Annotated in this window: 54 protein-coding genes, 1 tRNA gene and 1 pseudogene (1 of these 56 only partly in view); 25 read left to right on the plus strand and 31 right to left on the minus strand. The window is 67.6% G+C overall.

Features of this window, described 5'->3' with window-relative positions:
- From CRT60_RS24500 to CRT60_RS24515, 4 genes are all read right to left on the minus strand, one after another.
- Positions 1-114, minus strand: the 5' portion of a protein-coding gene (locus CRT60_RS24500) for an HAD family hydrolase (protein ID WP_244592730.1). 516 nt of this gene lie to the left of the window's left edge; the window shows 114 of its 630 coding nt (coding positions 1-114); the start codon lies at positions 112-114; its stop codon lies off the left edge, out of view.
- 13 nt (positions 115-127) lie between these two features.
- On the minus strand, positions 128-907 hold the full coding sequence (locus tag CRT60_RS24505) for a DsbA family protein (protein WP_244592731.1): 780 nt from the start codon (positions 905-907) through the stop codon (positions 128-130).
- 147 nt (positions 908-1,054) lie between these two features.
- Positions 1,055-2,485, minus strand: a complete 1,431-nt coding sequence (locus tag CRT60_RS24510; protein ID WP_244592732.1) for an esterase-like activity of phytase family protein — start codon at positions 2,483-2,485, stop codon at positions 1,055-1,057.
- Positions 2,486-2,647: 162 nt separating this feature from the next.
- Complete coding sequence (locus tag CRT60_RS24515; RefSeq protein WP_098739175.1) at positions 2,648-4,024, minus strand: M48 family metalloprotease; 1,377 nt, start codon at positions 4,022-4,024, stop codon at positions 2,648-2,650.
- Between the two features lie 67 nt (positions 4,025-4,091).
- Between CRT60_RS24515 and CRT60_RS24520 the strand changes: the two genes are divergently transcribed.
- Positions 4,092-5,411 (plus strand): gamma-glutamyltransferase, encoded by a 1,320-nt coding sequence (locus CRT60_RS24520; protein WP_244592733.1) that lies wholly within the window; start codon positions 4,092-4,094, stop codon positions 5,409-5,411.
- Between the two features lie 55 nt (positions 5,412-5,466).
- Positions 5,467-6,630, plus strand: coding sequence for a pyridoxal phosphate-dependent aminotransferase (locus CRT60_RS24525; RefSeq protein ID WP_098739177.1), 1,164 nt, complete (start codon positions 5,467-5,469; stop codon positions 6,628-6,630).
- 51 nt (positions 6,631-6,681) lie between these two features.
- Here CRT60_RS24525 and CRT60_RS24530 read toward each other — a convergent pair whose 3' ends face one another.
- Positions 6,682-7,419: an SDR family NAD(P)-dependent oxidoreductase gene (locus CRT60_RS24530; protein WP_098739178.1), complete on the minus strand. Its 738-nt coding sequence runs from the start codon at positions 7,417-7,419 to the stop codon at positions 6,682-6,684.
- 394 nt (positions 7,420-7,813) lie between these two features.
- On the opposite strand from CRT60_RS24530, the gene CRT60_RS24535 reads away from it, so the two are divergent.
- A complete protein-coding gene (locus CRT60_RS24535; protein WP_098741009.1) occupies positions 7,814-8,971 on the plus strand; it encodes a ChaN family lipoprotein in 1,158 nt (385 codons plus the stop codon).
- A gap of 8 nt (positions 8,972-8,979) precedes the next feature.
- Here the strand turns inward: CRT60_RS24535 and CRT60_RS24540 are convergent, their stop codons facing one another.
- Positions 8,980-9,588, minus strand: a complete 609-nt coding sequence (locus tag CRT60_RS24540; RefSeq protein WP_098739179.1) for an NUDIX hydrolase — start codon at positions 9,586-9,588, stop codon at positions 8,980-8,982.
- Positions 9,589-9,735: 147 nt separating this feature from the next.
- Between CRT60_RS24540 and CRT60_RS24545 the strand changes: the two genes are divergently transcribed.
- From CRT60_RS24545 to CRT60_RS24560, 4 genes are all read left to right on the plus strand, one after another.
- A complete protein-coding gene (locus CRT60_RS24545; RefSeq protein ID WP_244592734.1) occupies positions 9,736-11,193 on the plus strand; it encodes a DNA recombination protein RmuC in 1,458 nt (485 codons plus the stop codon).
- An 82-nt stretch (positions 11,194-11,275) separates the two neighbouring features.
- Positions 11,276-11,464, plus strand: a complete 189-nt coding sequence (locus CRT60_RS24550; protein ID WP_098739180.1) for a hypothetical protein — start codon at positions 11,276-11,278, stop codon at positions 11,462-11,464.
- A 173-nt stretch (positions 11,465-11,637) separates the two neighbouring features.
- A complete protein-coding gene (locus tag CRT60_RS24555; RefSeq protein ID WP_244592735.1) occupies positions 11,638-13,665 on the plus strand; it encodes a methyl-accepting chemotaxis protein in 2,028 nt (675 codons plus the stop codon).
- Between the two features lie 134 nt (positions 13,666-13,799).
- Positions 13,800-14,000, plus strand: a complete 201-nt coding sequence (locus CRT60_RS24560) for a hypothetical protein (RefSeq protein ID WP_244592736.1) — start codon at positions 13,800-13,802, stop codon at positions 13,998-14,000.
- 20 nt (positions 14,001-14,020) lie between these two features.
- On the opposite strand, the gene CRT60_RS24565 is transcribed toward CRT60_RS24560, so the two are convergent.
- The 4 genes from CRT60_RS24565 to CRT60_RS24580 form a co-directional block, all read right to left on the minus strand.
- The gene (locus CRT60_RS24565; protein WP_098739182.1) at positions 14,021-15,097 is read right to left on the minus strand and encodes a hypothetical protein; all 1,077 of its coding nucleotides are present in this window, start codon (positions 15,095-15,097) and stop codon (positions 14,021-14,023) included.
- 169 nt (positions 15,098-15,266) lie between these two features.
- The gene (locus CRT60_RS24570) at positions 15,267-15,488 is read right to left on the minus strand and encodes a DUF1150 family protein (RefSeq protein ID WP_098739183.1); all 222 of its coding nucleotides are present in this window, start codon (positions 15,486-15,488) and stop codon (positions 15,267-15,269) included.
- Between the two features lie 93 nt (positions 15,489-15,581).
- Positions 15,582-16,058 (minus strand): Hsp20 family protein, encoded by a 477-nt coding sequence (locus CRT60_RS24575; protein WP_098739184.1) that lies wholly within the window; start codon positions 16,056-16,058, stop codon positions 15,582-15,584.
- A gap of 125 nt (positions 16,059-16,183) precedes the next feature.
- Positions 16,184-17,344, minus strand: a complete 1,161-nt coding sequence (locus CRT60_RS24580; RefSeq protein ID WP_098739185.1) for an NAD(P)/FAD-dependent oxidoreductase — start codon at positions 17,342-17,344, stop codon at positions 16,184-16,186.
- A 255-nt stretch (positions 17,345-17,599) separates the two neighbouring features.
- Between CRT60_RS24580 and rpsD the strand changes: the two genes are divergently transcribed.
- Positions 17,600-18,214 (plus strand): 30S ribosomal protein S4, encoded by a 615-nt coding sequence (gene rpsD / locus CRT60_RS24585; RefSeq protein WP_098739186.1) that lies wholly within the window; start codon positions 17,600-17,602, stop codon positions 18,212-18,214.
- 103 nt (positions 18,215-18,317) lie between these two features.
- Here the strand turns inward: rpsD and CRT60_RS24590 are convergent, their stop codons facing one another.
- The 15 genes and pseudogenes from CRT60_RS24590 to CRT60_RS24660 form a co-directional block, all read right to left on the minus strand.
- A complete protein-coding gene (locus CRT60_RS24590) occupies positions 18,318-19,532 on the minus strand; it encodes a PP2C family protein-serine/threonine phosphatase (protein WP_098739187.1) in 1,215 nt (404 codons plus the stop codon).
- The gene (locus tag CRT60_RS37590) at positions 19,529-20,722 is read right to left on the minus strand and encodes a response regulator (protein WP_280177243.1); all 1,194 of its coding nucleotides are present in this window, start codon (positions 20,720-20,722) and stop codon (positions 19,529-19,531) included. The genes CRT60_RS24590 and CRT60_RS37590 overlap by 4 nt, the downstream gene beginning before the upstream one ends.
- Before the next feature lie 65 nt (positions 20,723-20,787).
- Positions 20,788-21,582: an ATP-binding protein gene (locus tag CRT60_RS24600; RefSeq protein ID WP_244592737.1), complete on the minus strand. Its 795-nt coding sequence runs from the start codon at positions 21,580-21,582 to the stop codon at positions 20,788-20,790.
- 5 nt (positions 21,583-21,587) lie between these two features.
- The gene (locus tag CRT60_RS24605; RefSeq protein ID WP_098739188.1) at positions 21,588-21,893 is read right to left on the minus strand and encodes an STAS domain-containing protein; all 306 of its coding nucleotides are present in this window, start codon (positions 21,891-21,893) and stop codon (positions 21,588-21,590) included.
- A gap of 51 nt (positions 21,894-21,944) precedes the next feature.
- Positions 21,945-22,625, minus strand: a pseudogene (locus CRT60_RS37820) (methyl-accepting chemotaxis protein); the annotation flags it as partial.
- 504 nt (positions 22,626-23,129) lie between these two features.
- Entirely contained in the window at positions 23,130-24,197 is a 1,068-nt protein-coding gene (locus tag CRT60_RS24615) for a protein-glutamate methylesterase/protein-glutamine glutaminase (protein WP_098739190.1), read from the minus strand.
- Between the two features lie 3 nt (positions 24,198-24,200).
- Entirely contained in the window at positions 24,201-24,863 is a 663-nt protein-coding gene (locus tag CRT60_RS24620; RefSeq protein WP_098739191.1) for a chemotaxis protein, read from the minus strand.
- 3 nt (positions 24,864-24,866) lie between these two features.
- Positions 24,867-25,787: a CheR family methyltransferase gene (locus tag CRT60_RS24625; RefSeq protein ID WP_098739192.1), complete on the minus strand. Its 921-nt coding sequence runs from the start codon at positions 25,785-25,787 to the stop codon at positions 24,867-24,869.
- 34 nt (positions 25,788-25,821) lie between these two features.
- Positions 25,822-28,371 carry a methyl-accepting chemotaxis protein gene (locus CRT60_RS24630; RefSeq protein WP_098739193.1) on the minus strand — a complete coding sequence of 850 codons (2,550 nt, stop codon included), beginning with the start codon at positions 28,369-28,371 and terminating at the stop codon, positions 25,822-25,824.
- Positions 28,372-28,438: 67 nt separating this feature from the next.
- Entirely contained in the window at positions 28,439-28,978 is a 540-nt protein-coding gene (locus CRT60_RS24635) for a chemotaxis protein CheW (RefSeq protein ID WP_098739194.1), read from the minus strand.
- A 9-nt stretch (positions 28,979-28,987) separates the two neighbouring features.
- Positions 28,988-31,324 (minus strand): chemotaxis protein CheA, encoded by a 2,337-nt coding sequence (locus CRT60_RS24640; RefSeq protein WP_098739195.1) that lies wholly within the window; start codon positions 31,322-31,324, stop codon positions 28,988-28,990.
- Between the two features lie 34 nt (positions 31,325-31,358).
- Complete coding sequence (locus CRT60_RS24645; protein WP_098739196.1) at positions 31,359-31,736, minus strand: response regulator; 378 nt, start codon at positions 31,734-31,736, stop codon at positions 31,359-31,361.
- Positions 31,721-32,035 (minus strand): STAS domain-containing protein, encoded by a 315-nt coding sequence (locus CRT60_RS24650; RefSeq protein ID WP_098739197.1) that lies wholly within the window; start codon positions 32,033-32,035, stop codon positions 31,721-31,723. The genes CRT60_RS24645 and CRT60_RS24650 overlap by 16 nt, the downstream gene beginning before the upstream one ends.
- 200 nt (positions 32,036-32,235) lie before the next feature.
- Complete coding sequence (locus tag CRT60_RS24655) at positions 32,236-32,742, minus strand: RNA pyrophosphohydrolase (protein WP_098739198.1); 507 nt, start codon at positions 32,740-32,742, stop codon at positions 32,236-32,238.
- Positions 32,743-32,762: 20 nt separating this feature from the next.
- Positions 32,763-33,506 carry a sulfite exporter TauE/SafE family protein gene (locus tag CRT60_RS24660; RefSeq protein ID WP_098739199.1) on the minus strand — a complete coding sequence of 248 codons (744 nt, stop codon included), beginning with the start codon at positions 33,504-33,506 and terminating at the stop codon, positions 32,763-32,765.
- A gap of 165 nt (positions 33,507-33,671) precedes the next feature.
- Here CRT60_RS24660 and CRT60_RS24665 point away from each other — a divergent pair, with 165 nt between their 5' ends.
- The 9 genes from CRT60_RS24665 (at position 33,672) to CRT60_RS24705 (ending at position 43,257) form a co-directional block, all read left to right on the plus strand.
- Positions 33,672-34,946: a glutamate-5-semialdehyde dehydrogenase gene (locus CRT60_RS24665; protein WP_098739200.1), complete on the plus strand. Its 1,275-nt coding sequence runs from the start codon at positions 33,672-33,674 to the stop codon at positions 34,944-34,946.
- Between the two features lie 202 nt (positions 34,947-35,148).
- A complete protein-coding gene (locus tag CRT60_RS24670; protein ID WP_098741014.1) occupies positions 35,149-35,721 on the plus strand; it encodes a nicotinate-nucleotide adenylyltransferase in 573 nt (190 codons plus the stop codon).
- Entirely contained in the window at positions 35,718-36,164 is a 447-nt protein-coding gene (rsfS, locus tag CRT60_RS24675; protein WP_098739201.1) for a ribosome silencing factor, read from the plus strand. Before CRT60_RS24670 ends, rsfS begins: the two co-directional genes overlap by 4 nt.
- Before the next feature lie 25 nt (positions 36,165-36,189).
- Positions 36,190-36,648, plus strand: coding sequence for a 23S rRNA (pseudouridine(1915)-N(3))-methyltransferase RlmH (gene rlmH / locus CRT60_RS24680; RefSeq protein ID WP_014248610.1), 459 nt, complete (start codon positions 36,190-36,192; stop codon positions 36,646-36,648).
- 89 nt (positions 36,649-36,737) lie between these two features.
- On the plus strand, positions 36,738-38,315 hold the full coding sequence (gpmI, locus tag CRT60_RS24685; RefSeq protein ID WP_098739202.1) for a 2,3-bisphosphoglycerate-independent phosphoglycerate mutase: 1,578 nt from the start codon (positions 36,738-36,740) through the stop codon (positions 38,313-38,315).
- Positions 38,316-38,519: 204 nt separating this feature from the next.
- Entirely contained in the window at positions 38,520-39,914 is a 1,395-nt protein-coding gene (locus CRT60_RS24690) for a murein hydrolase activator EnvC family protein (RefSeq protein WP_244592738.1), read from the plus strand.
- Positions 39,915-41,354, plus strand: coding sequence for a S41 family peptidase (locus tag CRT60_RS24695; protein ID WP_098739203.1), 1,440 nt, complete (start codon positions 39,915-39,917; stop codon positions 41,352-41,354). It abuts the gene before it with no gap.
- A 15-nt stretch (positions 41,355-41,369) separates the two neighbouring features.
- Entirely contained in the window at positions 41,370-42,545 is a 1,176-nt protein-coding gene (locus CRT60_RS24700) for a divergent polysaccharide deacetylase family protein (RefSeq protein ID WP_098739204.1), read from the plus strand.
- 133 nt (positions 42,546-42,678) lie between these two features.
- Positions 42,679-43,257 (plus strand): hypothetical protein, encoded by a 579-nt coding sequence (locus CRT60_RS24705; RefSeq protein ID WP_098739205.1) that lies wholly within the window; start codon positions 42,679-42,681, stop codon positions 43,255-43,257.
- 22 nt (positions 43,258-43,279) lie between these two features.
- Here the strand turns inward: CRT60_RS24705 and CRT60_RS24710 are convergent, their stop codons facing one another.
- The 5 genes from CRT60_RS24710 to rplU form a co-directional block, all read right to left on the minus strand.
- The gene (locus CRT60_RS24710) at positions 43,280-43,924 is read right to left on the minus strand and encodes an HAD family hydrolase (protein WP_098741016.1); all 645 of its coding nucleotides are present in this window, start codon (positions 43,922-43,924) and stop codon (positions 43,280-43,282) included.
- Between the two features lie 5 nt (positions 43,925-43,929).
- Positions 43,930-45,069: a glutamate 5-kinase gene (gene proB, locus CRT60_RS24715; RefSeq protein ID WP_098739206.1), complete on the minus strand. Its 1,140-nt coding sequence runs from the start codon at positions 45,067-45,069 to the stop codon at positions 43,930-43,932.
- Positions 45,059-46,366, minus strand: a complete 1,308-nt coding sequence (gene obgE, locus CRT60_RS24720; RefSeq protein ID WP_098739207.1) for a GTPase ObgE — start codon at positions 46,364-46,366, stop codon at positions 45,059-45,061. Before obgE ends, proB begins: the two co-directional genes overlap by 11 nt.
- A gap of 162 nt (positions 46,367-46,528) precedes the next feature.
- Positions 46,529-46,816, minus strand: coding sequence for a 50S ribosomal protein L27 (rpmA, locus tag CRT60_RS24725; protein WP_098739208.1), 288 nt, complete (start codon positions 46,814-46,816; stop codon positions 46,529-46,531).
- A 56-nt stretch (positions 46,817-46,872) separates the two neighbouring features.
- Positions 46,873-47,190: a 50S ribosomal protein L21 gene (rplU, locus tag CRT60_RS24730; protein ID WP_012974890.1), complete on the minus strand. Its 318-nt coding sequence runs from the start codon at positions 47,188-47,190 to the stop codon at positions 46,873-46,875.
- 208 nt (positions 47,191-47,398) lie between these two features.
- Between rplU and CRT60_RS24735 the strand changes: the two genes are divergently transcribed.
- The 8 genes from CRT60_RS24735 (at position 47,399) to CRT60_RS24765 (ending at position 55,820) form a co-directional block, all read left to right on the plus strand.
- Positions 47,399-47,488, plus strand: a tRNA-Ser gene (locus CRT60_RS24735).
- A 91-nt stretch (positions 47,489-47,579) separates the two neighbouring features.
- Positions 47,580-49,265, plus strand: a complete 1,686-nt coding sequence (locus CRT60_RS24740; protein ID WP_098739209.1) for a site-specific integrase — start codon at positions 47,580-47,582, stop codon at positions 49,263-49,265.
- A 247-nt stretch (positions 49,266-49,512) separates the two neighbouring features.
- Positions 49,513-50,439: a BRO-N domain-containing protein gene (locus CRT60_RS24745; protein WP_098739210.1), complete on the plus strand. Its 927-nt coding sequence runs from the start codon at positions 49,513-49,515 to the stop codon at positions 50,437-50,439.
- A 590-nt stretch (positions 50,440-51,029) separates the two neighbouring features.
- On the plus strand, positions 51,030-51,416 hold the full coding sequence (locus CRT60_RS24750) for a hypothetical protein (protein ID WP_143273379.1): 387 nt from the start codon (positions 51,030-51,032) through the stop codon (positions 51,414-51,416).
- Between the two features lie 1,042 nt (positions 51,417-52,458).
- Positions 52,459-53,007, plus strand: a complete 549-nt coding sequence (locus tag CRT60_RS24755; protein ID WP_098739212.1) for a recombinase family protein — start codon at positions 52,459-52,461, stop codon at positions 53,005-53,007.
- Positions 53,008-53,335: 328 nt separating this feature from the next.
- Complete coding sequence (locus CRT60_RS35845) at positions 53,336-53,989, plus strand: hypothetical protein (protein WP_143273380.1); 654 nt, start codon at positions 53,336-53,338, stop codon at positions 53,987-53,989.
- A 437-nt stretch (positions 53,990-54,426) separates the two neighbouring features.
- Positions 54,427-55,089, plus strand: a complete 663-nt coding sequence (locus CRT60_RS24760; protein WP_098739213.1) for a hypothetical protein — start codon at positions 54,427-54,429, stop codon at positions 55,087-55,089.
- Positions 55,090-55,220: 131 nt separating this feature from the next.
- Positions 55,221-55,820 carry a PDC sensor domain-containing protein gene (locus tag CRT60_RS24765; RefSeq protein WP_098739214.1) on the plus strand — a complete coding sequence of 200 codons (600 nt, stop codon included), beginning with the start codon at positions 55,221-55,223 and terminating at the stop codon, positions 55,818-55,820.
- A gap of 102 nt (positions 55,821-55,922) precedes the next feature.
- On the opposite strand, the gene CRT60_RS24770 is transcribed toward CRT60_RS24765, so the two are convergent.
- Positions 55,923-56,411, minus strand: a complete 489-nt coding sequence (locus tag CRT60_RS24770) for an Hsp20 family protein (protein WP_098739215.1) — start codon at positions 56,409-56,411, stop codon at positions 55,923-55,925.
- Between the last annotated feature and the right edge of the window lie 7 nt (positions 56,412-56,418).

Raw genomic sequence — 56,418 nt, forward strand, 5'->3', positions numbered from 1 at the left:
TTCATAGCCGTCGAACAGCTCGCGGTAGAGGTGCCGCGGGTCCCATTCGATCAGCACCTGCCCGACGTCGAACACGACGATGGATGGCTTGGCCCGCTCGGTCATTCCGGTCATCGAACGATCCGCCTCAACCCTTGGCGCGGGCGGCGTCGGTCAGCCGCTTCATGTCGTCCAGCTTGATGGCGCCGGGCACCAGCTCGTCACCGAAGACGAAGGCGGGGGTGCCGCGGATGTTCAGCTTCTCGGCGAGCGCCTGATTGGCGGCGATCACCTTCAGCACGTCCGGCGATTCCATGTCCTTCTTCAGCCGGTCGGTGTCGAGCCCGACCGACTTGGCCAGCCGCATGATGACCGCCTCGTCCAGCTGGCCGCGCTGGGCCATCAGGGCGTTGTGGAATTCGACATATTTGCCCTGCCCGCGCGATGCCAGCGCCGCCTTGGAGGCGACCAGGGACGCCGGCCCCAGGATCGGGAATTCCTTCAGCACGAAGCGCAGCTTGGGATCGCCCTTGATCAGCGACTGGGTGTCGGCCTGAACCGCCTTGCAGTAGCCGCACTGGTAATCGAAGAACTCGACGACCGTGACGTCGCCCTGCGGGTTGCCGATGACCGGATCGGCGGGGTTGCGGAGCAGTTCCTGCTTGTTCTCGGTCAGCGCCTTGCGGGCCTGTTCGGCCTCCGCCGTCTTCTGGCGCTCCTGCATGGCGTCGACGGCCTGCAGGATCACCTCCGGATGCTCCATCAGGTAGTCGCGGACGATCTTCTCGATGGCGGCCTTCTGGTTGCCGTCGAAGCTTGCCGATTGCGCATTGGCCGGGGTGGCGGCGGACAGCGCCAGCGCCGCGACGGGCAGGGCGAGCAGGGCGGAACGCAGGAACGGCAGGGCGGGGCGCATAAGGCGGCGCATGGGGGGCGGTCTCCGAAACACGAAGGATATTGGGCCGAAGGCCGCCCACACTGGACCGACAATCCGGTCCGGACAAGCGCAAAACGCCTGCCCGGACCTCACGTTTCAGCGAGCGGCCATCACCCATCGGCCGTCACCCGTCACCTGTCAGCGGGCGCGCAGCAGTTCGCCCACTGAAAGCAGAGCCATCTCGTCGCCGTCGGCCTTGCCGATGGTCCGGCCGGTGGAATAGGGCAGGTTGTTGTCGTTGACGACGACGATGTGGTCGCCATCGACGATGTTCACCCCCTCAGGCCCGAGATGGGGCATGACGAAGCGGCCTTCCGGGGCCTGGCCGGCGCGGGCCTTGTGGTCGGGGTCGGCGATGTCGGTCAGGTCGATGTAGCCGACCTTGCGGACGAAGCCGTCGGCATCCGCCCCGGCGATGTCGATCTTGTAGATGCGCTTGAAGGCGGCCGGCGCGTTGAAGCAGTCCGGCTTGATCTCGCCCTGGCAGGCCTGGGTCTTCGCCCCTTCGGTGGTGTCGTCGCGCTCGATCACCAGGGCGCTGCCGTCGTCGATCATCGCCATGTCGGCGACGACGTTGGCGTTGTCCTCCAGCCTGTACTTCCACGACTTGCCGGTGTACGTGCGGGTGGCGACGTCAAATTCGAGGATACGGGTGTACGCGCGGCCGTCCTTGTTCTCGAAAGCATTGGCGGCGGCGCTCCACAGCGGGCCTTCCAGCGACGGGTACAGCGTCTTGCCGTCCGGCGACACGCCCATCGGCTCGAACCCGCGGGAGCGGCGGACCTCGAAAGTCACGGCACCCGGCACCGCCGGCAGGCCGTTGTTGCGGTAATGGTCGGGCGAGCGGGCCGGCTTGCCGTCGATCACCGTCTCATGAACCGCGATCACCACGCCGTCCCGGCTCAGCTCCAGGATATAGGGGCCGAACTCGTCGCCGATGAACAGGCGGTCGTTCTGGACCACCAGCGATTCCGGATCGAAATCCGCGCCGGTCAGGTAACGGCTGCTGGTGTTCTCGTTGACGATGGCGAAGGGGACCTTGCGGTCGGGATCGCGCAGGAAGGTCGTTTCCAGCCGCTGCATGGCGCCGCTCTGCCAGTCCGGCTTGACGCGATGGACCATCAGCAGCGCATCGACCGAGTTGACCTTGCTGCCGAAACCGTTGTCGGTCAGGGCCAGGAACTCGCCATTGGGCTGCGGCACGACGGCGGAGAAACCCTGCACCGCCTGGCCGGCGACCGGCAGCATGATCTCCGTCTCACGCGGAGCCTTCGGATCGGCGGCGAAGGAGGTCGCGCGGATGGTGCCCACGGCGTCGACGCGCTTGCGGTCGGCATTGGTGAACTTGCCGGCGGTGGCGAACAGTGGACCGGCGTCGGCCGGCGCCTGCACCAGCGTGTCGGCCGGCAGCATCGCATGGCCGGCGAGCGTGGCGGGATAGCGCTTGGCCTGCTGGTCCTGCGCCTGGGCCGCGGCAACGGTCAGGCTGGCGGACATCAGGGCGGCGGTGGCGAGCAGCGCGCCACGCCAGGAGGCGAGGCGCCAGGACGGCAGGCGGACTGACGGCATGCGGTGTACTCCGTGGACGGAACAGCGCGCCCTGTTTCACTCAGGCGTGCTCGATGTCCGCGGAATAGCAAGCGGCGATGACGTGGCCGGGACGGTTCAATGACCGTTGCGTTACCGGAAGGACGCTTTGGTCATATGACCAAAGCGCCGACGACGATCCCGTCAGCGCTCCGGCTTGTCGGCCCCGCCAGTCTGGCCGCGGATGTCCTGGGCGCGCAGCCAGCCGGGCGATCCGGCAGGCAGCATCCTTTCCGCCCGCTCCGCCTGGGCCTTGGCCATCGGCATGTCACCGCGCGCCAGCGCCTCCTCCGCCGTGGCGTAGGCGACCATGCCGTCGTTCTTCTTCATGCTCCAGGCCTGGGCGGTCAGCCGCCACAGGAAAGCCGACTGCGCCTTGCCCTTGGAGGCGATCTGCAAATTCTTCAGCGCCTCGTCGGCCAGACGGGGGTCGTGCTGCTCCAGCAGGGCGTGGGCGAGGGAGACCCGGATCGTTCCGGCATCGGAACCGGCCATCTCCACCGCCTTCCGATAGGGAGCCACCGCATCCGGCGCCCGGCCGGTCTGCAGCATCAGGTCGCCCTTCATCTCATAGAGATAGGGGTTCTTCGGTTCGTCGGCGATCAGCCCGTCGACAAGCGGCGTCGCCTGCTTGACGTCGCCCTGGCGGAAATAGGCATAGGCGCGGCCGTAGCGGGCGGCGGGCGACGGATCGTTCACCTTGTAACGGACCAGGGCGCCGCGCGGGTCGAGATAGCCGTAAAGCTTGGCCTGGACGCGCCGCAGGTCGGCCTCCGTCGCCGACGGCAGCTGGGCATTGCTGTAGCGGGAGCGGGCGACGAAGGCCTTCACTGCGTCGATGCGCTCGCGCGTCAGCGGGTGGGTCAGGCGATAGCCGGCGTCGCGGTCGTTCATCAGCGGGTCGTTGACGCCCAGCTTCTCCAGGAAGGTCTCCATCCCCTTGGCGGAGATCCCCGACTGTTCCAGGAAGGACAGGCCGGCCTGATCGGCCGAGGCCTCCTGGGTGCGGGAGAAGGACAGATAGTTCCGCTCCGCCAGATGCTGGCCCAGCATGACGCCTGCCGCACCGGCGCCGGCATTGCGCGAGGCCAGACCGCCGGCGATGCCGAGACCCATGCCGAGCAGCGAGGCGAGGAAGGCATTGTCCATCGCCTCCGCCCCGCGGACCAGATGGCCGCCGGAGATGTGGCCGGTCTCGTGCGCGATCACGCCCAGCAACTGGTCGGCGTTGTCGACGTCCAGCAGCAGCCCGGTGTGAATGAAGATGTTCTGTCCGCCGGCAACGAAGGCGTTCACCGTCGGGTCGTTGATCAGCAGAATCTGCACCGAGTCCGGGTCGATGCCGGCCGCCTGGAAGATTGGCCGGGCCATCTTGCGGATGATATGGTCCGTCTCGGCGTCGCTGAGGATTTGCATCTCCGAGCGGCGCTGCGCGCTCGCCGGTGGCGCTCCCCACACCAGCGACATCAGACATACGGACATGATGGCGACGACCGAAACCAGCCTGCTGGGCTTGCGCACCGTGACGACCTCCGGCTTGGAACAGCGGACCCCCGCGCACGACCGGCGGAGCCCACGACACACTCGCTTGCAAATCTGGCAACGGTTGGGCGCGGTTGCCATAGCTGCATCACTGCTGTCGGGCTGCGTCAACACCAAGTTCAAGACCGACGCCACGGTGCAGAGCTTCGTCGTCGCCGACGAGCCCTATGCCGCCGGTGTGGGGCGCGACATCATCGCCCAGGGCGGCAAGGCCGGCGACGCGGTCGCGGCGATGGCCCTGGCGATGACAGCCAGCCTGCCGTCGCGCGTCGGGCTGACCGGCGGCGGCGTCTGCGTGCTGTTCGACGCGGCGTCGAAGAAGGCCCGCACCATCGATTTCCTGCCGCGCCCGGCCGGTGCCGGCGTCGTCGCCATGCCGGCGATGGCACGGGGCCTGTATGCGGTCCAAGCCGCCGCTGGCGTGATGCGGTGGGAGCAGGTCGTCGCCCCGGCCGAACAGCTGGCCCAGTTCTCTCCCGGCCTCAGCCGCGCACTGGTGCAGGATCTCGGCACCTTCGGCGGGCGGCTGGCGCCCGACTCCGAGACGAGGCGGCGCTTCCTCGGCAGCGGCACTCCGGCGGTTGGCGCCGTGGTCGGCCAGCCGGAGCTGGCGGCGACGCTGTCGATCCTGCGCCGCCAGGGGGTGGGTGCCTTCTACAACGGCCCGCTCGCCGCGACGGTTGCCCAGGGTACCGGCATCGACCCGGCGCAGCTGCGGGCCTACCAGCCGCGCGTTGTCGGCACGCTGACCGTGCCCTTCGACATCACCGACCTGCATGTTCCCGACATGAGCGATCCGGAGACCGGCGCCGCCCTGGTCCAGGCCTGGAAATCGGTTGCCGCCCTTCCTCCGGCCGAGCGCGCCACCCGCGCCGCCCAGCTGCTGGGTGCCACCGGCAAAGGCGCGACTGCCGCCGGGGCTGGCGTGATGGTGATCGATCCCGACGAGAACGGTGCCGCCTGCGCCTTCACCCAGGGAGCACCCTTCGGCACCGGCCGCGGTATCCCCGGCACCGGCATGCTGGTGGCCCAGGGCGTGGACCGCGGCGGCTTCGGTGCGCCGGCTCTGATCGCCAACTCCATCATCGGCCGCACCCTGTTCGCCGGGGTCGGCACCGCCAACGGCGACGACGGCCCGGCCGCCGGCCCGGCGGCACTGCTGTCGGTTGCCCTTCCCGCCGGCCTGGAGGACAAGTCCACCGCCACCCAGATCCAGGCGGCCCGCCCGCAATCCATCCCCGGACGCGTCAGCTTCGTCGGCTGCCGGGTGTCGGTGGAAGATGGAATCCGCTATTGCCAGGCGGTGAACGATCCGCGCGCCGCCAGCCTCGCGCTGACGGTTGAAAGCGAGCGCAAGCGGGACTGAGTCCCGGACAATAATGGCCCGGCCCAAGGCCGGCGACAGGTAGAGACGGACGATCATGAGCAAGCAGCCCAAGGTTTCCAAGCGGGGCGCCATTCCGCCCTTCTTCGTGATGGAAGTGATGCGCGCCGCCGCCGAGCGCGAAGCCGCCGGCCTGGAGGTCCTGCATATGGAGGTGGGGCAGCCGTCCAGCGGCGCGCCGAAAGGCGTGGTGCAGGCGGCGGCCACCGCGGTGGTCGGCACCGATCCGCTGGGCTACACCGGTGCGCTCGGCATCCCGCCGCTGCGCGCCGCCATCGCCAAATGGTACAAGGACCGCTACGGCGTCGAGGTGCCGGAGGGCCGCGTGGTCGTCACCACCGGGTCGTCGGGTGCGTTCCAGCTGGGCTTTCTCGCCGCCTTCGATCCGGGTGACCGGGTGGCGATGGCCTCGCCCAGCTATCCGGCCTACCGCCACACCCTGACTGCAGCCGGCGTGGTCCCGGTGGAACTGCCGACCGGGCCGGAGCATCGTTTCCAGCCGACCGTCGAACTGCTGGAGGCGCTCGACGAGCCGGTGCAGGGGCTGATCGTCGCCAGCCCGGCCAACCCGACCGGCACGATGCTGAGCCGGGAGGAATTGACCGCGCTGTCCGACTGGTGCCGCGCCAACGGCGTGCGCATGGTGTCGGACGAGATCTACCACGGCCTGACCTATGGCACCGACGCGGTCACCGCGGCCGAGGTCAACGATCAGGCGCTGGTGGTCAACAGCTTCTCCAAATATTTCTCGATGACCGGCTGGCGGCTGGGCTGGATGATCGTTCCGGACGATCTGCTGCGCTCCGTCGAATGTTTGGCGCAGAACCTGTTCATCTCGGCGCCGACGCTGAGCCAGGTCTCGGCGGTCGCCGCCTTCGAGTGTACCGAGGAGCTGGACGGCCACGTCGCCCGCTATGCCCGCAACCGCGCGCTGCTGCTGGAGGAGCTGCCGAAGGCTGGTTTCACCAAGATGGCCCCGGCCGATGGCGCCTTCTACATCTATGCCGACGTGTCGGACATGACCGACGACAGCGAGGCGCTGGCGAAGCGGATCCTGGAGGAGACGGGCATCGCCTGCACCCCCGGCATCGATTTCGACACCGCCCGCGGCCGCCGCTTCCTGCGCTTCAGCTTCGCCGGGTCGGAAGCGACCATCGCCGAGGCGGCGCGGCGGCTGATCGCCTGGAGGGCCGGGACGTAGGACGTTTTCCGGCGGGGGCCTTCGCTGTGGCGGCCCCCGCCGTCCTCCCGTTCAGAACAGATGCTGCCCGCCGGTGATGAAGGTCTCCGTCCCCGTCACATAGGCCGAGTCCGGGCCGCACAGGTAGAAGATCACCGCGGCGACATCCTCCGGCGTGCCCATGCGCTTCAGCGGGATGCGCGGGATCAGCACGTCATATTCCGGGCCGGTCATCGCCGTTTCGATCTCTCCGGGGGCCACCGCGTTGACGCGGACGCCGATCTCCGCGAACTCCACCGCCATTTCGCGGGTCAGGCCGGACAGGGCCGCCTTCGAGGTCGAATAGGCCGAGCCGGCGAAGGGATGGACCGAATGGCCGGCGATGGAGGTGACGTTGACGATCGCCCCCTTCGCCCGCGACAGCGGAGCGGCGAAGCCGCGCGCCAGAACCAGGGCGGCGAAGAAGTTCAGCTCGAACACCCGGTGCCAGCCCTCGATCGAGCCGTTCAGGCAGCCGAGCCGCTCCTTGATCGGCGTCTTCGGCGAAATGCCGGCGTTGTTGATCAGGGCGTGCAGCGGCGCCCCGTCCAGCGCCTTGTTCGCCTCCTCGACGAAGGCGGCACGGCTGGCGGGGTCCGACAGGTCGGCCGGGATGTGGTGGGTCCAGTTGGGATCGCGGCGGCAATGGGCCGGCACATCCTCGCGCGAGCAGGAGATCACGCGCCAGCCTTCGTTGCTGAACCGGGTGACGGTGGCGTGTCCGATACCCCGGCTGGCGCCGGTGAGAATGACGACTTTGCGGTGCGGCATGGGGGGCTGCGCTTCACGAATGATTGCGGTCGGCGGGGGAAGCGGACGCCCTGGGAACGGCCTCGGGAGTTCCGGATGGGAGGATCGAAGGCCCCCTCATCCGCCGGTGGTCCACCGCCTGCGGCGATCCTACCCGCCGCCGCACCGCCTGTCATCACCGCCTGTCATCCGTCAGTATGCCAGCTTCGCCCGGCTGTCCGGTCTGAGCCGGGGGCGGCATATGGCGCGGCAGAACGACGCAATCGGCGGCCTTGTCCATTGACCTTGCGCCTGGCAGCGCCAACCTTGGCGAATCCCCGCAAGACGGAGCCAGCCCTTGCCGCGCCAGCCCTTCCGTCCTCTTGCGCCTTCATTGCGCTGTCGGCTCGTCCTGCTGACCGTCACGGCGCTGTCCATGACGGCTTCGGCCGGCTGGGCTGCGGAGCCCTTGCGGGTCGCCTGCGTGCCGCCCGGCGTCTGGGCCGACAGTGCCGGTGCGGCGGTGGAGCCGGTGCCGCTGCTGCGCCGCCTTGCCGAGGCGCCAGTGGTCCTGCTGGGGGAGCAGCATGACAAGGCGGACCACCACCGCTGGCAATTGCACACCCTGGCCGGCTTGCATGCGCTGAACCCCGACCTTGCCGTCGGGATTGAAATGCTGCCGCGCCGGCTGCAACCGGTGCTCGACCGCTGGGTGGCGGGCGGGATGACGGAGGGCGAGTTCCTGAAGGCGACGGACTGGCGCACGGTCTGGGGCTTCGACCCGCAATTCTATCTGCCGATCCTGCAATTCGCCCGCCTGCATCGGCTGCCGGTGGTGGCGCTGAATGTGGAACGGTCGTTGATCGGCCGCACCGCCCGCAACGGCTGGGCCACCATCCCGGAGGCGCAGCGCGAGGGCGTCGGCACGCCCGCTGCCCCGACGGAGGCCTACCGCAACCGCCTGACCGAGACGCTGGCGGCGCACGACCGCTCCGAAGCCCGCTCCGCCGCACCGGCCGACGCGCCCGACAGCGCGGTCAAGCGCTTCATCGAGGCGCAAGGCGTCTGGGACCGTGCGATGGCGGAGAAGATCGCCGAGACCCGCCGCACCACCGGCCGTCTCGTGGTCGGCATCCTGGGGGAGGGGCATGTCGCCAGCCGTGACGGCGTTCCGCACCAGCTGGCCGATCTCGGCATCGGCGATGCGGCCGTGCTGCTGCCTTGGGACGCCGACCGCGACTGCGGCGAGCTGGATGGCCGCATCGCCGATGCGGTGTTCGGCCTGGGGCCGGAACGGGAGGATGCGGAGCCGCAGCGCCCCAAGCTGGGCGTGCAACTCGACCCCGGTCCGGAGGGCATCACGGTGGGGGCGGTCAGCGGCGGCAGCGTGGCCGCGGCGGCGGGCCTGCGCACCGGCGACCGCATCCTGATCGCTGCCGGCACGGCGGTGCGCGCACCCGCCGATCTGGTCGCGGTGATCCGCCGGCAAGCGCCGGGCACCTGGCTGCCGCTGACCATCCGGCGCGATGGGGCGGAGCAGGAGGTGGTGGCGAAGTTCCCGGCGGACGGGGCGGCGCACCCGCCCCAACCCTGACTTGGCCCCTACAGCATCTTCTCCCACCGGGCGAGCGCGTCCGGCGTGGGGTTGACCGCCGGGGCGCAGTCGGAGCGGCCGAGCCGCTCATGATGCTCGCGCAATGCCCAGACGACGGTGGGGAAGGCAAGCTCGTTCCAGGGGATGTCCTTCCACTCGAACAGGCCGACCTCCAGGCTTTCCGGGCCGGGCTCCACGTCGGGCGAGAGCAGGCGGGCGCGGAAAATCATCTGGACCTGGCTGATGCGCGGGATGTCGTAGATCGCCAGCAGATGGTCGATGTCGATGCGCGCCCGTGCCTCCTCCCAGGCTTCGCGGGCGGCGCCGTCACGGGTGCTCTCGCGCTCTTCCATATAGCCGGCGGGCAGGGTCCAGTAGCCCTTGCGCGGCTCGATGGCGCGGCGGCAGAGCAGGATGCGGCCATCCTCCCAGGTCGCAACGGCGCCCACCACGATCAGCGGATTCTGATAGGCGATGTAGCCGCAGTCCGGGCACAGCAGCCGCTCGCGGTCCTCGCCGGGCGGGATGGCGCGGACACGCGGGCCGCCGCAGTTCGGGCCGCAATCGTACTTGCCGATATCGGGGGATTTGTCGTCTGGGAGAGTGTCGTCTGGCATGGTTTCCGATATGGCGCCGGATTCTTGGTTGGGCAAGCGGAGAAAGCGAAAGCCGGGCCGGTGCCGTGTTTGGTGCGTTCGCGCCTTGTTCCAATTCGCGATTCGTTCCGATAGGCTGCTTCCGGTCCAGTGGTGAGGGGATTTGGGGTGACGCAGTTCCTGGTCAACGGGATGGTGGTGGACGGTCTGTCGCTGGGCATCGGGTTGGCGACCGGTCTGCTGCTGGGCGCCGCCGTCGCCTGGGCGGTGCTGCGCGCCGCTGCCGGGCGGGCCGAAGCGGCGGCTGCCGCTCTGCACGCTGAGTTCGCCACCCGCCTCGACCTCGCCGAGCGGACCGAGGGCGATCTGCGCGAGGAGATCGAAGCGCGCGACCACCAGATCTCCCGCCTGCATGGCGAGGTCGCCAACGCCCGCGAACGCCATGCCCAGCTGTCCACCCGGTTGGAGGCCGAACGGACCGCGGCGGCGGAAAAGATGGCGCTGCTGGAGCGCGCCCAGGCGGCGCTGGCCGACAGCTTCAAGGCGCTGTCGGCGGAGGCGCTGCACCAGAACAACCGCAGCTTCCTCGATCTGGCGCGGGAGACGCTGGCCGGCTTCCAGGAGCAGGCGAAGGGCGACCTCGACAAGCGCCAGACCGCCATCGCCGCCATCGTCGATCCGGTGCGCCAGAGTTTGGAGGCGATGGACCGGCAGATCCGCGACCTGGAAAGCACGCGGGCGGGGGCCTATGAGGGGTTGAAGCAACAGGTGCTGTCGCTGGTGGAGACGCAAAGCGCGCTCAGGGCGGAAACCGGCAACCTCGTCCGGGCTCTGCGCACCCCGGCGGCGCGTGGGCGCTGGGGCGAAATCCAGCTGCGCCGGGTCTGCGAGATGGCCGGGATGCTCGACCATTGCGATTTCGTCGAGCAGGTGTCGGTCGACAGCGGCCGGCTGCGCCCTGACCTGATCGTCACGCTGCCCGGCGGCAAGACCCTCGTGGTCGATGCCAAGACCCCGCTGGAAGGCTATCTGGACGGCATCCAGGCGGTCGACGACACGGTCCGGCGCGACGGCATGGTCCGCCATGCCCGCCATGTCCGCGACCACATGAAGCAGCTCGGTACCAAGGGCTATTGGGACCAGTTCGACGACAGCCCGGAATTCGTCGTGCTGTTCCTGCCCGGCGAGAACTTCTTCTCGGCAGCGCTGGAGCAGGACCCGGCGCTGATCGAAGCCGGCATCGACCATCGGGTGATTCTGGCGACTCCCACCACCCTGATCGCCCTGCTGCGCGCCGTCGCCTACGGCTGGCGGCAGGAGCGGCTGGCCGACAATGCCCGCGAAATCAGCGCGCTCGGCGCCGAGCTGTACAAGCGGCTGTCCGATCTGGGCGGTCATATGGACCGGTTGGGCGGGCAGTTGGACAAGGCCGTCGGCTCCTACAACAGCGCTGTCGGTACGCTGGAATCGCGGGTGCTGGTCAGCGCGCGCCGTTTCCGCGATCTGCATGCCGCGCCGGAGGGGGCGGAGATGCCGCTGCTCGAACCGCTGGACCACAGCCCGCGCCGCCTACAGGCGACCGAGCTGCGTGCGGTTCCGCCGGTCGAGACCACCGCGGCCGATTGAGGCATTCCGACCGATGGATGAAGGGCCGCCGGCGTGCTATCCCTGCGGCCTGACAGCTTTATCGATCCGATGGAACCCGCCGATGACTGACCAGACGGCAACCGAACAGACCGTCCGCTGCGACCGCTGTGCCCACCGCTATCCCGCCGCCGAGGAGGGGTGCCCGCGCTGCCGGTCGATTCGCCGCACCAACGCCGTCATCGTTGCGCTGCTGGTGATGCTGGTGATCCTGGCCCTGGTCGGTTGGGTCGGTACCTTGGTCTTGACTTGAGATTGGCCCCAGAACTTTGGTCGGTCATTGCGCAGCCCCTGCACAAACCATGGGCAATGAGCGCAACGAAACATCATTTCTGTTTTGCCCGATAATCGAGCAAGTTTTTTACTTGTCACATTAGTGTTATTTTGAGAAGCAACCCTATGCCGTCGTTTCTGCGCAGGGGTTGCATGATGCTGAAAAACCTCCGGATTGCCGCGCTTACCAACCTGTTCGGGGTGGTGGTGACGCTGGGTTTCCTGGCGGTGGTCGTCACCGGTGCGCTGGCGATCCGCGAGTTGAAGGTGGGCGGGCCGATCTACCAGCGCATCGTGCTGGGCAAGGATCTGATCGCCGACATCCTGCCGCCGCCGGAATATGTGATCGAAGCCTATCTGGAGGCGACGCTGGCGATGAACGACCCGGCGTCGGTCGAGCAGCGCCGGGCGCGGCTGGCGCAATTGCGCAAGGATTATGACGAGCGGCATGAGTACTGGCTCAAGGAGAGCTTCGAGCCGTCGCTGCTCACCGAGCTGACCCGGACCTCCCACACGCCGGTGATGCGCTTCTGGACCGAAGTGGAGACAAGGTTCCTGCCGGCGCTGGCCCGCAAGGACGAGGCGGCGGCCCGTGCCTCCTACGCGGTGATCGCCGAGGCCTATGCCGCCCACCGCGCCGTCGTCGACCGCATCGTCGAGGACACCAACCGCTACAACAGCGAGACGGAGGTCTATGCCACCGGCCGCGAGGACCTGTTCATGACCGCGGTGTGGGGCGTCTCGGCCCTGGTGCTGGCGGTCGTGGTGTTCGGCGTGTTCGGCATCCGGCGCCGGGTGGTACGGCCGGTGGGAGAGCTGACCGCCGCGATGCGGGCCTTGGCGCAGGGCGACCTGACCGTCGCCATTCCCGGGGCCGACCGCGGTGACGAGGTCGGGGCGATGGCCCAGGCCCTGCGCGTCTTCAAGGAGAATGCGGAGGAGGCCGAGCGCCTGCGCCGCCTGCGCGACGAGGAGCGCGAGCGGTCGGAGCGCGAAAAGCAGGCGGCCCTGCTGCGCATGGCCGAAACGGTGGAGATGGAGGCCTCGAACGCCGTCGACGTGGTGGCCAGCCAGACCAGCCAGATGGCCGGCAACGCCACCCGCATGGCCGAATCGGCCCGCGCGGTCAGCGACAACAGCCAGAATGTCGCCGCGGCCGCGACCCAGGCGCTGTCGAACGCCCAGACCGTCGCCGCCGCGTCGGAACAGCTCAGCGCCTCCATCCGCGAGATCGCGGCCCAGATCGGCACCGCGACCACGATGACCGGCGACGCCGTCGGCGCCTCGGTCCGGGCGGAGGAGACCATCCAGCGTCTGGCCGACGCGGTGACCCGCATCGGCGAAGTGACCAACCTCATCAACGACGTCGCCGGTCAGACCAACCTGCTGGCGCTGAACGCCACCATCGAGGCGGCGCGGGCCGGGGAGGCGGGCAAGGGCTTCGCCGTCGTCGCCAGCGAGGTGAAGCTGCTGGCCGGCCAGACCGCAAGGGCGACGGACGAGATCGAAAGCCAGATCGCCGCCATCCAGGCCACCACGGCCGAGGCGGTGAGTGCCGTGCGCGCCATCGCCGACCGGGTGCGCGGCGTCGAAACCGTGTCGGCCACCGTCGCCGCCGCCATCGAGGAGCAGGAGGCGGCGACCGGCGAGATCGCCCGCAATGTCGTCCAGACCTCCAACGCCGCCCAGGAGGTGGCGACCCGCATCGCCGCCGTCTCGCAGGAGGCGACCGCGACCGGCGAGCGCGCCAGCGAGGTCAACAGCCTGTCCGTCCGCGTCGCCGCCAGCATCGACCAGCTCCGCCGCGTCCTGATCGAAGCGATCCGCACGGCCACGCCGGAGGTGAACCGCCGGGCCGCCCCGCGCTATCCGCTGAACCGCCCCGGCCGGCTGTCGGTGGGCGGGCGTGAACTGCCGGTGACGGTCGACAACGCGTCGGAGGGCGGCGCCCAGCTGAGCGGGCTGCCGCAGGAGGCATGGTCCGATCTGGCGGAGGGGAGCGCGCTGCGCATCGCCTTGCCGGGGCTGGAGCCGGTGGCCGCCGTTGTGCGGGCGCTGGACCGCGGCGGCGCCGGCCGGCTCCATGTCACCTTCACCCTGTCGGGTGCCGAGCGCGACCGCTTTGCCGCGCAGTTCGGCCGCAGCGTCGCCGGGCTGGCCGCGCTCGACCGCGCCGCCTGAACGGTTGCGGCTGCGCTGCGGCGGTCAGACAATGACCCTAATCATGACAGTGATTTCATGACGGTTCGGCGGTTGCCGGGTTCAGAATGGCATCGGTTCCTGGGCCGCCGGCCCATTCTGAAAGCCCGCTCGCCATGGTCGAAACCACCGCCTGTCCCTATTGCGGGTCCGATTACGGGCATGGTCCCAACGATTGCCCGCTCTGCCGGTCGGCCCGGCGCAAGGATCTGGTGGTGCGCTGCGTCATCGGGCTGATGTTCCTTGTCCCGATCCTGACGCTGTTCGCCACCATCCTGCTGGACAACGGCGTGGGGAAGATGCTGTCGATGGACTGATGCGGGAGCCTTGAGCGGGCCTACATGTGCCCGGTGCGTGCCGACTGTTCCAGCGCCTTGATGTGGGACAGGCCGGGCAGGATCTCCGACTTCACAAATTCCATGCGGCGGTTGGGACCGCCGCCGCCGCGGGCGAAGCGGTGCTTCCACAAATTCATCTTCACCGCCAAGCCGCACAGCACGCCGCCGATGGTGACGTGGTGCGAGGAAATCAGCTCGCGGATCGACCGGAAGGTTTCGGCATTGATGTCGCTCCAGAAATCCTTGGAGCGGTTGTCGAAGCTTTCGAACCGGCCGGTGATGGAGGTGGCGATGTCGGTCAGGTCGCGGGCGATCTCGTCGAGCATGCGCATCTGGCGGGAATCGCGCTTGACCTCGGCGGAGCTGCGGATCTCCTCCATCCAGCTGACGAAGCGCTGAACCTCCGGCACGATCTCGTCCAGGCATTTGCGGAAATAGGCGAGCGACAGGAAGATGTCGCCATATTCCTCAAGGAATTTCGGGATGTCATTCAGCCCGATGTCCAGCCGGTCGGCCATCATGCGCAGGTTGCGCAGGGCTTCGTCCCGGTTGGGGTTGGCGAACAGCTGGATGATGTCGGTCACGTCGGCGACCTGAAGCTCTTCCGTGCCATAGACATATTCCATCAGCGGGCGGGTGAAGACCCGCATGTAGCTGGTCAGTTCGGCCTTCTTGCGGTCGGACAGGGTCAGCGATTCGACGTTGTTGACGTCGATGTTCAGCCGCCGCAACTCGATCCGCGAGGAATAGACGTCGAAGCTGGAGGCGGCGCCGATCTTCTCCAGCTTCACCAGATCGCGTTCTACCTCGTCCTTGTAGGATTCGAAATAGGAGGGGATGTGGCGGGGCGACACCTGGCCGCTGCCGGCCTGGGCGTCGCGGAACATTTCCACCACCGTCTGAAGCCGGACGTTCTTGATCAGGCGCGCATGCTGAAGGCCGGGGGTTTCCAGCGGGATCGCCGACAAAGGCAGGATGTGAAGGGAATCGCGGGCCTCGTCGTCCCAGGTCTTGCGCTGCTCCGTATCGGACGTGGACTTCGCGTCCGCCGCCGTATCGCTTGCCCCACCGTCCAACCGACCGTCTCCCACTGCCGTCTCGCGTCCCATGCCGGCGATTATCGCAGAGCGCACCTTACAACAGGAGTCAGGGCTGACAAGGATCGAGATGTGGCGGATTGCCGCACAACAGGCCGCGGCGTGCCGAGAGGCCATGGGCCTCCTGCCGGCGCGCCGCGGCGGGCGGTCAGTGGACGCTGACCGGCTCCATGTCGTTCTGGACGATGGCGGCGAAGGCCAGTTCGCGGTCGGCGACGACGCTCAGCGGCGTGCCGTCGGCGGCATGGATGGCGAAGGCGGCGGCGCCGTCCATCTCCACCGGGCGGACATAGGCGACGTCGCCCAGGCCGAAGCTGGCGAAATCCTGGGTCGACAGCTGGCGCAGCTGGCTGTGGGTATCGTGCATCATGGTCTTTGTCTCCCGCGGCTCCCCGTCATGGGCGGCCGCGCGTGCAGAGTATCGGGGGCGAGAGTATCAGGGATGACAGCGGGAAAGGGGGGATCAGTCGTCCCGGCCGTCGGCGGACACGTCGATGGTGCGGGGCATCGCACCGGCGGCGGTCTTCTTCGGCTGTTCGATCTTGATCGTGCGGACCTTCGGCTCCGGCATCGGGCGGGTCAGGTCGATGTTGAGCAGCCCGTTGTCGAGCGAGCAGCCCACCACCTCGATCCCTTCTGCCAGCACGAAGCTGCGCTGGAACTGTCGCGCGGCGATGCCGCGGTGCAGGTAGACGCGCGACTTGTCGTCGGTCTGGCGGCCGCGGATGACGAGCTGGTTGTCCTCGATCTGGACCGACAGGTCATCGGAGGTGAAGCCGGCCACGGCAAGCGTGATGCGGAGGCCGTCGTCGCCGATCTGCTCGATGTTGTAGGGGGGATAGCCTTCGGCAGAATTCTTGGCGATCCGGTCGAGCGTCCGCTCGAACTGGTCGAAGCCGAGCAGCAGCGGGCTGTTGAAAAGCGAAAGGCGAGTCGTCACGACGCATCCTCCTCACGACGGGAGCGAGTTGCGGAAGGTGGGCCCGTTTCCGGCGCCCGGCGGGTCGGCGGCCCAGCATCCGCCGGCGCCGCCATGCCTATAGATTGGGAGAGCCGCGGCTGCGGTCAAGAACCCTGTGCGTCTCTGGAATGGTTAAGAATCTCAGGAGCCTCGCCAAGCTCCACGGCCACCGCGTCGGCGATGGCGAGGCAGGAGGTCAGGCCCGGCGATTCGATGCCGAACAGGTTGACCAGCCCGGCCACCCCATGGGCGCCCGGCCCCTGGATCAGGAAGTCCGCTTGCGGCTGCCCCGGCCCGCTCAGCTTCGGCCGCACACCGGAATAGGCCGGCACCAGCGCTTTGTCCGGCAGCCCCGGCCAATAGGCGCGGACCGCGCCATAGAAGGAGTCGGCCCTGGCAGGGTCGACGGCATAATCGATCCCGCCATTCACGTCGGCCAGCCATTCCACGTCGGGACCGAAGCGGGCCTGTCCGGCAAGGTCCAGCGTCAGGTGGACCCCCAGCCCGCCCTCCACCGGCACTGGATAGACCAGCCGCGAGAAGGGGGAGCGGCCGGCGGCCAGCGCATAGTAGTTGCCCTTGGCCAGCACGCGCGGCGGCACGTGGGCGGCGTCCAGCCCCTCCAGGCCGCGGGCGACGGCCCAGGCACCCAGCCCGGCGGCATTGACCAGCGTGGAGCAGGCGATGCGCATCGGCTCCGCCCCGCCGACCTCCAGCTCGAACCCGGCCGCGGTGCGGTGGGAGCGCTCAAGCGGACTGAGCAGCGCCAGCATGGCCCCGGAGTCCTCCGCGTCGCCCAGCAAGGCCAGCATCAGCCCATGGCTGTCGATGATGCCGGTGGACGGCGACAGCAGGGCGCCGACGGTGCGCAGGTTCGGCTCCCATCGCATCGCGGTGGCGGCGTCGATCTCCGTCAGGTCGGTGACGCCGTTGGCCGCCGCCTGGGCGCGGATTGCCGCCAGCTTCGGCAGTTGCGCCTCCTCCGTCGCGACGATCAGCTTGCCGATGCGGCGATGCTCCACCCCGTGGGCGGCGCAGTAGTCGTAGAGCGCGTCGCGGCCGGGCACGCACAGCCGGGCGCGCAGGCTGCCGGTCGGATAATAGATGCCGGCATGGATGACTTCGGAGTTGCGCGAGCTGGTGCCGGTGCCGATGGCGTCCGCCGCCTCCAGCACGATCACCTCGCGCCCGGCCCGCGCCAGCCGCCGCGCCACCGCCAGACCGACCACGCCCGCCCCGACGACCACGCACTCAACCCGTTCCATCGCGTCTTTCCTGCCTGCCGCCTGCGCCGCCGGGAAGGGGAGCGGAAAAGGGCGGGGCATGCAAGAGGTTCCGGATATGCCGTCGGACCCGCATATGCGTCGGGCTTGACTCGGCCGTGCCAATGGGTATTGTGCGCGCCTTCACCTCCTGGGAAAGCGGGCGCGCGCAATTTTTGACGCCCCGTCTGCCGCCTGAACAGGGCGGACGGAACTACCGGGACAACATCAACTCGTGTCCAACGAGGCCTGAGAGTTATGAGCAAGCGTCAAGAGTCCAAGTACAAGATCGACCGCCGCCTTGGTGTCAACCTCTGGGGCCGCGCCAAGAGCCCGCTGAACAAGCGCGAGTATGGCCCGGGCCAGCACGGTCAGCGCCGCAAGAAGCCGTCGGACTACGGTCTGCAGTTGATGGCCAAGCAGAAGCTGAAGGGCTACTACGGCAACATCGGCGAGAAGCAGTTCCGCCGCGTCTATGCCGAGGCCGTCCGCCGCAAGGGCGACACCGGCGAGAACCTGATCGGCCTGCTGGAGCGCCGTCTGGACGCCGTGGTCTACCGCATGAAGTTCGCGCCGACCCCGTTCGCCGCGCGCCAGCTGGTCAACCACGGCCACATCCTGGTCAACGGCCGCCGCCTGAACATCGCTTCGGCCCGCATCAAGGACAACGACACCGTCGAGGTGCGCGCCAAGTCCAAGCAGATGGCGCTGATCCTGGAAGCCGCCGCTTCCGGCGAGCGTGACATCCCCGACTATCTGGAAGTCGACAGCAGCGCGCTGAAGGGCCGCTTCGTCCGCGCCCCGCTGCTGGCCGACGTTCCGTACCCGGTCCAGATGGAACCGAACCTGGTCATCGAGTTCTACTCGCGCTGATCGGTCGGCTCCTGCCGAACGCGAAAGGCCGCTCCCTCGGGAGCGGCCTTTTTGCTTTTGGGGCCGCAGCGTTCCGGTGACTGCCGGGCCGGCAGCCCGGCAGTCACCGCCGGCGCGTCAGCAGCAGTGCCGTCAGGTCGTCGTCGATGGGGCCGGTGGCGGTCAGGTCGTCGAGCAGGCCGGACAGCAGGCCGGCGTCGTCGGGCTGGTGCAGGCGGCGGGCGAGCAGGGTGGCGAGGCCGTACTCGTCCAGGACCTCGTGGCCTTCGCCGCCGATCGGGATTTCGATGGCCGCATCGGAATAGAGGAACAGGCGGGCTCCGGGCGGCATCGGCAACCGGCGGGCGTCGTAGGTGACCGACGAGAGCAGGCCGAGCGGCAGCCCGCTGCCGTCGCCCAGCCGCGGCGCCTCATCGCCGGGATGCCAGACCATCGGCGCCGTCGATGCGGCGGAGGCATAGTGGAACTCCCCGGCCACCGGATCGATCAGTCCGGTCAGCATGGTGGCGAACTGGCCGCTGGGCAGCAGCCCGCACAGCCGGCGGTTCACCGTCTCCAGGAACTCCGCCGGGGTCAGGTCGGTGCTGCCGATCCGGCGGCAGATGGCATCCAGCCGGAAGGTGTTCAGCGCGGCACCGACCCCATGGCCGGAGAAATCGACCAGATAGACGGCGACCCGGCCGTCAGGCAGATGCTCGATCCCCCAGAAATCGCCGCCCAGCTCGGAGGAGGGCGCGAAATGCGCCTGGACGGCGATGCCGGTCGCCGCCTCCAGCTCGGCCAGCCGCTCAGGGCCGGGCAGCATCCGGGCCTGCATGGCGCGGGCCAGCTCCAACTCGTTTTCCGTGCGGCTGTGATACTGCTCCAGATCGCGCAGCATGGCCCGCTTGCGCAGCTGGATGCCCACGCGGGCCAGCAACTCCACCGCGTTGATCGGCTTGGTGACATAGTCGGTCGCCCCGGCGGCGAAGGCGCGGGCCCGGTCCTCCGCCCGGCTCAGGCTGGACTGCACCAGAACCGGCAACGATTTCCAGCGTGGGTCGGCACGCAGGCGCCGGCACATCTCGAACCCGTCCATCTGCGGCATCATCAGGTCGAGCAGCACGAGATCCGGCTTGAATCGCTCCATCAGGACCAGCGCGTCCTGCCCGTCCTCCGCCTGCTCGATCAGGGTGATGCCGCCGCGCTCCAGCAGGGCCAGCAGAAGGTGACGGTTGATCCGGTTGTCGTCGACGATCAGCACGCGGGCGCCGGCCAGCCCGTCGACGGCATCGCGCGCCTCGGCCGGAAGCAGGTCGGACGGCGGAGACTTGCTCATTGCGCCGCCTCCCGTTCGATCCACAGCAGCGTGTGGCCGTCGCCGCCGACCTGTCCCAGGGCGGATCCCAGCGATCGGACCACGGCGTCGAAGCCTTCACCCTCCGCCACGGCACGGGCGATCATCCAGCCGAGCCCGATCCCGGTCCCGCCGGCGTCCAGCGCCTCCAGAACCGCGACGGAGTAGAGCGCCAGCACGCTGCCCCGCGGCAACTCCATCACGTCGCTGCGGTAGCGGGTGCCGGGCGCGATGCCGATGGGCAGGCCGGCGGCCGCACCGAACGCCGGCTTGCCGTCGCCGTTCAGGATCATCGGCGGCGCCCCGTCCGCCGAGGCGTGGATGAAGCGCCCGGCCTCGCCGTCCACCACGCCATAGGTCATGGTGGCCTTTTCTCCCGGCGCCAGCAGCCCGGCGGCGCGGTCGTTCAGCGCGGTCATCAGGACGGCGGCGTCCTCGCCATGGGCGGGGCCCAGTTCCTGCAGAAGGGCGTGCAGCCGGAAGGCGTTCAGCGCCGCCGAGACTCCGCGGCCGGCGACGTTCAGCAGGTAGGCGCCGAAGCGCCGCCCGCCCAGCGGCAGCACCCCCCAGAGATCGCCGCCGAGATTGGGCGAGATCACGCTGTGGGCGCGCAGGCGGCAGCCCGCGGCGGCGGCCACGGCGGCGCTCTGCGCCGGGGGCGGCAGCAGGTGCTCCTGCATCGACCGGGCGATGGACAGCTCGGCCTCCACCCGCGCCCGATAGGTCTGAAGGCGGCGGATCAGCACCCGGTCCTCCAGATGGATGCGCACGCGGGCCAGCAGCTCCGTGCGCTCCAGCGGCTTCGACACCAGATCGGTGGTGCCGGCGGCGAAGGCGCGGTTGCGGTCCTCGCCCGACGACAGCGCGGTCTGCACCAGGATCGGCAGGTCGGCCGTCTCCGGCATGGCGCGCAGGCGGCGGCAGACCTCGAACCCGTCCATTCCCGGCATCATGATGTCCAGGATCAGCAGGTCGGGGATGGCGGCCTCGATCATCGCCAGCGCCTCGAACCCGCTGGCGGCGAAGGAAACCTGCCGGAAACCGGCCTCGGCCAGGAAGGCGCCGATCAGCGTGCGGTTGAAGGCGGTGTCGTCCACCACCAGGATCGGGCAGTCCAGGACGGTACAGTCGGGGATCCGGCATTCGCAGGGCCGGTCGCCGGATCCCTGCACATCGGAGTGTCCGGCATCCGATTGCGGGATCGCTCCGCCGCCGGGATTATGCCAGCCATCCGCGGTCACAGCCGGAACCTCATGCGGATGCGGCGGCCGCCATCCTCGATCGTCAGCCCGTCGGCGATGGTGCCGATCAGATCGAGGCCGCGGCCCGACGCTCCCGAGCTGGCGCGTGGGCCCGGTGTGAAGCCGGCGCCTTCGTCGGTGATCTCCACCGTCGCCACACACCGGCCATCCTCCGCCGGTTCGATCCGGAGCGTGACGACGATGCGGCGGCCCGCCAGCACCGGGTCGGCCAGACGGTCGCCCAGGTCGCGGGAAAAGCGTTCCAGCTCCTGGGCGCTCAGCTCCTTCATGCCGGCGACGCCGAGGTTGCCGTGGACCAGCGCATTGCTGACCGCCTCGTGCAACGCAAGTTCGACGTCGTCGCGGCGGTCCCCCTCCAGCGGATGGCGGGCGCTCAGCGCGGCCAGCAGCCTGCCGCCAAGCTGGAGGTCGTGCGCGGTGGCCGTGGTCAGGTTCAGGTAGAGGTCGCTTTTCGCCGCTTCCGCCAGGAATGGCGCCAATCGGTCGGCGGTATCGGAAGCGCCGGTATCGGCCGGCGGCTCGATCCAGGCGGCGACGGGCGGGAGCCAGAGCGCGTCGGACTCAGGGACGGCGCTCCCGTCTCCGGCCAGCAGGACTGCCAGCGGCGCCGGTCCGGCCGGCGCCTGCAGCGGGGACAGGCGCAGCGCCAGCGCCAGCCGGTTCAGCCGGTCGGCCGCCAACCCCGGCGCCAGAAGACCGGCGAAGCGGGTGCGGCAGCCGACGGCCTGGTCCGCTTCCTGTGTCGTGCCCTGGGTTGTCCCGTCGATCACCGGGATCAGTCCTCGATCGGGACGATCTTGGCGATCTGCGCCACGGTCAGCACCCGTTTGACCTGACCGGCGGCGCCGCGCAGGATGAACTGCTTGTCGGCGCGGTCCATCTCCTCCCGCGCGATCAGCAGCATGCCGATGCCGGCGGAATCGACGAATTCGAGCGACGACAGGTCGAGGACCTGACGCTTGAGCCTGTTCTGCCCCATTTCGCCGATCAGTGCCCGTAACTTCGCGTGATCGTTGAAGGTCAGGCGACCGCGGAGGCGGATGACCGCCTCCTGATCGCGCACTTCGATGCCGTAGTCCATAGGCGCGTCTTTCCGCAAATGTGGTTCAGTGTACAGGCGGGGGGCACCGCGCTAGAAGAGTTCAATATCACCGCCGGCGCTGCTTCCCCCTGCGGCATCGAGGTCAAGCACGCCGTTTTCGTCCAGGGCCGTGCCTTCCAGCAGCAGCCTGCGCACGAAGCGCTCGCGCATTTCGCTCAGCGTGAAGCGGCCCATCAGCTGGTTCAGCCATTCCTGCGGTTCGCGTGCGCCGATGGCGGGCGGCACCTGGGCGCGGATGCGGGTTTCCAGCTCTCCCAGCCCGGCGCTCATGATGGCGAGGCTGTCGTTGATCGCCTCGATCCGCTGCTTGGTCAGGTCCTGGAACTGCATGCCGGTGATGACGTGCGCGATGGTGGACGACATGTCGGACGACACCGACGCCGCCGTCTCCAGCACCGACTGGAAATGGTTGGTCTGCTCCACCAGGCTGTCCATCGTCTTGTCGACGCGTTCCTTGGCCAGCATCTGCGGCGACATGTCGGTGTTGGCGATCTGGCGCAGGATGTCGTGGCCGTTGCGCACGCCCTTCACCACGGCGGTGACGGTGCCGCGCATGCGGTCGGCCAGTTCGCCGGTGGAGCGGGAGAGGTGCCGCACCTCCTGCGCCACCACGGCGAAGGTCCGCCCGGCCTCGCCGGCCCGGCTGGCCTCGATGGTCGCGTTCAGCGCCAGGAAGTTGGTCTGGCGGTTGATGCCGTCGATGTCGCCGATCGACTTCTCCAGCTCGGCCACGTCCTTCTGCACGTCGTCCAGCAGATAGACCATGCTCATGGCATGGCGCGACAGGGTGACGATGTTGGACACCATGTCGGTGATCACGTCCTGCATGCCGACCACCAGCCTGTCGAGCGGCACCCGTTCGCCGTCGATGTCGACCGACCCTGCCATGTCGACGATCTGGGCCACCCGCTCGGACTGCTCCAGCGCCTTCCGGGCCAGTTCGCGGAAGCGCTCCGACAGGTCGAGGGTGGAGGTCTCCACATGGTCCGAGGTGCGCGTCAGCTCGCCCTGCACGATGTCGAGCGTGCGGCGCTGCACGTCGGCGAAGCCGAGCCAGGTCGACAGAAGCTCCGCGGTGACCGCGACCTTGGCGTCGCCGTCCGGCGTCGCGGAGACGTCCCGGGGCGCGGCATTCTGAGGGCCGGTCTGGACGGCGTCGTGGGCAGCGGACTTGAACATACTGGTGCTCCTTGGAAACTCTACCCGGATCCCCGATCAGGTCGGGGCGGTGCGGGGGCGTTCGCCGACGGCGTCGAAGGCGCGCAGCATTTCGGCGGGGATTTGGGCAAGCGGCAGTTCGACCGCGACCGCGCCGGCCTCCCTGGCGGCGCGCGGCATTCCATAGACGACGCAGCTCGATTCCTGCTCGCCGATGGTGAAGGCCCCGGCGTCATGCATCGCCTTCATGCCGATGGCGCCGTCGCGGCCCATGCCGGACAGGATGACGCCGACGGCGTTGTTGCCGGCCGCCTTGGCGACGGAGGCGAACAGCACGTCGACCGACGGGCGGTGGCCGCTGACCGCGGGGGTGTCCTGGATGTGGCAGACGAAGCCGGCGGTGTCGCGGACGATGGCGAGATGGCGGTCGCCGGGGGCGATCAGCACCAGCCCCTGGGCCGGGCGGTCGCCATGGACGGCGACCCGCACGGTGGGGGCGGACAGCCGGTCGAGCCGCGCCGCGAAGCTGGGCACATAGCTGGGCCCCATATGCTGGGTGATGACGATGGGCGGGCAGTCGGCCGGCATGGCGGCCAGCACGTCGCGGATGCGCTCCACCCCGCCCGTCGAGGCGCCCACCGCGATCAGCCGCTTGCCCGAGCCGGCGCGCCGCGGCGTCGGCAGGACGCCATGGGCGGCAGCCGGGCGGCGCATGGTCAGGCGCGCCGTGGCGGCGACGCGGATCTTGGAAACCAGCTCCATCGCCGTCGCCTCGAAGCCCTGCCCATCGGAGCTGCCGGGCTTGGCGACGCAGTCGATCGCCCCCAGCTCCAGTGCGCGGATGGCGGCGTCCGACCCCTCGCGGGTCAGGGAGGAGACCATGATGACCGGCGTCGGCCGCAGGGTCATGATCTTCTCCAGGAAGGACAGCCCGTCCATCTTCGGCATCTCGACGTCCAGCGTGATGACGTCGGGATTGGTGGCCTTGATCACCTCGCGCGCTTCGAAGGGATCGCGGGCGACCCCGGCCACCTCCATCCCCGCCTCCCGGGTCAGGATGTCCTTCAGCATCTCGCGCATCAGCGCGCTGTCGTCGACGATGACGACGCGGATCGGTCTGGGCATGGGTCAGCTCCCTTCCGGATCGGCGGGGGTGAACAGTTCGACCTCGCCCTCCTCGGGGGCCTGGCTCAGGTGCGTGATGAAACGCCGTTCGCGGGTGACGGTGTCGGCCGCCGCCTCCGGCCGCAGCAGGCGGCGCAGCGCGCGTCCGCTGTGCGGGAAGTAATGCACCCGCCGGGCGGAGCCTCCGCCCAGATCGTGGCCGGCCAGCGCCAGCCCTTCCGTCCGCACGTAATCCAGCGCGAAGCGGCTGTTCAGCCCGCCGATGTCATAGCTCGATTCGATGACGCGGCCGCCGCCGAACAGCTTGACCTGCAGGCGCCGGCGTTCGGCACCGGCGGCCAGCAGCGCGTTGATCAGCCGCTCCATGGCGACGGAGCCGTAGCGCGCGGCCATGCCGGCCCCCTCAAGTTCGCTCGCCGGCAGGTCGGGCAGCATGAAATGGTTCATGCCGCCGATGCCGCGCACCGGGTCATGGATGCAGGCCGCCACGCAGGAACCCAGCGTCGTCGCGATCATCAGGTCGGGACGGTCGCTGATCGCCTGCTGGCCCAGCCCGATCTTGACGGTGTCAGCGTTGAATTCCCGGTTGAAGTAGCGCCCGCTTCCCATGCGGTTGCGGGGCGTCGGGCCGGCTGGCTCCTGCCGGGGGAGGGGGTCGGCGTTCATCGCTCACTCCCTCCGGTAGATGGTCGGACCGGCCTGCCGGAACAGGTTCGACACGCCATACAGGCTCTCCGAGTGGCCGAGGAACAGATACCCGCCGGGGCGGAGCATCCGGGCGAAGTTCTCTATCACCTGCATCCGGCCACGGCGGTCGAAATAAATCAGGACATTGCGGCAAAAGATCGCGTCGAATGGGCCGGACATCGGCCAATGTTCCAGCAGGTTCAGGGGCTTGACGGTCACAAGGCGCTTCAGCTCCTCGCCCATCGCCACCGCCTGCTCGCCGTCCAGCCGGGTGTCGGTGGTGAAGCGCTGGCGGATCGCCGGCGGAATGCCGGTGGCGCCCGACAGCGGGTAGATGCCGCGCCGGGCGGTTTCCACCATGTGGGTGTCGATGTCGGTGGCGAGGATGCGGGCATCCCAGCGGCGCAGCTCCGCCCCCATGGATGAGACCAGCACCATCGCCATGGTGTAGGGCTCCGGCCCGGAGGAGCAGCCGGCCGACCACAGCCGCAGCCGCGGTTTCGGCTTGTGGGCGTTCAACGCCCGCAGTTCGGGCAGGACGGTGGAGGCGAGGAAGTCGAAATGATGCGATTCGCGGTAGAAGCTGGTCAGGTTGGTGGTCAGCGCATTGACCAGGAAGCCGATCTCGTCGGCCACGCCGTCGCTTTGCAGCAGGGCGCAATAGGCGTCGAAATCGGGCAGCCGCAGCTCGCGCAGGCGGCGGGCCAGCCGGGCATAGACCATCTCCGCCTTGTGCGGCGCCAGCGCGATGCCGGCCAGCTGATAGAGCAGCCCGGCGATCAGGTCGAAATGGTGCCGCTCGAAATGGAATTCGCGCGCGCCACCGAACACCGCGGCCGGCGCCGCCGGGGGGCGACGCAGCGTCTCGGGTTCGGTCAGTGAGGCGGGCGAGCGGTCGGTCATCGCGGCACCGGGGGCATCGTCAGGAGATCTCGGGTCAGGCTGATCTGCGATCGAGGGTGAAGAAGGTCATCTGCTGGCGCAGCTGGTCGGCCTGATCCTCCAGGGAGCGGGCGGCGGCGGTGCTTTCCTCCACCAGGGCGGCGTTCTTCTGGGTCATCTCGTCCATCTGCGAAATGGCGATGTTGACCTCGTCGAGGCCCGACGCCTGCTCGGCGGTCGCCCGCGCGATCTCCGACACCAGATCGGCGACGCGGCCGATGCCAGACACGATCTCCGTCAGGGAGCTGCCGGCCGACCGCACGAGGTCGACGCCCTCGCGCACCTGCCCGCCGCTGTCCAGGATCAGCGCCTTGATCTCCTTCGAGGCCTGGGCGGAGCGCTGGGCGAGCTGCCGCACCTCCTGCGCCACCACGGCGAAGCCGCGCCCGGCGTCGCCGGCCCTCGCCGCCTCCACCGCCGCGTTCAGCGCCAAGAGGTTGGTCTGGAAGGCGATCTCGTCGATCACCCCGATGATGTCGGAGATCTTCTGCGACGACTGTTCGATCCGGCGCATCGCCTCCACCGCACTGGTCGCCACCTGCCCGCCGCGCGAGGCCGCGGCGCGCGCCTCGGTGGCGTAGCCGTTGACCTGCTGGGCGTTGTCGGCGTTGGATCGCACGGTGGCGGCGAGCTGTTCCATGCTGGCCGCGGTCTCCTCCAGCGAGGAGGCCTGCTGTTCGGTCCGCTCCGACAGGTCCATGCTGCCTTCCGCCACTTCGCGGCTGGCGATGGCAATGGAGCCGGCGGCATGGTCGATGCGCTGCACGATTTCCGACAGACGGCCGACCGTGCCGTTGAAATCGTCCTTCAGCCGCTGGAACACGCCTTCATACTGCTTGTCGATGCGGCTGGTCAGGTCGCCGCGCGACAGGGATTCCAGCACCGTTGCCAGATCCTCGGTGACGGCGGCGATGTTCCCGGACAGGCGGTTGATGCCTTCGCTGACCAGCCGGAAGAAGCCGCTCTTGCCGTCCAGCGGGATGCGGTGGGTGAAGTCGCCGCGCACGGCATTCTCCACCATGGCGCCAATCTCCGCCTCGATCGCCAGCTCCTCGGTCAGGTCGCGCCATTCGATGACGGTGCCGAGCCGCTCGCCCTGGCGGCTGACCACCGGGTTGGCGATGACCTGGAAGGTGCGGCCGCCGGTCTTGGCCAAGCCGCGATGGGTGTGGGTCAGATCGGTCAGCAAGCGGCGCTGGTGGGTCGGGTCGCGGTGGAAAACGTCGAAATTCTGTCCGACCAGCCTGGTCGGATCGAAGCCTGGCAGCGCGGTGCGCAGGTCGGCCTCGGCATGGCGGAACATCGCCATGATCGAGTCGTTGGCGTAGAGGATGCGGCCGTCGGCATCGGCCATCATGATGTTGGCCGACACCCGTTCCAGCGCGATGCGGGAGCGCAGGGCCTCCACCGCCTCGTCCTTGAAGGCGTCGACGGCGCGGGCCATGTCGCCCAACTCGTCCTGCTGGCCGGTGTGGGGGACGCTGACCGACAGCTTGCCCTCCGTCAGTTCGGTCATCACCCGGCGGATGCCGGTGACCGGCCCGACGATGGAGGCGGCGATGCGGTTGGCGGCGAGGATGCCGATCACCAGCGACAGCAGGCCAAGACCGACCGTCAGGCGGATGGTGAAGGCGGCCTCGCCGCCGGCCTCCTGCTCGATGGCCCTGGAGCCGGCGGCGATGGAGGCGACGATGCCGTCGATGGCGCGGTTGACCGCGGATGCGGCGGTCACGAGGTCGTCGGTGCGGCGCCTGGCGTCGTCATTGGCGGCGACGATCTCGCGGAAGGCGCTGCGGTATTCGGCGGCGCGGGCGTCGACGTCGCGCAGGGCCACGGACAGGGCGGCATTGTTTTGCAGCAGGGTGGACAGCCGGGCGATCCCGCCGCCCATCGCCTTGCCTTCCGCCTCCACCTGGGCGGCGGCGGCCGGATCGCGCAGGCCGATGGCGCGGTTGGCGTAGAAGCGGGTCAGCAGCCAGCGCTTCTCCACCTCCTGCATGCCGAACGCGATGTCCTTGTCGCCGGAGGCGTCGGCCGCGGCCACCGCCTCTTCCAGCCGCTTGGTCACCTGGGTGCCCAGCGGGTCCATGCGTTCGTGCAGCGTCCGGTCGGCACGCTCGCGTACGGTCCGCACCGCGTCGAATTTCTCGTGGTAGACGCCATGCAGGCTGTTGAGGTCGGCGAAAGCGGCAGCCTGCGGGGAGGCCTTCATCATGGCCTGCCGGTCCGACATCGCCGATTCGAACTCCCCGCGCAGGACGCGCAGCCGGTCCAGCGCCTCGGTGGTGCCGAGATTGATGTAGTCCCGGGTTTGCAGCCGTTGCGCCCCCAGGCGGCTTTCCAGATCCTTGGCGAAGACGGCGAGGTCGCCCGACGCGATGACGCTGTCGATGCGCCGGTTCAGCCCGTCCAGCCCATAGATGCCGGTGCCGGACTGGGCGGCGATCAGAACCAGCAGCAGGCCGAAGACCAGCCACAGCCGCCTGGCGATGCGCATGTTGCTGAGGAGGTTGCCGGATTTGGCGATCGTACCGTCGGTGGCCATCGCTGACGTTCCCTCTTTTTATGGCTTCTCGTTGCGGCCTGCGCAGCCGGGGGATCGCCAACCGGTATCAGGTCGGCTCCAGCGCTGCGCGGGTGGCGTCCTGGTCGACATGCTCGCCGGCGAACAGCTTCCCCACATTGAGCAGGGTCACCATCCGGTTCTCGGCGGTGTAGAGGCCGCTGAGATACTCGGCGTCGACCAGACCGCTGTCGACGTCGGGCGGCGGCTTGATGGCGTCATGGCCGATGGCGAGTATGTCGGAAATGGCGTCGACCAGGATGCCGCGCGTTCGCTCCCCCACCTGCATCACCACCACGACATGGCGCTTCGTCACCTGGGTCAGGCCGCCGCCGAAGCGGGCCCGCAGGTCGAAGATCGGGATGATGATGCCGCGCAGGTTGATCACGCCGCGGACATAGTCGGGAAGATTGGGCAACCGGCTTTCCGGCGTCCAGCCGCGGATTTCCCTAACTGCCAGGATGTTGACCCCGTACTCCTCGCTGCCGACGGTGAAGGTGACGTACTGCTCCTCGCTGCCGTTCGCGGCGCCGGCCGGCTGGAGATCGGTGCGGGAACTGACAGGGGCGATTGCGGTGGAACTGCTCATCGCTGAACCTCAAACCGTTTGGCGTTGACGCTGGTCGGACTTGTCCGCCGGGGCGGGCAGGGACGGGGAAGGCGGGGGGCTGGCGCCGGGGGCGTTGCCGGTGCCGGTGCCTGAACCATGGCGGCTCATTTCGCGCAGGCCCGCCACGTCCAGGATCAGGGCGACCCGGCCATCGCCCAGGATGGTGGCGGCGGCGACGCCGTCCAGCCGGCGGAAGTTGGATTCCAGGCTCTTGATGACGACCTGCTGCTGGCCCAGCACCTCGTCCACCACAAGGCCGAGGCGGGAGCCGTCCTCAGTCTCCACCAGCACGACCAGCCCCTTGGTGGCGTCGTCGATGGCCTTGGGGATGCCGAACAACCGGTGCAGATGGACGAGCCGGACATATTCGCCGCGCGCCATCATGACGTCGCACTTGTTGACCAGCCCATGCAGGTCGGCGGGCTTCGGGCGCAGGCTTTCGACGATGTTGGTCAGCGGCAGGACGAAGCGCTCCTCCCCGACCGAGATCACCATGCCGTCCAGCACCGCCAGCGTCAGCGGCAGCGACAGGACGAAGCGCGACCCTTCGCCCGGCGTCGAATAGACGCCGATCCGCCCGCCCAGGCTGGAGATGTTCCGCCGCACCACGTCCATGCCGACGCCGCGGCCGGACAGGTTCGACACCTGATCGGCGGTGGAGAAACCGGGCAGGAAGATCAGGTGGTCGATCTCCTCGTCCGACAGGCTGGCACCCGGCTGCACCAGGCCCTTCTCGATGGCCTTCGACAGCACCTTGGCACGGTTGATGCCGCGGCCGTCGTCGGTCACCTCGATCACGATGCGGCCCGACCGGTGGGCGGCCGACAGATGCACTGTGCCGGCGCGCGGCTTGCCGACGCGCTCCCGCTCCTCCGGGCCTTCCAGCCCATGGTCGATGGAGTTGCGGATCATGTGGGTCAGCGGGTCGACGAGGTTCTCCACCACCGTCTTGTCGACCTCCGTCGTCTCGCCGGTGGTGACCAGCATCACCTCCTTGCCGGTCACGGCGGCGCATTCGCGCACCAGCCGCGGCATGCGCGAGAAGACGCTGGAAACCGGCTGGGCGCGGATCGACATCACGCTTTCCCGCAGTTCGCGGGTGTGCTGGGCGAGGCCTTCCAGCCCCTCCAGCAGTTCCTGGAACTGGCCCGGCGGCAGGTCGCGCAGATGCTCGGCGATCATCGCCTGGGTGATGACCATCTCGCCGACCATGTTGACGAGCCGGTCGATCTTGTCGAGATCGACGCGGATGGTGTGGGTGGTCGGCCCGGAATGGTCGCTGCCGCCAGTGCCGCCGCTCGCCCGCCTGGCGCCGTCGCCGGGCTTCGCTGCGCCCGACGTGGTGGCGGCCTGGGTGGCGGCCGGGATGGCCGGTGCGGCTGCGGGGGCAACCGGCTCCGGCAGGTTGGCGGCCGGGGCGGGCGTGACCGGCTCCGCCGACGGAATGATCGCGGGGGCGATGATCGCCGGCGGCGGGGCTTCGGCGCTGATGCGGATGTCGCAGTCGTCGGCGACGAACTCGAACACGTCGTCGATCTGGGCGCGGTCCACCTGCGGGTCGGCCAGCAGCGTCACCGTCCAGGACAGGTGCAGCAGTTCGGCGTCGAGGTCGCGCAGGGAGGGCAGCCTGTCCAGATGGCAGACCACCTCCGCCTCGCCCAGGCGGCGCAGGGCGCGCAGCATGTAGGTCGGCTCGTTGCCCGACAGCAGCAGTTCGGCCTTCGGGCGGAAGACGATGGTCCAGCGGACCTTGCCTTCAGGAACGGGGCTGGGAACGGGACCCGCAGCGGACGCGGGCTGATCGTCGCGCGCGGCCTGGATCGCCGCCAGCGCGTCGCCGAAGATGCCGGCCTCGTCATCCTCGTCGTCGGGATAGAAGCCTGCGGTGGCCTGGATGCCGGCGGCCGGTGCGGGCGGCGCCTCGTCCGCCGGCTCCCCGCTCTTGCCCAGGAAGCGGCGGAGGGCGGCGACGGTGTCGTCGGTGGTGCCGGCCGGCGCCTCGGTTTCGTCGGCGGCGTGGGCGAGCAGGCGGGCCAGCACGTCGTTGGCGCGGATCAGCGTGTCGACCAGTTCGGTGCTGACCGGAATCTCGGCGTTGCGCACGCCGTCCATCACCGTTTCGAATTCATGCGCGAAGGCGACGAGGTCGTTGAAGCCGAAGGCCCCGCCGCCGCCCTTGATCGAATGGACGGCGCGGAAGATCGCGTTCACCTCGTCCATGTCGATTTCGCCGGGGGCGAGACGCAGCAGCCCGGCCTCGGCGACCGCCAGGAGTTCGGCGCTCTCGTCGAAGTAGGTCTGTTTGAAGCGGCTGAGATCGTCCACGGCTGCACCTTTCCCTGAATCCGGCGGCTTGCGGTCAGCCGCAGACCTTCTGCACCACCGACACCAGCTTGTCGGGGTTGAAGGGCTTCACGATCCAGCCGGTCGCACCGGCGGCGCGGCCTTCCGCCTTCTTGCTCTCGTCCGCCTCGGTGGTCAGCATCAGGATCGGCAGGGTGCGGTGGGCCGGGATGGCGCGCAGCTTGCGGATCAGGGTCAGCCCGTCCATCACCGGCATGTTCAGGTCGGTGATGACCAGATCCACCTTGTTGGTGGCGATGGCGCTCATCGCCTGCTGGCCGTCGGCGGCTTCCACCACGTCATAGCCGGCTCCCCGCAGGGTGAAGGACACCATGTCGCGCATGGTGCGCGAATCGTCCACCGTCATCACTTTCTTCTTCACGCTCGGCTCCATTGCTTCAGCCAGGCGGCGAGTCCCAGATCCTCGCACGCTTCCGACAGGACCTCGGACGGGGCGGCGAGGACGAAGGCGGCCCCGCGCTCGGCCGCATCGCGGGCGGCGACGACCAGCGCCTGGATGCAGGCGGCGCTGATGCGCTCCACGGCGTCGGCCTGGACGGTTACGTCGGCCGACGCCTTGAAGGCGGCGCGCAAGCTGTCCAGCAGAGGTTGCGCCATGGGCAAATCGAGGTCGCTCGGCAGGCCCAGGCGGAGCCGGCCGTCATCCTCCTCCGTCCACTTGATCAGCGACACGCCACCCCTCCGTCTACGGCAGGCACATTCTTGCGCATTCCGGTTGCAGCAGCGACGTTGCCAGACTGCGTCTCAAGGATTCGTTAAGCGCAAGCTTCGGACGGAGGGGGCGGCGGCGGGAAGTTGGGGATAACCGCAATCAAAAATGGGACATGGCGGAAATGGGACGGCGGAGGGGCAGGCCCCCCGGCAGGCTGGCGTCAGCCTTTCGCCGGCGCGATCAGCGGGCGGAATTCGGCCAGGACGGACTCATAGACCGGGCGCTTGAAGGCGACGATCAGGCCCGGCAGTTCTTCCGCGTCGATCCATTTCCAGGCGTCGAATTCCGGGTGGTCGGTGTCGAGCCGGATGTCGGCCTCGGCGCCGGTGAAGCGGGCCAGCATCCACATCTGCTCCTGCCCGCGCCAGCGGCCCTTCCACACCCGGCCCAGCAGATCGTCGGGCAGGTCGTAGCGGTGGGGGGCGGCGGTCATGGCGATGAACTCCGCCTTCGCCGTGCCGATTTCCTCCTCCAGCTCGCGGAATGCGGCGCTGCGGGCATCCTCGCCCTCGTCGATGCCGCCCTGGGGCATCTGCCAGTCGGCCTCCGACCCGCAGCGCTTGGCGACGAACACCTCGCCGCGGTCGTTCAGCAGCATGATGCCGACACAGGGGCGGTAGGGCAGGGAGTCGCGATCAACAGGGGGGCGGTCGATAGGGGCGGTCATGCCGGCGGGCTCCGTTCGGGTCAGGCTTTCGTGAGGAAGAAATAGACGGTCATCGCCGCCCCAACCAGGATCACCAGCTTGCGCAGGACCGGCGGCGGGATGTGGCGGGCGACCGAGGCGCCGGCATAGCCGCCGGCCATGGCGGCGACCAGCATGATCAGCGCCTCCGTCCAATAGACCGCGCCGCCGACGACGAAGGCCGCCACCGCCACTGCGTTGAGGCAGCCGGAGACCAGCGACTTCAACCCGTTCATCGCATGCAGGTCGGTCAGGCCGAAGACGCCGAGCGTCGCCAGGATCAGGATGCCGATGCCGCCGCCGAAATAGCCGCCATAGACCGCGATCAGAAACTGCACCGCCAGCACCGTGCCGTGGCCGATGGTGAAATTCCGCCGGACCCAGGCCGAGGCTGTCGGGCCGATGGCGAACAGCAGCGTCGCGAACAGCAGCAGCCACGGCACGATGATCTCGAAGGTCCGTTGCGGCGTCCACAGCAGCAGAAGCGCGCCCAGAAGCCCGCCGACGAGGCTGATTCCGAGGAAGGAGGGCAGGTGGACCTCGCGGATGCGTCCCAGCTCCCGCCGGTAGCCGAAGGCGCTGGCCAGCGCGCCGGGCGACACCGCGACGGTGCTGGTGGCGTTGGCGTTCAGCGGCGGCACGCCGGCCAGGATCAGCGCCGGGAAGGTCAGGAAGCTGCCGCCCCCGGCCACGGCATTCAGCACGCCGGCGAAGAAGGCGGAGACGATCAGCAGCAGCGTCAGCATGTCACCTTACCCGAAAACCTTGCCCGGCGCGGGGCTGCGCGTTGCGTTTTGCACACGCCCGCCCATACCGCAACGCCGAAGTCCCACAACCGCGCGGCTTTCGCAACCCCGAACAATTCGTTAAGGTCGTCGTCCCTTCAACGGATAGAGTGTCCGGAGACCTCCATGTCCGCCCTGCTCGATACCACCGACGCCCTGCACGACCAGATGATCGCCCTCGGCCGCGCCGCCCGCGCCGCCGCGGCCGCGCTGGCGACCGTGCCAGGACCGTCGAAGGACCGGGCGCTGAGGGCGGCGGCAGCGGCCATCCGCGCCCGCGCCGCCGAGATCAAGGCCGCGAACGCCGAGGACATGGCGAGCGCCCGCGACCTGTCCGGCCCCATGCGCGAACGGCTGATGCTGGACGACACGCGCATCGAGGGCATGGCCAAGGGGCTTGAGGACATCGCCGACTTCCCCGATCCCATCGGCGGCGTGCTGGCGGAGTGGACGCGGCCCAACGGCCTGCGCATCCAGCGCGTCCGCGTGCCGCTGGGCGTCGTCGGCATCATCTATGAAAGCCGGCCCAACGTGACGGCGGATGCCGGCGGCATCTGCCTGAAGTCGGGCAACGCCGCCATCCTGCGCGGCGGGTCGGAGAGCATCCGCTCGTCCCGCGCCATCGCTTCCTGTCTGGCGCAGGGGCTGCGCGAGGCCGGGCTGCCGGAGGCGGCGATCCAGCTGGTGCCGACCACCGACCGCGCCGCCGTCGGCCACATGCTGACCATGCGCGACTACATCGACGTCATCATCCCGCGTGGCGGCAAGTCGCTGATCCAGCGCATTGCCGACGAGAGCCGGGTGCCGGTCATCAAACATCTGGACGGCAACTGCCACGTCTATGTCGATGCCGCCGCCGACCTGGAGACGGCGCGCAAGGTGGTGCTGAACGCCAAGATGCGCCGCACCTCCATCTGCGGCGCCGCCGAGACGCTGCTGGTCGACCGCGCCATCGCCGACACGGCCCTGCCGGTTCTGGTGAAGGACCTTCTGGATGCCGGCTGCGCGGTGCGCGGCGATGCGGCGGCCCAGGCGGCCGATCCGCGGGTGACGGCGGTGGCGCCGGAGGATTGGGACACCGAGTATCTCGACGCCATCATCGCCTGCGGCGTGGTGGACGGGGTGGATGGGGCCATCGACCACATCAACGCCCACAGCTCCCACCACACCGAATCGATCCTGACCGAGGATCCGGCGGTGGCGGAGCGCTTCCTGTCCCGGGTGGACAGCGGCATCGTGCTGTGGAACGCCTCGACCCAATTCGCCGATGGCGGCGAGTTCGGCATGGGGGCGGAGATCGGCATCTCCACCGACAAGTTCCACGCCCGCGGCCCGGTGGGTGCGGAGCAGCTGACCAGCTACAAGTATGTCGTGCGCGGCGATGGCCAGACGCGGCCTTAAGGAAAACGCCCTCTTCCGCCCTGTCGAAACCCTCTCCCCCCCGGGGAGAGGGCAGGGTGAGGGGGTTCCGTCTGCCGGACGATCCTCGAAGCGTGCCCCCCTCACCCAACCCTCTCCCCGGGGGGGAGAGGGTGACCGCTTCGGGGGGGAGCGCGGGTTCGAGAAGGCCCCCCATCTCTATTCCGGCCCGCTCTATGCCGGGCTGACGGTCGGCATTCTCGGCGGGTCGTTCAATCCGGCCCATGCCGGGCACCGGCACATCAGCCTGTTCGCGCTGAAGGCGCTCGGGCTCGACCGCGTCTGGTGGATGGTCAGCCCGCAAAACCCGCTGAAGTCCACCTCCGGCATGGCGTCGCTGCCCGAACGGCTGGCGGAAGCGCGGGCCGTCGCCGCCCATCCGCGGATCGAGGTGACGGCCATCGAGACCGCTCTCGGCACCCGCTACACCGCCGATACGCTGGCCAAGCTTCAGCGCCGCTTCCCCAGAACCCGCTTCGTATGGTTGATGGGGGCGGACAATTTGCGGCAAATTCCACGCTGGAAGCACTGGAATCGAATCTTCGACTCGGTGGCCGTTGCGGTTTTCGCCCGTCCAACCTATTCTCTTGGTGCGTTGAGCGGCAAGGCCGCCCAGCGCTACACCCGTCGGCGGGTGTCGGTGTCCGGGGTAAAAGGGCTGGCGCGCCACAGGCGGCCGGCCTGGGCGTTCTTACGCAACCCCTTGCACCCGGCCTCGGCGACGGCGATCCGGCAGGCACGGGCCGCCGGGTCGTGACACCGTTGCAAGAGGTTGGAGCCATCACCACGCACACCGAAACGGCCGCGACCGCTCCGCGGCCAGCCGCCGTTCTCCAGATCCTGGAACCGCAGGACCTGAAGGCGCTCATCCAGGCGTCGCTCGACGCCGACCAGGCAGATGACGTGACCGTCATCGATCTCGCCGGGAAAACCACCTTCGCCGATTACATGATCGTGGCGTCGGGCCGCAACACGCGGCACATCGGCGCCATGGCCGTGAAGCTGGCCGAAAAGCTGAAGCAGGCCGGCGTCCGCGGCGTCGAGATGGAAGGCATGGCCCAGTGCGACTGGGTGCTGGTCGATGCCGGCGACGTGATCGTCCACCTGTTCAAGCCGGAGGTCCGGACCTTCTACAACATCGAAAAGATGTGGGGTCTGGAACTGCCGACGCCGTCGGGCACGGCGCGGCTGAGCGCCTGACGGGCCGCAGGCGGAGGGCCGCATCATGCGTTTGTGGCTCGCCGCCGTGGGGCGGTCGCGGGGCGGACCGACCCGCGACCTGTTCGACGAGTATGTCGGACGGCTCGGCTGGCCCTTCACATTGAAGGAGGTCGAGGTGAAGAAACGCCTCTCCTCCGACGAATTGAAACGGCAGGAGGCCGAGCTGCTGCTCGCCGCCGTGCCGGCCGGCGCCATCGTCGTGGCGCTGGACGAACGCGGCAAGGCGCTGCCCAGCGAGAGTTTCGCCGCCAAGATCGGCGACTGGCGCGACCGCGGCGCCGGCGATCTCGCCTTCCTGATCGGCGGTGCCGACGGCCATGGCGACGCGGTGCGCGCGCGGGCCGATTTCCTGCTCGCCTTCGGGCCGATGACCTGGCCCCACATGCTGGTGCGCGGCATGCTTGCGGAGCAACTCTATCGCGCTCAACAAATTCTTGCCGGTCACCCCTATCACAGGTCCTGATTCCGAGCGTCGCATCCGGCGCGCGGAAAAGCGCCGGAGCTGAAAACACGAAACTCCGAGACCACAACCTTTCGAGAAAGGTAAGCGCGATGACCGAGACCAACCGACCCCGCCCCGTCGTCCTCTGTATCCTGGACGGCTGGGGCTATCGCGAGGAGCGGTCCGACAACGCGATTGCGCTGGGCGAGACCCCGAACTGGGACCGCCTGTGGTCGGCCGAACCGACGGCCTTCCTCGACGCCAGCGAGGAGGAGGTCGGCCTGCCCAAGGGCCAGATGGGCAACTCCGAGGTCGGGCACATGAATCTCGGCGCCGGCCGGGTCGTCATGCAGGATCTGGTGATGATCGACCATGCCATCGTCCAAGGCGATCTGGAGCGCAACGCGGCGCTGAACGATCTGGTCAAGGAAATGCACAAGACCGGCGGACGCGTCCACCTGATGGGCCTGCTGTCGCCGGGCGGCGTCCACTCGCACCAGGACCACATCGCCGCGCTGGCCGGCGTGCTGTCGCGCGAGGGCGTGCCGGTGGCGGTCCACGCCTTCACCGACGGCCGCGACGTTCCGCCGCAGAGCGCGAAGGACCAGGTCGCCGAGTTCATGGCCGATGTCTTCGATCTGCCGGGTGTCGAGGTGGCGACCGTCATCGGCCGCTATTACGCAATGGACCGCGACAAGCGCTGGGACCGCGTCGCCAAGGCCTATGCCGCGATGACGAAGGCGGAGGGCGAGCGCGCCGCCGACCCGATCCAGGCCATCGAGCAGAGCTATGCCGCCGACAAGCATGACGAGTTCATCCTGCCGACGGTGATCGGCGATTACGCCGGCATGAAGGACGGCGACGCCATCCTGATGGCGAACTTCCGCGCCGACCGTGCCCGCGAGATACTGGCCGCCTATGTCGAGAAGGATTTCGACGGGTTCCCCGTCGCCAGTTCCCCGGAGGGCGGCGCGCCGAAGCTGGCCGCCGTGGTCGGCATGGTCGAATATTCGTCGGCGCTGGCGAAGCTGATGACCACCATCTTTCCGCCCAAAACCCTGACCAAGGTGCTGGGCGAGGTGGTTTCCGAGGCCGGATTTAAGCAGCTGCGCATTGCCGAGACCGAGAAGTACCCGCACGTCACCTTCTTCTTCAACGGTGGCGAAGAGCGAGTCTATGAGGGCGAGGACCGCATCCTGGTGCCGTCGCCGAAGGTGGCCACCTACGATCTCCAGCCCGAGATGTCGGCCTCGGAAGTGACCGCCAAGCTGGTCGGCGCCATCGATTCGGGCAAGTACGACCTGATCGTCGTCAACTTCGCCAACCCCGACATGGTCGGCCACAGCGGCATGCTGGACGCTGCCATCAAGGCGGTGCAGGCGGTCGACGCCAGCGTCGGTCAGGTGGAGGCCGCGGTGCGCCGTGCCGGCGGCACCATGCTGATCACCGCCGATCACGGCAACTGCGAGCTGATGAAGGACCCGGAGACCGGCGGCCCGCACACCGCCCACACGCTGGACAAGGTGCCGCTGGTGCTGGTCAACGGCCCGGCCGGCGCCCGCATCGACAGCGGCCGTCTGGCCGACATCGCCCCGACGCTGCTCGACCTGCTGGGCCTGCCCAAGCCGACCGAGATGACCGGCCGCAACCTGCTGGTCCGCACCGCCGCCCGCGCGGCGGCGGAATAACGGATGGCGCGGAGCGGTCCCTTCGCCCTTGATGCCCCCTTTCCCCCCCGGGGAGAGGGTCGGGGTGAGGGGGGCGCGTGGCATGGAGTTGCTGGAAGCTCGGCGCTTGGTCCTGCATCTCGTTTCACATCCCGCAATGCTTCCCCCTCACCCAGCCCTCTCCCCGGGGGGGAGAGGGTATCCGTAGGGGGCAGAGTATCCGGAGTGGGAGAGGGTATTCTCGCCGGCTTCGTCGTCATCGCCGGCCTGATCCTCGCCCAGCCGGCGAACGCCCAATCCGAAGCGCCCAAGGACACGCTGAAACGGGTCGAGCAGCAGCTTCAGACCGGCAAGCAGCGCCAGCAGCAGCTGGAACGCCAGTCCCAGGCACTTCAGACCGAACTCGACACCTTGCGCGGCCGGCTGATCGCGCTGGCCGATCAGGCGCGCGGGCAGGAACAGACGCTCGACCAGCTGGAAGACTCGCTCACCGCCCTGGAGGGTGAGGAGCGCGAGCGCTCCGCCGGTCTCGACGCCGAGCGCCAGCAGATCGCCACCCTGCTGGCTGCCCTCCAGCGGCTGGCGCGCATCCCGCCGGAGGCCGCGCTGGCCCGGCCGGAAAGCCCCGTGGACACCCTGCGCTCCGCCCTGCTGCTGCGCGATGCGGTGCCGGCGTTGAAGGCGCGGGCCGATGCGCTGTCCCAGGCGTTGACCGCGCTGGCCGACACCCGCGGTAAGCTGGTCGACCAGCGGGCGAAGGCATTGGCGGCGCGGGTGGCGCTGACCGAAAAGCAGGACGAGATGAACCGCCTGATCGCCCGGCGCGAGGAGCTGTCGCGCCAGACAGAGGAGGAGCGCGTCCAGGTCGGCCAGCGCATGGCGGATTTGTCGGGGCAGGCCACCGACCTGCGCCAGCTGATGGAGCGCATCGAGGCCGAACGCCGCGCCGCCATCGAAGCTGCCGCCCGCCGGGAAGCCGAGCGGCGCGAGGCGGAACGCAAGGAAGCCGCCAAGCGCGAAGCGGAAAAGCGCGAGGCCGAGCGTCGGCTCGCCGCCCAGAAGGAGGCGGAGCGCAAGGAGGCCGAAAGAAAGCTGGCCGAACTGCGCGCCGCCGAACAGAAAATCGCCGACCAGAAGGCCGCCGAGGAAAAGCGCGCGAAGGACGAGGCCGCCAGGGAAGCGGCACGTGAACGCGAGCTGGCCGCGAAGTCTCCGGACGGCCCGCCGGCCGTCTCCGGCATGGTTCTGCCGGCCGCCGGCAAGCTGACGACCCGCTTCGGCGAGGCCGACCGCTATGGCGCGACCAGCCGTGGCGTGACGGTCCAGACCCGGGCCGGGGCGGCCGTGGTGGCGCCGCGCGGCGGCACCATCGTGTTCGCCGGCCCGTTCAAGGGCTATGGCCTCATCTTGATCGTGGAACACGGCAACGGATATCATAGTTTGATTGCGGGTTTGGGCCGGATCGAAACGGCCGTCGGGCGTAAGGTGGCCAGCGGGGAACCGCTGGCGGTCATGCCGCCGGACGGCAATCCGGATCTCTATTTCGAGCTGCGACGAAACGGCCAGCCGATCAATCCGCAACGCGGGTTCGGCGCCCCGGAGGGGAAAGGACAAGGGTAGATGAGGATGTTCAAGCGCGCCGCAACGGCGGCAGCTCTGGTGTTTCTGGGCGCCGGCGTCGCCACCGTCACTGCTCAGTCCAGCAATTCGTCGGACACCTACCGGCAGCTGAACCTGTTCGGCGACGTCTTCGAGCGCGTCCGCGCCGAATATGTCGAGCCGGTAACCGACGAACAGCTGATCGAATCGGCGATCAACGGGATGCTGACCTCGCTCGACCCGCATTCCAGCTATCTGAACAAGAAAAGCTTCCAGGATATGCAGGTCCAGACCCGCGGCGAGTTCGGCGGGCTGGGCATCGAGGTGACGATGGAGAACGGCCTGGTGAAGGTCGTGTCGCCCATCGACGACACCCCGGCCTTCCGCGCCGGTCTCCAGCCGGGCGACCTGATCGTCCAGTTGAACGGCGAGGCGGTGATGGGCCTCAGCCTGAACGAGGCGGTTGAGAAGATGCGCGGGCCGGTGGGCAGCGAGCTGAAGGTCACCGTCCGCCGCGGCGAGGCGGGCGAACCCTTCACCGTGTCGCTGACCCGCGCCGTCATCAAGGTGCAGTCGGTCCGCTTCCGCACGGAAGGCGACATCGGCTATGTCCGCATCACCAGCTTCAACGAGCAGACCCAGAGCGGGCTGGAGAAGGCGATCTCCTCCATCCAGCAGCAGTTGGGCGACAAGCTGAAGGGCTTCGTGCTCGACCTGCGCAACAACCCGGGCGGTCTGCTCGACCAGGCGGTCTCGGTCTCCGACACCTTCCTGGAGAAGGGCGAGATCGTGTCGACCCGCGGCCGGCGCGCCGAGGAGGGCACCCGCTTCAACGCCAAGCCGGGCGACCTGATCAAGGGCATGCCGCTGGTGGTGCTGATCAACGGCGGCTCGGCCTCGGCTTCCGAGATCGTCGCCGGCGCCCTGCAGGACCACAAGCGCGCGATCATCATGGGCACCCAGAGCTTCGGCAAGGGATCGGTGCAGACCATCATCCCGCTGCCCGGCCATGGCGCCATGCGTCTGACCACGGCGCGCTACTACACGCCGTCGGGACGCTCGATCCAGCAGCTCGGCATCACCCCGGACATCGAGGTGCATGTCGCCAAGGTGGAGGATCTGGACAAGAATGTCATCCGCCGCCGCGAGGCCGATCTGAAGGGCGCGCTGGTCAACCCCGACGCCAGCAAGGCGCCGCGTCCGGCCACCACCAACCCGGCCGCTCCCGGCACGCCGGCCGCCCCGAACCCGGCAGCGCCGGCCCCGGGACCGGGCGCAGGTGCCGCCCCGGCGGCGCCCGGTGCGGTGCCCGGCGCTGCCCCCGTTCCGGGTGCCGCTCCCGCACCGGCCGAAGGTGCGGCGGCGGAGGGGGCGGAGCCGCCCTTCGACTTCCAGCTCGCCCGCGCGCTGGATCTGCTGCGTGGGGTCGCCCTGTTCCAGCAGCGCTCCGCGGCGCGCTGACCGGAGCGAACGACGGTGAAGGCTCCCGCCCTGCTCGGTCGTCTGCGGTTCGATGTCCGGGGCCTGCGCCCCGGGCTCGGCTGGCTGCGCCGTTTCCGTCGCACTGGAGACGACCCGGCAGGGCGGCCGCGCAAGCCGCTCTCCAAAGCCCTGCTGGGTGCCGTCGCCGTGGTGGCGGTCGCCTATGCCGGCTTGGCCGGTTGGCTGGCGCTGAACGCCGGGGCGACGCGGGAGGCATGGCAGGCGTCGATTCCGTCGACGACGGCGGCGGTCGCCCCGCTGCCGCCGCCAGCACCGCCGGAGCCCAAGGTTACAGCCCCGGCGGTTCCGCCGCCGCTGCCGACCGATGCCGCCCCGCTGCCGTTGCCTGGTGTCCCGGCGGCGGCAGTGACGCTGGTCCCGGCCCCGGTGCCGGGATTGGTGGAGGACAGCCGCAACGGCCCGCTGCCGCGCATTGCCCAGGACGGGCGCAAGCCCTGGCAGGTCTATGCCCGGCCCTTCCCGGCGACCGACAAGCGGCCGCGCATCGCCATCGTGATGTCCGATCTCGGGCTCAGCGGCGTCACCACCGGCAATGCGCTGGCGAAGCTGCCGCCCGGCATAACGCTGGCCTTCCTGCCCTATGCCGAGCGGCTGGACGATTGGGTCGAGCGTGCCCGCACCAAGGGGCACGAGGTGATGCTGTCGGTGCCGATGGAGCCGCTGAACTACCCGCGTGACGATCCCGGCCCCAATGCGCTGCTGACCATGCTCGGCCCCGACCGCAACATGGAGCGGCTGGAATGGTCGCTGGGCAAGGCGGTCGGCTATGTCGGCATCACCAGCACCACCGGCAGCAAGTTCACCGCCAACCCGGCGGCGATGCAGCCGGTGATCGACGCGCTGAAGGCTCGCGGCCTGCTGCTGGTCGATGCCCGCTCCAATCCCAAGAGCGTCGCCGGGCCGCTCGCCAATCTGGCCGGTGTGCCGCGGGCGCTGGGCGACCGCGTCATCGACCGCGACCTGTCGCGCGGCGCCATCGACGACCAGCTGCGCGAGTTGGAAGAGATTGCCAAGACCAACGGTGCCGCCGTCGGTTTCGCTTCCCCCTATCCGACGACGATCGAGCGCCTCAATCTCTGGATGACCGCTCTGGCCGATCGAGGCATCGCGCTGGCCCCGGTGTCGGCTGTGGTCAACATCCAGAAATAGCGCGCCAACCGGTTCCGCACCCCATCCGCCTGAATGCGACAACACGCGTCGGGCGGACGCGCGCGTGAGTCTTGCGCGACTGCGTCCTATGCGGGAATATCCACGCCGGTTTTCGAATTGGCGGAGAGGGCAGATGTTTCATCCGGAGGCGCTGGAGCCCATTGTCGCGTTCCTGCGTGGCATCGGCATGCAGGTGGTGTATGGCGACGCTGCCCATGGCGGCTTCCTGCCCGGTGTGAACATCCAGGCCGGGGCTCTGCATGTCGATCCGGAGACGCTGCTGGGGCCGGGCGACCTGTTGCATGAGGCGGGGCATATCATCGTCCTGCCGCGCCGATACTGGCCGTCGCTGGGGCGTGACGTGCAGGCGGACATCGACACCATCCTCGCCGACCAGACCGCGCGCGACGGCTCCCCCGACCCGATCCTGACCAGGGCCGCCCGCCAGGGCGAGTTCATGTCTCAGGCCTGGTCTTATGCGGTGGTCCAGAATTTGGGCCTGCCGCAGGAATGCCTGTTCTTTCCCGGCTCCTACCGGTGCAGCGGCTATGAGGGCACCCACCCGATGCTGGCCTGGATCGAGCAGGGAACCCATTCCGGCCTGATCAATCTGGCGCAGGCGGACTTCACCGGCTATGCGGGGATGTTCGCATTCATGGGCGACAACGGACTGGCCCCGTTCCCGCAGATGGCAAAGTGGACGTTGGACTGAGGGTACGGTCGGCAGCGCCCTCTCACCCGCAAAGCGCATCCCAGTCCAGCGCCCCCGGATCCTCGACCAGATGGTCCACCGTGTCGAACACCACGGCGGGGTGCTGGGGCCAGGCGATGGTCAGCATGCCGGCAGCCTTGGCGCTGCGGGCGCCGGTGGGGCTGTCCTCGATCACCGCGCAGGCGTCCGCCGGCAGTCCCAGCATCTTCGCCGCCAGCAGGTAGGGCTCCGGATGGGGCTTGCCGTTGGCAACGTCCTCGCGGGCGATGCTGAAGCGGAAATGCGGGATCGCCATCGCCCGCATATTGGCATCGACGATCATCCGCCCGCCGTTCGACACGCAGGCCTGGGCCAGCCCGCGGGCGGCGAAGGCCTCCACCAGGGCGAAGGCGCCCTCGCGCGGGCGCACCCGGTCGACGTTGGCGACATACTGGGCGTTGATCTCGTTGGCCCAGGCATGCAGATCGATGGGGAAGGGGCTGCGGGCATGCAGGGCAGCGTAGATCTCGCGGAACGCCACGCCGTGCATCGACCGGCAGTCCTCCTCGCTCAGCTCATGGCCATAGCCGCGGCAGACGTCGACGGTGATCTGCTGGTGCCAGGGCTCGCTGTCCATCAGCGTGCCGTCGATATCCCACAGAATGGCGCGGATCGGGCTGCGCGACATCACGGTCACCGCACCACCAGATCGTCGCGGTGGATCATCTCGTCACGCCCCTGATAGCCCAGGATCTCTGGGATCTCGGTGCTCTTGTGGCGCAGGATCTTGCGGGCGTCGTCGGCACTGTAGGCGACGAGGCCGCGGGCGACCTCGCGCCCCTCCTGCGTGCGGACGATCACCACGTCGCCGCGGTCGAAGTCTCCCTGCACGGCACTGACGCCGGCGGGCAGCAGGCTGGCACCGTGGGACAGGGCGCGCATGGCGCCGTCATCGACAACAAGCACGCCGGTGGCGTTGACATGGCCGGCAATCCAGGCCTTGCGGGCGCTGGTCGGCTCGGCCGACGGCAGGAACCAGGTGCAGAGCGCGCCGCCATCCTCCGGCCGCTGCTCCAGCGCCGCCAGCGGATTCATGCGCTTGCCCTTGGCGATGACCATGCGGCAACCGGCCGACAGGGCGACGCGCGCCGCGGCGATCTTGGTCACCATGCCGCCGCTGCTGTAGCCGGGGGGCGGCTCGCCGGCCATGCCCTCGATCTCCGGCGTCAGTTCGCGCACGGTGGGGATGTGGCGGGCGTCCGGGTCCTTGCGCGGGTCGGCGGTGTAGAGGCCGTCGATGTCCGACAGCAACACCAGCGTGTCGGCGCTGACCATCTGCGCGACGCGGGCGGCCAGCCGGTCGTTGTCGCCGAAACGGATTTCGGCGGTGGCGACGGTGTCGTTCTCGTTGATGACGGGAACCGCGCCCAGCTTCAGCAGCGTGTCGATGGTATTGCGGGCATTCAGGTGACGCCGCCGCTCCTCCGTGTCCTCCAGCGTCACCAGAACCTGGGCGACGGTGACGTCATGGCGGGCCAGCGTTTCCTGATAGGCGTGGGCAAGGCGGATCTGGCCGGTGGCGGCGGCGGCCTGCTTCTCTTCCAGCTTCAGCGCCCGGCCGACGAGGCCCAGATGCTCCCGCCCGCAGGCGACGGCGCCGGAGGTGACGATCACCACCTCCTGCCCGCGCTTGCGGCAGGCGGCAACGTCGTCGGCCAGCGCGTCGAGCCAGTCCCGGCGGATTTGCCGGGTTTCCCCGTCGACCAGAAGGGCCGAGCCGATCTTTACGACCAGCCGGCGGGATTCGAGAAGGGTAGGGGCGTCAAGCGCCATGGCGGGAGGTTCCGTCCGTATCGTCGTCCGAACCGTCCTCTTCGCCCTCTGGCTCCTCTCCGTCAAGAGCTTCGTCCGAGTCGCCTTCCTGCTCCTCGACGTCCAGCTCCTCACCCTCTTCGAGTTCGCCCTCTTCCAGGGCGGCCTCTTCCAGGTCGTCCTCTTCGAAATCCTCATCCTCGCCGCCGACCCATTCGCCGGCTTCGTCGTCCCACTGCATCTCACCGTCGTCGGGCAGCTTCTGGCCGACCGGCGGGCGCGGGATGGAGCGGGTCGCCGGGGCGTTGATGACCTCGGGCTCTTCCGCCTTCGAGTCCTTGATGACGGTCAGCAGACGGTAAAGCACCTGCTTCACGCCCTGGCCGGTGGCGCCCGACAGCACCATGACCTCGGCGCCCGAAGCCTCCTCCAGCGCCGCCTTCTTCTCCTCGATCTCCTCGTCCAGCAGGGCGTCGGACTTGTTCAGCCCGATGACCTCCGTCTTGTCGGCGAGGTTGCCGCCATAGGCTTCCAGCTCGTTCCGGATCGTGCGGTAGGAGGCGACGACGTCGTCGGCCGTGCCGTCGATCAGGTGCAGCAGGATGCGCGAGCGTTCGACGTGACCGAGGAAGCGGTCGCCCAGCCCATGGCCCTCGTGCGCGCCCTCGATCAGGCCGGGAATGTCGGCGATGACGAACTCTTCGTCACCGGCGCGGACGACGCCCAGGTTGGGAGCCAGCGTGGTGAAGGGATAGTCGGCGATCTTCGGCTTGGCCGCGGTGGTGGCGGCCAGGAAGGTCGACTTGCCGGCATTGGGCAGCCCGAGCAGACCGGCGTCGGCGATCAGCTTCAGCCGCAGCCACACCCACTGCTCCTGCCCCGGCCAGCCAGGGTGGAACTTGCGCGGCGCCCGGTTGGTCGGCGTCTTGAAGTGCGCGTTGCCGTGCCCGCCGTCGCCGCCGCGCAGGAAGACGCGGCGCTGGCCGGCCTCGGTCAGGTCGCACAGCACGGTTTCCTGGGTCTCGTCCAAGATCTGGGTCCCGACCGGCACCTTCAGGACGACATCCTCGCCGCGCGCGCCGTTGCGGTTGCTGCCCATGCCGTGATGACCGCGCTGCGCCTTGAAGTGCTGCTTGTAGCGGTAGTCGATCAGCGTGTTCAGGCCGTCCGCCGCCTCGATGATCACGTCGCCGCCACGGCCGCCGTCGCCGCCGTCCGGGCCGCCGAACTCGATGAACTTCTCGCGCCGGAACGCCACGGCACCGGGGCCGCCATCGCCGCTCTTCAAGAACACCTTGGCCTGATCGAGAAACTTCATCGGGGGACCTTGCCCGTAAACGGAAGGGAAACCGGCGGCGGGACGGCACCGGACTGAAAACGAAAATCGGGGAGCCGGTCGCCCGGTCCCCCGATTTTATCCCACAAGCGTGCAGGCCTGCGACACAGGCCGCGCAACAACCTTACTGGTTGTTCGGCCCGATCACTCGGCGGCGACGGCCGGAACTTCCTGGTCGTTGGCCGGAACGACGTTCACGAAGGTGCGGCCGTTCGAGCTGTGCTTGAAGTAAACCTGACCGTCGGCCATCGCGAAGATGGTGTGGTCGCGGCCGAGGCCGACATTCTCGCCCGGGTGGAACTTCGTGCCACGCTGACGGACGATGATGTTGCCGGAGACGACCTTCTCGCCGCCGAAACGCTTCACGCCGAGACGGCGGCCGGCGGAGTCACGGCCGTTGCGGGACGAGCCGCCTGCCTTTTTGTGTGCCATGGGGTGTTGCTCCTAATACTGAAGGTGCGCCTGGAAGCTTGACCGGAAGACCCGGATCAGGCCGCGCCGTTGATGCCGGTGATGCGCAGGACGGTCAGGTCCTGGCGGTGGCCGTTCTTACGGCGGTAGTTCTGGCGGCGCTTCTTCTTGAAGACGATGATCTTCGGGCCGCGATCCTGGGCGACGACCTCGGCGACGACCGAGGCGCCGGCCACGGTCGGGGTGCCAATGGTGGTGTTGCCTGCGTCGCCGACCATCAGCACGTCATCGAGCGTGATGGAGGCGCCAGCATCGGCCTCGAGCTTCTCAACACGGATCACGTCGCCATTGGCGACCTTGTACTGCTTGCCGCCGGTGCGGATCACTGCAAACATTGTCGTCACTGCCTATGTCAAAACAAACGGCGGGCTTCTCGCCCACCGTTCGATGCGCAAGCCCGTTCATGGGAGCGACGATCTATACTCAAGGTGGCCTGAGAGTCAACAGGGATACGGCCGAAAAGCTTCGCATTTTTCTGCAAAAAAGGCTTGCGCGGCCGGAGGCGTTTATATAGGTTCCGCCCACCCCGCCAAACGGGGCAGCGGATGGGTGGCAGAGCGGTTGAATGCACCGCACTCGAAATGCGGCATACCCTCACGGGTATCGGGAGTTCGAATCTCCCCCCATCCGCCATTTATCTTCCTGACCTTGGAAGATCAATAAGTTACTGAAATCCCAGCGGTATCACGGCCTGACTGCTACAGCGATATGCTACAGTCAGGGTATGAACGTGCCGCGACACACCCGCCTTCACCGACGTAACGGAACCTACTATCTACGGGCCGCCGTCCCTGAAGAGCTACGCCCCGCCTACGGCAAATCGGAAGTCTGGAAGAGCCTTCGCACGAAGGACCCGAAGGAAGCCGCGCGGCTGGTGAAGGTCGAAAGCCTCAAAGTCGATCAGGAATTTGAAGCCCTGCGGAAGCGGCTTGACGGACCTGCTGTGGATATCAGCGTGTCTGAAGCCGAACGCTTGGCCGCTCTCCATGTCCTTGATTGGATCGAAGAGGACGAAGAAGCCCGGATGGAGGGGCTTTCAGATCACGATTACCGGAAATACGCCGAAGCCCTCGATATCGTGGAAGCCGGCAACGGCGATGCCCTGGCCCGTGGGGATATAAGCGTCATTGAGTTTGAGATTGATGAGGTGTTGGACCGGCACAGCCTGAACATCCCGAAAGGATCGCCGGGCTACAGACGCCTTGGGTTTGCGCTGTTGAAAGCCAGCGTACGGGCTAACGATCTGCTGAAGGCCCGCCATGCCGGTAAGGTGGTGGATACCCCAGCGGCCCCCAGCTTGCCGCCCAAGGGCCTTACTATGTCCAAGCTCATTGAGCGGTACATGCAGGACCCGGCAAGGGCGAAGCTCTCCGAGAAGACCAAGGACGGCTATAAGGTGATCTTCCGCCTTCTGACGGAGGCTATCGGCCCTGAGAAGCCGGTGCGGTCTATCAGTCGTGAAGACTGCCGCGCCTTGCGTGAACTGCTGGTAGCCATGCCGCCGAACGCAACGAAGCGGTTCCCGAACGCCACAATTCAGGAAGTCGTAGAGATTGCCAAGGCTAGGGGGCTTCCCGCCATATCGGCAGGGTCCGTCAATAGCTACCTGAACAATCTATCCTCGATATTCAACTATGCGGTTGAAGAAGAGTATATGGACAAGAACCCTGCAAAGGGGCTTCAGGTGGCGGAAAACGTCAAGAAGAAGGACAAGAAGCATCCCTTCACCATGGATCAACTGAAAGCCATCTTCAACGCCCCGCTCTATACGGGCTGTCTGAACGACGGCAACGGCTATGCCACCCGCGGAAACGTTCGGCCCCGCGGTGGGCGCTTCTGGGTGCCCCTGCTGTCCCTGTTCACGGGGATGCGGCTGAATGAGTGCTGCCAGCTTGACGTTACGGACGTAAAGACGCTGGACGGCGTGGCCTGCATCCTTATCCGGGAAGACAGTGAAGGCGCGGGCGATGACGGCGACCGTAAGCGAGTGAAGTCTGAAGCCGGTGAACGCTTCGTTCCTGTCCATCCCGAGTTGGAGCGGTTGGGCTTCCTGGCCCACGTCGCCGCCATGAAGGATAAGGACGAGAAGCGGATATTCCCTGACCTTCCGGCAGGGGCGAACGGCTATTATTCGGACCCGTTCTCAAAGTGGTTCCGGCGCTTTCTGGACAAGGCGGGCGCCAAAGAGGGCAAGGTGTCCTTTCACAGCTTCCGCCATAACTATCGGGACGCCCTACGGGAAGCCGACATTTCGCGGGAGCGTGTTCGCGCCCTTGGTGGATGGACTGACGGGGGCGGGGCGGAAGACATTTACGGTAAGGGGCTGAAGGCTTCTACGCTCCGGGCGGAGATTGAGAAGGTGTCCTATCCCGACTTGGACCTTTCCCATCTTTACCCCGGCAGGGCATAGGGCCTGTAAGGCGCTAGCGACTCGATAGAGCGGCCATTGCCGGCGCCGCTACCCTCCTGGTAGCTGACGGCTTGCCGGAACGACTCAATGAGTCCCCTGTGGGCTTCTGAGGGCGCTGTGCCGATGCAGGGGAGGGCTTGGGAGTCCCGATGGAACCAACAGCCCCCGGCCCTCTTTGAAAAGGCGCTTCGCAAAAAGAGGGCTGAAGATCGGCGGGGTTAGTGTTGGTGTCTCCGCATCCCGGACCATGACCAACGTTCACAGCTTCGTGTTCCCCGCTTCCGCCGGCCCGATCAGCATCCGCACCGTTGAAATCGACGGGGCGCCTTGGTTCGTGGGTGCTGACGTTTGCCGCGCCCTTGGGCTTGTCACATATGCAGGGGCTACGGTCCATCTTAAGACCCTGACCGCCGACGAGCGGCAAGGGCACTCTTTGCCCTCCCTAAATCGGCTATTGGGTGGTGGTGTAGACCGTGCATTCTTCGGCGTTGCCGGCCTACAGACCCTCATTTCAGAGTCCGGCCTTTACAAGCTGGTGATGCGTTCGGACAAGCCCGAGGCCCGCAAGTTTCAGGATTGGGTGACTCGGGACGTGTTGCCCGCGATCCGCAAGGACGGCGGCTATATCATGGGAAGGGGAAGGCTCCCTAGGCGCCCTCAGGGACTCGCTACAGCGTCCCCACCATTGCCCGCCACCCATGTAGCCACGCCAACGCCAAGAGCCTTCAGCGAGTCACCCACGGGCTTCCTGAAGGACTCCCGGACCATGAACGACCTGATTTGCGTTACCGCCGTTGAAGGTGAACCCCGTGTTCTGGACACGGAGCTTGCGGCGGCCCTTGGTATGGAGCGGCCGACCAACATTCGCGCCGTGATCGAAGCGAACCGGGCCGAACTTGAAGGCTTTGGGAATTTGCATTCGCAACGTGCAAATACCGGGAAGCGTGGCCGTCCCCCTATCGCCTACCATCTGAACGAGGAACAGGCCCTTCTAGTCGCCATGTTCTCCCGGACGGAAAAGGCGAAGGAGGTTCGGGCAACCTTGGTCCGGGTGTTCGCCGCGTATCGCCGCGGTGATCTGGTCCCGGCTGCCCCGGCCTTCCGGGTTCCTCAGACCTTCGCGGAAGCCCTGCGGCTTGCTGCGGACAATGCGGCCTTGGTGGCGCTGCCGTGACTGAGGGGAAGTAAAGCCTGAAGTCCCCTTTTCAATGTCAACAGTCAACCCCTAGTAGCCAATAATCTTCCTGAACACCATAGATAGTTACGCTACGGACACTCCCGCTACGAACCAATTTAATTCCCCCACCCTTAGAGAGAACGGGGGGAGGGGGACTATAGGGAACCTAAGGAACCCATAGAAACCACCATTATATAAACAGAGACATATAACCATAGACACCTAAGGACCCTATAGGCCCTAAGGTCCATGGATATCATAACTCACGAACCAAATTCCATCTAGGCATGTGGTCCGCCCAATAATGAGGTTCGGATACAAATGCTCCATAGCCTTTAGGCCGCTTCAGCGTCCCTAGAGGCATTCATTTTAGATAGTGCAATCAGGATCAGCGATTATGAAACAGACAAAGGATTACGGCAATGGAGGGCGGCCTATGTTCCTCCGTATGAGCGGTCCCGAAAGAGCCACATGGGAACTCGCTAAGGCTGCCCTAGAGGAACGCCTAGGCAAGCGCCTTAGCCATTCCCGCTTTATTGGGATCGTTTTGGCACAGCATCAAGGCGCTACTGCCGCGGGGGCTTGCGATGGACTATGAAGGCTTCCTTGATGGGCTGCTAGGCGTTAACGGTTCAACTCAGGGCAATGCGAAGCTTACCCCTGACCAGCGGGACGGACTAAATCAGTCCATGTGGTTGATGCAGGCGGGGCAATCGTTGATGAACGGCGGTGGGCTAGGGTCCATCGGTTTGCCGCCTATGGCGACCAAGGGCCTGACCGATCAACAGAAGGCCGACTATCGCCGTTCACAGGCGTTGATGCAGTTCGGTTCCAACATGATGCAGAACGCCAGCGGCCAACCGAACCCCTGGCAATCCATGATGCTTCAGCGATACCCCGGCCTTACGCTTCAGGCTCTCACGGGCGGGGGTGGGCTGGCACCTATGGGCGCCTTCGGGGCCTTGGGGCTATGAGGGCCGTCCCCTTCGCTCCCGAAAGGCGCTGACGACTCGTAGAAGAGCCGTGGGTGCGTTCTGGCGTATTGGTGCTACCCGTCATAGCGGAAGAATGAGGGGCAATCCCTGAGGCGTCTAGTGGGCTTCTGTAGGTGTTAGCAAGTATGGACACAATACACAAATGGCAAATGTCGCCAACTGTGGAGCAATTAAACCGGGCTTAACTGTAAATATCCTTTGACGGCTGATTCATGGCCCTGGTACGTCAAGGCATCTTCGCTTTTGACGGACACGGATCATGTATCTGAAGGCTGAATGCGCAGTTAACCGCGGCGGGTTATTCATAAATCTCACGCTCATAGAAGCCGATTGGCGAAACCGTAAAGTCGGAAGCTATCTTTTCCTTCGCTTCGGCCCATGGCAACGGGTTTGGGACGGTGAATGGATTGGACCATGGGAGCGGTGTTCTTCATGGACTGGTGACGGATACACCTACCTTAATTGACAGGCGCATACGACAAAGGCCCCCAGGATTACCCTAGGGGCCTTTATGCTGTCCGTGTGCTGCCCTGGTGCTGGTGTTACCGCCGGTTACTGTGTGACGCACTGAAGGCCCATGGTAGTCCGCTGGCATCGCGTCATGGTCGGCGGGGGAGGGGGCGCATATGCGGGCTGTGGTGGGTTCCACGTCTGCATTTGCTGGTTCATGTTCCCGAGGGCTTGCGAGAGGCCAAGGGCCTGTTGTGCCGTGAGTTCGCGCCCACCGCATCCATAGAGGCTGAAGACGGCTAACAGCCCACATAAAACACGTCCCCGGACAACCCCCATCGCCTTATCCCCCAAACTAAAGGTTTACGTTCTCGCCACCCTACCCGTTTTAGTTACCGCTTGTGAAGCGCCAAGCTACCGCCTCCCGCCGTCTTCTTAGGGTAAACCCAAGCAAGGCGTTCAGGCGAGACACCCAAGCCTAGGCTTCCTGCGTCTTATTTGGGTTGACTGCCATTGTAAGACAGTGCATCAAAGCAGGGTCTAGAGGCAAACGAGACAGGGGCAAGGCATCATGGCGGTTTACGGCTACGCACGAGTCAGCACCACCGATCAGAACCTTACCGTTCAGGAAGAGGCGCTTCGGGCTGCCGGCTGTGACGTGATCCGCACCGAGAAGGTTAGCGGCACCACCCGCAACGGAAGGGCCGAACTGGAAACCCTCCTTCAGTTCCTCCGCCCTGGCGATACGTTGATGGTCACGCGCGTTGACCGCCTTGCACGGTCCATCGCTGACCTTCAGGACATTGTGCGGGAACTGAAAGCCAAGGGCGCGGCGCTGAAGGCAACCGAACAGCCCATCGATACCAGCACCGCGGCCGGCAAAGCCTTCCTCGATATGCTGGGCGTGTTCGCTGAGTTCGAGACGAACATTCGCAAGGAGCGGCAGCTAGAGGGGATCGCCAAGGCCAAGGCTGAAGGCGTCTACAAGGGGCGTAAGCCGTCCATCGATACCACCGAGCTAATGGCCCTCAAGGCGGAAGGGCTGGGCGCTACCGAGATAGCCAAGCGACTCGGGATCGGTCGTGCCAGCGTCTACCGCATCCTTGGTTCGGACACCTGAACCGCAGGGCAGGGCAGGGCGGTAGGAGTCCCAAGGGACCGGAAGATACTGTCCGCCCTCCCCCGGCCCCTCGAAAACCGTGGTTCGTAGATCGGGGCTAAACCGCTGTTGATTAGTTGTTGTTCCGACCCTTCATGGTGGGGAAGTCCGCCAGATTTTCCGAAGGGACTCCCGGCACCCCCCGCCCCCCTTTCGATCTTCGGTTCCCCGAGAGGGGGGCGTCATTCCGTAAATCGGCCCCCACCGGGGGGAGGCGCGGCGCCCGCCAATCCGGCCATGCTCAATTCCCCCACCCTTAGATGCAACAACGCACTAAGGATTAACGAGCATGAAAACCAAGGTTTGCCGGGATTGCGGTAATGCGCTCCCGTTCAGTGAATATTACTTCCGTCCGTCGAATGGCCGCTTCGACGCTAAATGCAAAGCCTGCCACAAGGAAAAGCGCAAGGCATGGCTTCCTACCGCTGTTCCAAAACCTGCCAATGAGAACACACCATTCCCGCAGCGCATCGCTAAGGTGCCCATGGTGGGGAATACCTACGGCAAGGTGACAGTCATTGCGGAGGCTGGTTCTGATACGCACGGGAACCGTCTTGTTCAAGCAAGATGTCAGTGCGGCACCGTTGCCGTGAAGAATGCGGCATCAATTCGTCGGCCCGGATACGGGTGCTTCAGTCCGTGTTCTGAGAAGATGACGGGTCAAAGCAGCCATCCGCTTTATTATACCTATCACCTTATGTTGCAGCGTTGCGGAAACCCGAGTAACCCGGATTGGGAGTGCTATGGGGGCCGCGGGATCAAGGTGTGCGAGCGATGGCGCAATTCCTTCCGCGCGTTTGTGGAGGACATGGGCGAGCGTCCAGAGGGCCACACCATTGACCGTCGCGACAATGACGGCGACTACACGCCCGAAAACTGCCGTTGGGCGGACTGGTCCACTCAGATGCGGAACCGCCGCCCTTGGAAGCGGAAGCGGGCCTAACGCTCCCCTCTGCCGTTCCCTTGCCCTCTGGGCTGGGGGCGGCCGGACCACGCCAAACCCGCCGTTCGTGACCGTTGCCGTTGCTCCAACGGGCTGCTACAGTGGCACTCATGCGGCGGGCCTAGTTTCCGTTGTTTTTCAGTACCTTAGGTGGTCGGAATGGCTGTTCTCCCCCCATCCGCCATTCTCTCTCACCAGAGAGTAAATTGCAAAGCGCCAGCCGGATCGGCTAGGCGCTTTTTTCTTGTCCGGCTCGCGGCCGCCTTTGACTCGGCTGCCTTTCTTTCAACCGCCCCGGTCTTTTCCAGTTGGGCATCTCCTTTTTCTCCGGGCCGTCGCGATGGCCGTTCCCCCGGCTGGTTTGTTGGTCATCTCAACGCCAACGCCCAGATCCCTTCGGTGCGATCCGCCAGGGATGCGACCGGAGGGGTGCCGCCATGAACTCGCTCAGCCGTCACGATGGGTGCCTGCGCTTTTCCTATGTCGTCGATGGCGGCCTGCGCGTCGAAGGCACCCACGATCCGGCGGAGCAGGTGCTGGTCCTCAAGGTGACGGCGCCGCAGGGGCGGGTGATCCATATGGACGCGATTCCCTGCGGCGACCCCCGTGTCATTCTGGCGGCGCTGCGCGAATGGGGCGAGCCGCCGGAGGAGGTGCGCGGCGCTCTGCCGGCGCTGGGCGGCAACGCGATCCTGCTGGAGACGCGGCTCGGCGACTCGGTGCGCGCCTCTATCCGCCGCCATGGCATGAAGGTGGAGGTCGTCTTCATCGACGGCGACGGCCGGCGGCTGGCGGAGTTGCGCGCCGGCAGCCTGGAGGCTCTCGACGCCAAGGCCGGCGGACTGCTGCGCCTGTCGCAGCGGACCCGCGCGGTGCTCAGCGCCTGGCTGTCGGCCGAACCGCTGTGGCTGGCGGCATTCCTGTTGGGCGGGCCTTTCCTCGGCGCCTTGCTGATCGTCTTCGGGGCGCAGGTCTCGCCGGAGCAGGTGCTGGTCACCGCCTATGCCGGAGCCGCCGGGCTGGTCGCCGCCTACGAACTGCTCCGCGCCGGTTACGCCGAGTGGGTGCTGGCGCCGCCGGACAGCTTTCCGCGCCAGTGATCTCCGGCATTTAGTCCGCATTACGGATCTTCCGTTTGGCGGAAAAACAAGCCCCGATGCTGTGGTGCCGGCATCGGAAGTCCGACCATCGCCCCGCCCATCACTGGGCCAAACGACTGGGAGGACATCACATGACGCAGGCTCGATACTGGATCGCCGGCTGCGCGATTTCCCTTCTGTGCACAGGCACGCTCTCCGTGGCGTCCGCCGCGGATCCCGCGCTGGAAGGCGCGGTGCGCAAGGCGGTCAGCCAGCAAGCCCAGCCCTGGCTGGCCGATCCGGCGGTGGTGGGCGCGGTGAAATCGCAGAACAGCAGGAATGCCGGCATCGCCCAGGCCAAGATCGACGAGATGGACAACAGGTGGAAGGCGGCGGCCAAGGCGGGAGGCGCCAATCCGGCTTTCGATGAAGTCTCGGTGAATGCGGTGTCCAAGCAGCTGAAGCAGGTCGTCGCCGGCAGCAATGGCCGGATCGTCGAAATCCTTCTGATGGACGACCATGGGCTGAATGTCGGCCAGACCGCCGGGACCTCCGACTTCTGGCAGGGCGACGAGCCGAAATGGCAGAAGATCTTCACCGGCAATGCCGATCTCTACATGACCGACCCGGAGAAGGACGACAAGACCGGCGCCATGCTGACCGAGGCCAGCGTTCCGGTGATGGACCCGGCCGGCAAGCAGAAGATCGGCGTGGCGATGATCGTTCTGGACACCGCGAAGCTGGGCCAATAGGCGCCACCCAAAGCGGCGGTGCGGTAAAAGAGGCGGCGCCCCGGATGGTCCGGGGCGCCGTTCTCATGTCCGCCTCAAGAGCGGACGGACCGCGTCAGGGCGTCAGGCCGCCTGCTGGGTCAGCGCGGGGGCCGGAGCGGGCGCCTCGACCTCCACCGCCTGGGTGCCGGCGGCGGTGACGATCGGAATGCTCCGCGGCTTCATCGCTTCGGGTACCTCGCGCGCCAGCTCGATGTGCAGAAGGCCATTCTGAAGAGACGCGCTGGTCACCTTGATGAAATCGGCGAGCTGAAAGCGGCGCTCGAACGCGCGCCCGGCGATACCCCGGTAGAGGAATTGGCCGGTCGGCTCGTCCTTCTTAGCTTTACCAGTGACGGTCAACGAGTTCTGGTGAGCGACGATGTTGAGGTCGTCCATACCGAAGCCGGCAACGGCCATGGTGATCCGGTACGAATCCTCGCTCAGCTTTTCGATGTTGTAGGGCGGGTAGGACGCCGCCTCGTCACCGGTGGTCGCGGTCTCCAGCAGACGCGACAGGCGGTCGAAACCGACGGTGGAACGGAACAGCGGCGAAAGGTCGTAGCTACGCATGACATAT

This window comes from Azospirillum palustre (assembly GCF_002573965.1).
GTDB classification, from domain to species: domain Bacteria; phylum Pseudomonadota; class Alphaproteobacteria; order Azospirillales; family Azospirillaceae; genus Azospirillum; species Azospirillum palustre.

Coding starts and splice junctions, on each gene's coding strand:
- CRT60_RS24695 (WP_098739203.1), top strand. CDS start 39,915: ATGAGGATGTTCAAGCGCGCCGCAACGGCGGCAGCTCTGGTGTTTCTG.
- CRT60_RS24740 (WP_098739209.1), top strand. CDS start 47,580: ATGAACGTGCCGCGACACACCCGCCTTCACCGACGTAACGGAACCTAC.
- rlmH (WP_014248610.1), top strand. CDS start 36,190: ATGCGTTTGTGGCTCGCCGCCGTGGGGCGGTCGCGGGGCGGACCGACC.
- CRT60_RS24540 (WP_098739179.1), bottom strand. CDS start 9,588: ATGCCAGACGACACTCTCCCAGACGACAAATCCCCCGATATCGGCAAG.
- CRT60_RS24605 (WP_098739188.1), bottom strand. CDS start 21,893: ATGGACTACGGCATCGAAGTGCGCGATCAGGAGGCGGTCATCCGCCTC.
- CRT60_RS24660 (WP_098739199.1), bottom strand. CDS start 33,506: ATGCTGACGCTGCTGCTGATCGTCTCCGCCTTCTTCGCCGGCGTGCTG.
- proB (WP_098739206.1), bottom strand. CDS start 45,069: ATGGCGCTTGACGCCCCTACCCTTCTCGAATCCCGCCGGCTGGTCGTA.
- CRT60_RS24535 (WP_098741009.1), top strand. CDS start 7,814: ATGACGGCTTCGGCCGGCTGGGCTGCGGAGCCCTTGCGGGTCGCCTGC.
- CRT60_RS24705 (WP_098739205.1), top strand. CDS start 42,679: ATGTTTCATCCGGAGGCGCTGGAGCCCATTGTCGCGTTCCTGCGTGGC.
- CRT60_RS24560 (WP_244592736.1), top strand. CDS start 13,800: ATGGTCGAAACCACCGCCTGTCCCTATTGCGGGTCCGATTACGGGCAT.
- CRT60_RS24580 (WP_098739185.1), bottom strand. CDS start 17,344: ATGGAACGGGTTGAGTGCGTGGTCGTCGGGGCGGGCGTGGTCGGTCTG.
- CRT60_RS24760 (WP_098739213.1), top strand. CDS start 54,427: ATGAACTCGCTCAGCCGTCACGATGGGTGCCTGCGCTTTTCCTATGTC.
- CRT60_RS24570 (WP_098739183.1), bottom strand. CDS start 15,488: ATGATGCACGATACCCACAGCCAGCTGCGCCAGCTGTCGACCCAGGAT.
- CRT60_RS24510 (WP_244592732.1), bottom strand. CDS start 2,485: ATGCCGTCAGTCCGCCTGCCGTCCTGGCGCCTCGCCTCCTGGCGTGGC.
- CRT60_RS24745 (WP_098739210.1), top strand. CDS start 49,513: ATGACCAACGTTCACAGCTTCGTGTTCCCCGCTTCCGCCGGCCCGATC.
- CRT60_RS24505 (WP_244592731.1), bottom strand. CDS start 907: ATGCGCCGCCTTATGCGCCCCGCCCTGCCGTTCCTGCGTTCCGCCCTG.
- rplU (WP_012974890.1), bottom strand. CDS start 47,190: ATGTTTGCAGTGATCCGCACCGGCGGCAAGCAGTACAAGGTCGCCAAT.
- obgE (WP_098739207.1), bottom strand. CDS start 46,366: ATGAAGTTTCTCGATCAGGCCAAGGTGTTCTTGAAGAGCGGCGATGGC.
- CRT60_RS24615 (WP_098739190.1), bottom strand. CDS start 24,197: ATGCCCAGACCGATCCGCGTCGTCATCGTCGACGACAGCGCGCTGATG.
- CRT60_RS24630 (WP_098739193.1), bottom strand. CDS start 28,371: ATGGCCACCGACGGTACGATCGCCAAATCCGGCAACCTCCTCAGCAAC.
- CRT60_RS24550 (WP_098739180.1), top strand. CDS start 11,276: ATGACTGACCAGACGGCAACCGAACAGACCGTCCGCTGCGACCGCTGT.
- CRT60_RS24765 (WP_098739214.1), top strand. CDS start 55,221: ATGACGCAGGCTCGATACTGGATCGCCGGCTGCGCGATTTCCCTTCTG.
- CRT60_RS24555 (WP_244592735.1), top strand. CDS start 11,638: ATGATGCTGAAAAACCTCCGGATTGCCGCGCTTACCAACCTGTTCGGG.
- CRT60_RS24525 (WP_098739177.1), top strand. CDS start 5,467: ATGAGCAAGCAGCCCAAGGTTTCCAAGCGGGGCGCCATTCCGCCCTTC.
- CRT60_RS35845 (WP_143273380.1), top strand. CDS start 53,336: ATGAAAACCAAGGTTTGCCGGGATTGCGGTAATGCGCTCCCGTTCAGT.
- CRT60_RS24620 (WP_098739191.1), bottom strand. CDS start 24,863: ATGAACGCCGACCCCCTCCCCCGGCAGGAGCCAGCCGGCCCGACGCCC.
- CRT60_RS24665 (WP_098739200.1), top strand. CDS start 33,672: ATGTCCGCCCTGCTCGATACCACCGACGCCCTGCACGACCAGATGATC.
- CRT60_RS24530 (WP_098739178.1), bottom strand. CDS start 7,419: ATGCCGCACCGCAAAGTCGTCATTCTCACCGGCGCCAGCCGGGGTATC.
- CRT60_RS24590 (WP_098739187.1), bottom strand. CDS start 19,532: ATGAGCAAGTCTCCGCCGTCCGACCTGCTTCCGGCCGAGGCGCGCGAT.
- CRT60_RS24655 (WP_098739198.1), bottom strand. CDS start 32,742: ATGACCGCCCCTATCGACCGCCCCCCTGTTGATCGCGACTCCCTGCCC.
- CRT60_RS24635 (WP_098739194.1), bottom strand. CDS start 28,978: ATGAGCAGTTCCACCGCAATCGCCCCTGTCAGTTCCCGCACCGATCTC.
- gpmI (WP_098739202.1), top strand. CDS start 36,738: ATGACCGAGACCAACCGACCCCGCCCCGTCGTCCTCTGTATCCTGGAC.
- rpsD (WP_098739186.1), top strand. CDS start 17,600: ATGAGCAAGCGTCAAGAGTCCAAGTACAAGATCGACCGCCGCCTTGGT.
- CRT60_RS24750 (WP_143273379.1), top strand. CDS start 51,030: ATGGACTATGAAGGCTTCCTTGATGGGCTGCTAGGCGTTAACGGTTCA.
- rpmA (WP_098739208.1), bottom strand. CDS start 46,816: ATGGCACACAAAAAGGCAGGCGGCTCGTCCCGCAACGGCCGTGACTCC.
- CRT60_RS24645 (WP_098739196.1), bottom strand. CDS start 31,736: ATGGAGCCGAGCGTGAAGAAGAAAGTGATGACGGTGGACGATTCGCGC.
- CRT60_RS24770 (WP_098739215.1), bottom strand. CDS start 56,411: ATGCGTAGCTACGACCTTTCGCCGCTGTTCCGTTCCACCGTCGGTTTC.
- CRT60_RS24625 (WP_098739192.1), bottom strand. CDS start 25,787: ATGACCGACCGCTCGCCCGCCTCACTGACCGAACCCGAGACGCTGCGT.
- CRT60_RS24710 (WP_098741016.1), bottom strand. CDS start 43,924: ATGTCGCGCAGCCCGATCCGCGCCATTCTGTGGGATATCGACGGCACG.
- CRT60_RS24755 (WP_098739212.1), top strand. CDS start 52,459: ATGGCGGTTTACGGCTACGCACGAGTCAGCACCACCGATCAGAACCTT.